The 56,952-nt window shown below is 57.4% G+C and carries 53 protein-coding genes and 6 pseudogenes (2 of these 59 running past the window's edge); 33 read left to right on the top strand and 26 right to left on the bottom strand.

The window, feature by feature from the left end; translation table 11 throughout:
- Both nadD and RHM59_RS20155 read right to left on the bottom strand, forming a co-directional pair.
- A protein-coding gene (gene nadD / locus RHM59_RS20160; protein WP_322171174.1) for a nicotinate-nucleotide adenylyltransferase crosses the window boundary here: on the bottom strand, positions 1-72 show its 5' portion. It extends 588 nt beyond the left edge of the window; the window shows 72 of its 660 coding nt (coding positions 1-72); it begins with the start codon at positions 70-72; its stop codon lies beyond the left edge, outside the window.
- A 46-nt stretch (positions 73-118) separates the two neighbouring features.
- Positions 119-1,393, bottom strand: a complete 1,275-nt coding sequence (locus tag RHM59_RS20155) for a glutamate-5-semialdehyde dehydrogenase (protein WP_322285260.1) — start codon at positions 1,391-1,393, stop codon at positions 119-121.
- Positions 1,394-1,748: 355 nt separating this feature from the next.
- Between RHM59_RS20155 and RHM59_RS20150 the strand changes: the two genes are divergently transcribed.
- Positions 1,749-2,432 (top strand): DNA-3-methyladenine glycosylase, encoded by a 684-nt coding sequence (locus tag RHM59_RS20150; RefSeq protein ID WP_322171176.1) that lies wholly within the window; start codon positions 1,749-1,751, stop codon positions 2,430-2,432.
- 3 nt (positions 2,433-2,435) lie between these two features.
- Positions 2,436-3,752 (top strand): bifunctional DedA family/phosphatase PAP2 family protein, encoded by a 1,317-nt coding sequence (locus RHM59_RS20145; RefSeq protein WP_322166211.1) that lies wholly within the window; start codon positions 2,436-2,438, stop codon positions 3,750-3,752.
- 15 nt (positions 3,753-3,767) lie between these two features.
- On the opposite strand, the gene RHM59_RS20140 is transcribed toward RHM59_RS20145, so the two are convergent.
- Genes RHM59_RS20140 through RHM59_RS20130 form a run of 3 tightly spaced genes read right to left on the bottom strand, consistent with a single transcriptional unit; the run spans position 3,768 to position 5,442 of the window.
- Positions 3,768-4,358: an LON peptidase substrate-binding domain-containing protein gene (locus tag RHM59_RS20140; protein WP_322166212.1), complete on the bottom strand. Its 591-nt coding sequence runs from the start codon at positions 4,356-4,358 to the stop codon at positions 3,768-3,770.
- Between the two features lie 8 nt (positions 4,359-4,366).
- Complete coding sequence (locus tag RHM59_RS20135) at positions 4,367-5,083, bottom strand: LrgB family protein (protein ID WP_416195030.1); 717 nt, start codon at positions 5,081-5,083, stop codon at positions 4,367-4,369.
- Entirely contained in the window at positions 5,080-5,442 is a 363-nt protein-coding gene (locus RHM59_RS20130; protein ID WP_322166214.1) for a CidA/LrgA family protein, read from the bottom strand. The genes RHM59_RS20135 and RHM59_RS20130 overlap by 4 nt, the downstream gene beginning before the upstream one ends.
- Positions 5,443-5,649: 207 nt before the next feature.
- Between RHM59_RS20130 and RHM59_RS20125 the strand changes: the two genes are divergently transcribed.
- The 3 genes from RHM59_RS20125 (at position 5,650) to RHM59_RS20115 (ending at position 8,655) form a co-directional block, all read left to right on the top strand.
- Positions 5,650-6,105 carry a MaoC family dehydratase gene (locus tag RHM59_RS20125; RefSeq protein ID WP_322166215.1) on the top strand — a complete coding sequence of 152 codons (456 nt, stop codon included), beginning with the start codon at positions 5,650-5,652 and terminating at the stop codon, positions 6,103-6,105.
- Between the two features lie 147 nt (positions 6,106-6,252).
- Entirely contained in the window at positions 6,253-7,986 is a 1,734-nt protein-coding gene (locus tag RHM59_RS20120; protein WP_322166216.1) for a C13 family peptidase, read from the top strand.
- A gap of 27 nt (positions 7,987-8,013) precedes the next feature.
- Positions 8,014-8,655: an oxidoreductase gene (locus RHM59_RS20115; RefSeq protein WP_322166217.1), complete on the top strand. Its 642-nt coding sequence runs from the start codon at positions 8,014-8,016 to the stop codon at positions 8,653-8,655.
- 102 nt (positions 8,656-8,757) lie between these two features.
- On the opposite strand, the gene RHM59_RS20110 is transcribed toward RHM59_RS20115, so the two are convergent.
- The 4 genes from RHM59_RS20110 to RHM59_RS20095 form a co-directional block, all read right to left on the bottom strand.
- The gene (locus tag RHM59_RS20110; RefSeq protein ID WP_322166218.1) at positions 8,758-9,045 is read right to left on the bottom strand and encodes a YceK/YidQ family lipoprotein; all 288 of its coding nucleotides are present in this window, start codon (positions 9,043-9,045) and stop codon (positions 8,758-8,760) included.
- Positions 9,038-9,667 carry a flavin prenyltransferase UbiX gene (gene ubiX / locus RHM59_RS20105; protein WP_322166219.1) on the bottom strand — a complete coding sequence of 210 codons (630 nt, stop codon included), beginning with the start codon at positions 9,665-9,667 and terminating at the stop codon, positions 9,038-9,040. Before ubiX ends, RHM59_RS20110 begins: the two co-directional genes overlap by 8 nt.
- Positions 9,664-11,013 (bottom strand): UDP-N-acetylmuramate:L-alanyl-gamma-D-glutamyl-meso-diaminopimelate ligase, encoded by a 1,350-nt coding sequence (mpl, locus tag RHM59_RS20100; RefSeq protein WP_322184801.1) that lies wholly within the window; start codon positions 11,011-11,013, stop codon positions 9,664-9,666. The genes ubiX and mpl overlap by 4 nt, the downstream gene beginning before the upstream one ends.
- A gap of 387 nt (positions 11,014-11,400) precedes the next feature.
- On the bottom strand, positions 11,401-13,305 hold the full coding sequence (locus RHM59_RS20095; RefSeq protein WP_322285259.1) for a sigma-54-dependent Fis family transcriptional regulator: 1,905 nt from the start codon (positions 13,303-13,305) through the stop codon (positions 11,401-11,403).
- Positions 13,306-13,596: 291 nt separating this feature from the next.
- On the opposite strand from RHM59_RS20095, the gene RHM59_RS20090 reads away from it, so the two are divergent.
- The 10 genes and pseudogenes from RHM59_RS20090 to RHM59_RS20045 all read left to right on the top strand — a co-directional run bounded on the left by RHM59_RS20090 (position 13,597) and on the right by RHM59_RS20045 (position 24,722).
- On the top strand, positions 13,597-15,117 hold the full coding sequence (locus RHM59_RS20090) for an aldehyde dehydrogenase family protein (protein ID WP_322285258.1): 1,521 nt from the start codon (positions 13,597-13,599) through the stop codon (positions 15,115-15,117).
- 144 nt (positions 15,118-15,261) lie between these two features.
- Positions 15,262-16,632 (top strand): ethanolamine permease, encoded by a 1,371-nt coding sequence (eat, locus tag RHM59_RS20085; RefSeq protein WP_322166223.1) that lies wholly within the window; start codon positions 15,262-15,264, stop codon positions 16,630-16,632.
- Positions 16,633-16,729: 97 nt separating this feature from the next.
- On the top strand, positions 16,730-18,124 hold the full coding sequence (locus tag RHM59_RS20080) for an ethanolamine ammonia-lyase subunit EutB (RefSeq protein ID WP_322285257.1): 1,395 nt from the start codon (positions 16,730-16,732) through the stop codon (positions 18,122-18,124).
- Between the two features lie 12 nt (positions 18,125-18,136).
- A complete protein-coding gene (gene eutC / locus RHM59_RS20075; protein WP_322166225.1) occupies positions 18,137-18,970 on the top strand; it encodes an ethanolamine ammonia-lyase subunit EutC in 834 nt (277 codons plus the stop codon).
- A gap of 105 nt (positions 18,971-19,075) precedes the next feature.
- Positions 19,076-19,534 carry a GNAT family N-acetyltransferase gene (locus RHM59_RS20070; protein WP_322166226.1) on the top strand — a complete coding sequence of 153 codons (459 nt, stop codon included), beginning with the start codon at positions 19,076-19,078 and terminating at the stop codon, positions 19,532-19,534.
- 389 nt (positions 19,535-19,923) lie between these two features.
- Positions 19,924-20,574: a DedA family protein gene (locus tag RHM59_RS20065; RefSeq protein WP_322166227.1), complete on the top strand. Its 651-nt coding sequence runs from the start codon at positions 19,924-19,926 to the stop codon at positions 20,572-20,574.
- Positions 20,575-20,580: 6 nt separating this feature from the next.
- A complete protein-coding gene (locus RHM59_RS20060; protein ID WP_322285256.1) occupies positions 20,581-21,393 on the top strand; it encodes a M90 family metallopeptidase in 813 nt (270 codons plus the stop codon).
- A 121-nt stretch (positions 21,394-21,514) separates the two neighbouring features.
- The gene (ppa, locus tag RHM59_RS20055) at positions 21,515-22,042 is read left to right on the top strand and encodes an inorganic diphosphatase (RefSeq protein WP_219062705.1); all 528 of its coding nucleotides are present in this window, start codon (positions 21,515-21,517) and stop codon (positions 22,040-22,042) included.
- A gap of 215 nt (positions 22,043-22,257) precedes the next feature.
- Entirely contained in the window at positions 22,258-22,977 is a 720-nt protein-coding gene (locus tag RHM59_RS20050; protein ID WP_322285255.1) for a helix-turn-helix transcriptional regulator, read from the top strand.
- Positions 22,978-23,479: 502 nt separating this feature from the next.
- A pseudogene (locus RHM59_RS20045) lies at positions 23,480-24,722 on the top strand (tyrosine-type recombinase/integrase).
- A gap of 9 nt (positions 24,723-24,731) precedes the next feature.
- Here the strand turns inward: RHM59_RS20045 and RHM59_RS20040 are convergent.
- The 3 genes and pseudogenes from RHM59_RS20040 to RHM59_RS20035 all read right to left on the bottom strand — a co-directional run.
- Entirely contained in the window at positions 24,732-25,007 is a 276-nt protein-coding gene (locus RHM59_RS20040) for a hypothetical protein (RefSeq protein ID WP_322166230.1), read from the bottom strand.
- A pseudogene (locus RHM59_RS25585) lies at positions 25,004-25,210 on the bottom strand (integrase); the annotation flags it as partial. The pseudogene RHM59_RS25585 and the gene RHM59_RS20040, both read right to left, overlap by 4 nt.
- Positions 25,211-25,213: 3 nt before the next feature.
- A pseudogene (locus tag RHM59_RS20035) lies at positions 25,214-25,459 on the bottom strand (nuclease); the annotation flags it as partial.
- A gap of 41 nt (positions 25,460-25,500) precedes the next feature.
- On the opposite strand from RHM59_RS20035, the gene RHM59_RS20030 reads away from it, so the two are divergent.
- From RHM59_RS20030 to RHM59_RS20015, 4 genes are all read left to right on the top strand, one after another.
- Positions 25,501-25,812, top strand: a complete 312-nt coding sequence (locus tag RHM59_RS20030; RefSeq protein WP_322286728.1) for a restriction endonuclease — start codon at positions 25,501-25,503, stop codon at positions 25,810-25,812.
- 63 nt (positions 25,813-25,875) lie between these two features.
- On the top strand, positions 25,876-26,457 hold the full coding sequence (locus RHM59_RS20025) for a DarT ssDNA thymidine ADP-ribosyltransferase family protein (protein ID WP_322285254.1): 582 nt from the start codon (positions 25,876-25,878) through the stop codon (positions 26,455-26,457).
- Positions 26,454-27,098 carry a DUF4433 domain-containing protein gene (locus tag RHM59_RS20020; protein WP_322166232.1) on the top strand — a complete coding sequence of 215 codons (645 nt, stop codon included), beginning with the start codon at positions 26,454-26,456 and terminating at the stop codon, positions 27,096-27,098. Before RHM59_RS20025 ends, RHM59_RS20020 begins: the two co-directional genes overlap by 4 nt.
- On the top strand, positions 27,095-28,183 hold the full coding sequence (locus tag RHM59_RS20015; protein WP_322285253.1) for a macro domain-containing protein: 1,089 nt from the start codon (positions 27,095-27,097) through the stop codon (positions 28,181-28,183). Before RHM59_RS20020 ends, RHM59_RS20015 begins: the two co-directional genes overlap by 4 nt.
- 657 nt (positions 28,184-28,840) lie before the next feature.
- Here the strand turns inward: RHM59_RS20015 and RHM59_RS20010 are convergent.
- Positions 28,841-29,386: pseudogene (locus RHM59_RS20010) on the bottom strand (DUF1016 N-terminal domain-containing protein); the annotation flags it as partial.
- Positions 29,387-29,567: 181 nt separating this feature from the next.
- Here RHM59_RS20010 and istA point away from each other — a divergent pair.
- Positions 29,568-31,082, top strand: a complete 1,515-nt coding sequence (gene istA / locus RHM59_RS20005; RefSeq protein ID WP_322285252.1) for an IS21 family transposase — start codon at positions 29,568-29,570, stop codon at positions 31,080-31,082.
- Between the two features lie 17 nt (positions 31,083-31,099).
- Entirely contained in the window at positions 31,100-31,855 is a 756-nt protein-coding gene (istB, locus tag RHM59_RS20000; RefSeq protein WP_322285251.1) for an IS21-like element helper ATPase IstB, read from the top strand.
- 204 nt (positions 31,856-32,059) lie between these two features.
- Here the strand turns inward: istB and RHM59_RS19995 are convergent, their stop codons facing one another.
- Positions 32,060-32,422 carry a helix-turn-helix domain-containing protein gene (locus RHM59_RS19995; RefSeq protein WP_322166234.1) on the bottom strand — a complete coding sequence of 121 codons (363 nt, stop codon included), beginning with the start codon at positions 32,420-32,422 and terminating at the stop codon, positions 32,060-32,062.
- A 141-nt stretch (positions 32,423-32,563) separates the two neighbouring features.
- Between RHM59_RS19995 and RHM59_RS19990 the strand changes: the two genes are divergently transcribed.
- The 5 genes from RHM59_RS19990 (at position 32,564) to RHM59_RS19970 (ending at position 37,780) form a co-directional block, all read left to right on the top strand.
- Positions 32,564-33,298 (top strand): SDR family oxidoreductase, encoded by a 735-nt coding sequence (locus RHM59_RS19990; RefSeq protein ID WP_322285250.1) that lies wholly within the window; start codon positions 32,564-32,566, stop codon positions 33,296-33,298.
- A gap of 70 nt (positions 33,299-33,368) precedes the next feature.
- Complete coding sequence (locus RHM59_RS19985) at positions 33,369-33,968, top strand: NADPH-dependent F420 reductase (protein ID WP_322166236.1); 600 nt, start codon at positions 33,369-33,371, stop codon at positions 33,966-33,968.
- A gap of 486 nt (positions 33,969-34,454) precedes the next feature.
- Positions 34,455-35,132, top strand: a complete 678-nt coding sequence (locus RHM59_RS19980; RefSeq protein ID WP_322166237.1) for a response regulator transcription factor — start codon at positions 34,455-34,457, stop codon at positions 35,130-35,132.
- Positions 35,110-36,510: a HAMP domain-containing sensor histidine kinase gene (locus tag RHM59_RS19975; protein WP_322285249.1), complete on the top strand. Its 1,401-nt coding sequence runs from the start codon at positions 35,110-35,112 to the stop codon at positions 36,508-36,510. The genes RHM59_RS19980 and RHM59_RS19975 overlap by 23 nt, the downstream gene beginning before the upstream one ends.
- Positions 36,511-36,682: 172 nt before the next feature.
- Entirely contained in the window at positions 36,683-37,780 is a 1,098-nt protein-coding gene (locus RHM59_RS19970; RefSeq protein WP_322184796.1) for a D-alanyl-D-alanine carboxypeptidase family protein, read from the top strand.
- Positions 37,781-37,813: 33 nt separating this feature from the next.
- On the opposite strand, the gene RHM59_RS19965 is transcribed toward RHM59_RS19970, so the two are convergent.
- Positions 37,814-38,740, bottom strand: a complete 927-nt coding sequence (locus tag RHM59_RS19965; RefSeq protein WP_322166241.1) for a LysR substrate-binding domain-containing protein — start codon at positions 38,738-38,740, stop codon at positions 37,814-37,816.
- Between the two features lie 152 nt (positions 38,741-38,892).
- Here RHM59_RS19965 and araD1 point away from each other — a divergent pair, with 152 nt between their 5' ends.
- The 4 genes from araD1 (at position 38,893) to RHM59_RS19945 (ending at position 44,578) form a co-directional block, all read left to right on the top strand.
- The gene (araD1, locus tag RHM59_RS19960) at positions 38,893-39,897 is read left to right on the top strand and encodes an AraD1 family protein (protein ID WP_322166242.1); all 1,005 of its coding nucleotides are present in this window, start codon (positions 38,893-38,895) and stop codon (positions 39,895-39,897) included.
- Positions 39,898-39,963: 66 nt separating this feature from the next.
- Entirely contained in the window at positions 39,964-41,283 is a 1,320-nt protein-coding gene (locus RHM59_RS19955) for an MFS transporter (RefSeq protein ID WP_416194732.1), read from the top strand.
- Positions 41,284-41,328: 45 nt separating this feature from the next.
- Complete coding sequence (locus RHM59_RS19950) at positions 41,329-42,885, top strand: altronate dehydratase family protein (protein WP_322166244.1); 1,557 nt, start codon at positions 41,329-41,331, stop codon at positions 42,883-42,885.
- Between the two features lie 112 nt (positions 42,886-42,997).
- Entirely contained in the window at positions 42,998-44,578 is a 1,581-nt protein-coding gene (locus tag RHM59_RS19945; RefSeq protein ID WP_322166245.1) for an aldehyde dehydrogenase (NADP(+)), read from the top strand.
- A 70-nt stretch (positions 44,579-44,648) separates the two neighbouring features.
- Here RHM59_RS19945 and RHM59_RS19940 read toward each other — a convergent pair whose 3' ends face one another.
- Genes RHM59_RS19940 through RHM59_RS19920 form a run of 5 tightly spaced genes read right to left on the bottom strand, consistent with a single transcriptional unit; the run spans position 44,649 to position 50,041 of the window.
- Positions 44,649-45,560 (bottom strand): SMP-30/gluconolactonase/LRE family protein, encoded by a 912-nt coding sequence (locus RHM59_RS19940; protein ID WP_322166246.1) that lies wholly within the window; start codon positions 45,558-45,560, stop codon positions 44,649-44,651.
- 14 nt (positions 45,561-45,574) lie between these two features.
- A complete protein-coding gene (locus tag RHM59_RS19935; protein ID WP_322166247.1) occupies positions 45,575-46,537 on the bottom strand; it encodes an ABC transporter permease in 963 nt (320 codons plus the stop codon).
- Positions 46,534-47,520, bottom strand: coding sequence for an ABC transporter permease (locus RHM59_RS19930; RefSeq protein ID WP_322166248.1), 987 nt, complete (start codon positions 47,518-47,520; stop codon positions 46,534-46,536). The genes RHM59_RS19935 and RHM59_RS19930 overlap by 4 nt, the downstream gene beginning before the upstream one ends.
- Entirely contained in the window at positions 47,517-48,971 is a 1,455-nt protein-coding gene (locus tag RHM59_RS19925) for a sugar ABC transporter ATP-binding protein (protein WP_322184787.1), read from the bottom strand. The genes RHM59_RS19930 and RHM59_RS19925 overlap by 4 nt, the downstream gene beginning before the upstream one ends.
- Before the next feature lie 47 nt (positions 48,972-49,018).
- Positions 49,019-50,041 carry a substrate-binding domain-containing protein gene (locus RHM59_RS19920; RefSeq protein ID WP_322166250.1) on the bottom strand — a complete coding sequence of 341 codons (1,023 nt, stop codon included), beginning with the start codon at positions 50,039-50,041 and terminating at the stop codon, positions 49,019-49,021.
- 278 nt (positions 50,042-50,319) lie between these two features.
- Here RHM59_RS19920 and RHM59_RS19915 point away from each other — a divergent pair, with 278 nt between their 5' ends.
- Together RHM59_RS19915 and RHM59_RS19910 are read left to right on the top strand one after the other, a co-directional pair.
- Complete coding sequence (locus tag RHM59_RS19915; RefSeq protein WP_322166251.1) at positions 50,320-51,582, top strand: GAF domain-containing sensor histidine kinase; 1,263 nt, start codon at positions 50,320-50,322, stop codon at positions 51,580-51,582.
- Complete coding sequence (locus tag RHM59_RS19910; protein WP_322166252.1) at positions 51,582-52,316, top strand: response regulator transcription factor; 735 nt, start codon at positions 51,582-51,584, stop codon at positions 52,314-52,316. Before RHM59_RS19915 ends, RHM59_RS19910 begins: the two co-directional genes overlap by 1 nt.
- A gap of 76 nt (positions 52,317-52,392) precedes the next feature.
- On the opposite strand, the gene RHM59_RS19905 is transcribed toward RHM59_RS19910, so the two are convergent.
- From RHM59_RS19905 to RHM59_RS19885, 5 genes and pseudogenes are all read right to left on the bottom strand, one after another.
- On the bottom strand, positions 52,393-53,160 hold the full coding sequence (locus tag RHM59_RS19905; RefSeq protein WP_322166253.1) for a DUF72 domain-containing protein: 768 nt from the start codon (positions 53,158-53,160) through the stop codon (positions 52,393-52,395).
- Positions 53,157-53,588 carry a DNA methylase gene (locus RHM59_RS19900; protein WP_322166254.1) on the bottom strand — a complete coding sequence of 144 codons (432 nt, stop codon included), beginning with the start codon at positions 53,586-53,588 and terminating at the stop codon, positions 53,157-53,159. The genes RHM59_RS19905 and RHM59_RS19900 overlap by 4 nt, the downstream gene beginning before the upstream one ends.
- Positions 53,589-53,751: 163 nt before the next feature.
- Complete coding sequence (locus tag RHM59_RS19895; protein WP_322166255.1) at positions 53,752-54,018, bottom strand: helix-turn-helix transcriptional regulator; 267 nt, start codon at positions 54,016-54,018, stop codon at positions 53,752-53,754.
- Positions 54,019-54,157: 139 nt separating this feature from the next.
- Positions 54,158-55,342: a sugar transporter gene (locus RHM59_RS19890; protein WP_322285248.1), complete on the bottom strand. Its 1,185-nt coding sequence runs from the start codon at positions 55,340-55,342 to the stop codon at positions 54,158-54,160.
- Positions 55,343-55,625: 283 nt separating this feature from the next.
- Positions 55,626-55,835, bottom strand: a pseudogene (locus tag RHM59_RS19885) (OprD family outer membrane porin); the annotation flags it as partial.
- A 15-nt stretch (positions 55,836-55,850) separates the two neighbouring features.
- Between RHM59_RS19885 and RHM59_RS19880 the strand changes: the two are divergent.
- A pseudogene (locus RHM59_RS19880) lies at positions 55,851-56,042 on the top strand (LysR family transcriptional regulator); the annotation flags it as partial.
- An 82-nt stretch (positions 56,043-56,124) separates the two neighbouring features.
- Here RHM59_RS19880 and RHM59_RS19875 read toward each other — a convergent pair.
- On the bottom strand, positions 56,125-56,952 hold the 3' portion of the coding sequence (locus tag RHM59_RS19875; protein ID WP_322285247.1) for an Ldh family oxidoreductase. Its footprint extends 174 nt past the window's final position; only the last 828 of its 1,002 coding nucleotides appear in the window; its start codon lies off the right edge, out of view; the stop codon is at positions 56,125-56,127.

Raw genomic sequence — 56,952 nt, 5'->3', positions numbered from 1 at the left:
CAGTGCACCGCGCAAATGGCCAATGTGCACCGGATCGAAAGTGCCACCCAACACGCCGATGCGTCGCGGCATAGGGGGGGGTGGTTTCGCCGCCGCAAGCTTTTCAGGCTCGGCCAAGTCAGGCAGGTCCTTGGCCACGTAACTGGTGACCGTCGCCGATCACGATGTACTTTTCGCAGGTCAGGCCTTCAAGGCCGACCGGGCCACGGGCGTGCAGCTTATCAGTAGAAATGCCAATCTCGGCACCCAATCCGTATTCAAAGCCATCGGCGAAGCTGGTAGGTGCGTTGACCATGACTGAACTGGAGTCCACTTCAGCCAGGAAACGTCGGGCTTGAGCCTGATTTTCGGTGACGATGGCGTCAGTATGGTGCGACCCATAGTGATTGACGTGTTCGATAGCTTGATCCAGGCCATCCACGACCCGAATCGATAAAATCGGCGCCAGGTATTCGGTGTGCCAGTCTTCTTCTGTAGCTGGAATTGCGTCGATCAACGCTTGCGTGCGCTCGCAACCGCGCAATTCAACGCCTTTTTCCCGCAGTTGCGCGGCCATTGGCGGAAGAAAATCAGCCGCCACAGCGGCATCGACCAGCAAGGTTTCCATCGCGCCACAAATGCCATAACGGTAGGTCTTGGCGTTGAAGCAGATATTTTGGGCGTTGGTCAGGTCCGCATAAGCACTCACGTAGACGTGACAAATGCCGTCCAGGTGCTTGATGACCGGCACCCGGGCGTCCCGACTGACGCGCTCGATCAAGCCTTTGCCGCCGCGCGGAACAATAACGTCAACGTACTCCGGCATGGTGATCAACGCGGCAACCGCTTCGCGGTCGGTGACTTCGACGACCTGAACCACCGCAGCCGGCAGATCGGCCGCTGCCAAACCGCGCTGGATGCAGGCAGCAATCGCACGGTTGGAGTGAATGGCTTCGGAGCCGCCACGCAAAATCGTGGCATTGCCAGACTTGAGGCACAGGCTGGCTGCGTCGATGGTCACGTTGGGGCGCGACTCGTAAATAATCCCCACCACACCCAGTGGAACGCGCATCTTGCCCACTTGAATACCGGACGGCCGATAGCTCATGTCGCGGATCGAGCCGATCGGGTCTGGCAGATTGGTCACCTGACGCAAACCGACGATCATGCTGTCGATGCGCGCCGGGGTCAGCGCCAGACGTTCGAGCATGGCTGCCGACAAGCCGTTGGCCCGGCCTGAAGCCAAGTCCAGTTCATTGGCGGCAGAAAGCTCGGCGCGGGCGTCATCAAGCGCAGCAGCAGTAGCTTGCAAGGCGCGATTTTTCTGCGCGGTGCTGGCACGGCCGATCACGCGAGAAGCTTCACGGGCAGCGCGACCCAAGCGGGTCATGTAGTCAAGAACGGACTCAGTCATGGTCTCAGAGGTCTTGGCGTAGAGGAAAGCGGCCGATTATAGCTGTCGAGCAGGAGTAACGACAGCAGTGGCAGGCGGATGGTCGATAACAGCTGTGGAATAAGGGTGAAAAACCCAATTTTAGGTACAGGTGAGCCTCACCGCCCTCTGTGGGACCGAATTTATTCGGGAAGGCGTCATGCCAGGCGCGCGATGTTAGAGGTGAAACCCATTCCCGAATAAATTCGGTCCCACCGGGCGTAGGCCTCCTTGCTTGGGGTAGTGTTAATTGCCGTTCAGCGTCGATTAAGACACTTATTGCTATCATCGCAAACCAATCCGCCGACCATTCGCGTTAATGCCGATGCCCGACTACGTGCCCAATCTGCTTCCTGACTCATTTTTCAACCGTGATGCGCAAGTGCTTGCCCGTGATCTGTTGGGCAAGGTTATCCGCCACCGCGTTGGAACCGCCCCTGATTTTTTGTGGTTGTCGGCAAGGATTATCGAAACAGAAGCGTACTACGCCGCAGAAAAAGGCAGCCACTCGTCATTGGGCTACACCGAGAAGCGCAAAGCGCTTTTTCTCGACGGCGGCCACATCTACATGTACTACGCCCGCGGTGGCGACTCGCTGAACTTCAGTGCGGGCGGTCCGGGCAACGCGGTGCTGATTAAATCGGCGTACCCGTGGGTCGACGCCCTCTCCGATGGCAACAGCCTTGCGCTCATGCTGCTTAACAATCCAAACGCCAAAGGCGCGTTGCGTACGCCGGAACGTTTGTGCGCGGGGCAAACCCTGCTGTGCAAAGCGCTGGGCTTAAAGGTCCCGATGTGGGACGCCAAACGCTTTGATTCCGAACAACTGTTCGTTGACGATGTCGGACCAGCGCCCCGGCAGATTATTCAAACCACTCGTTTGGGTATCCCGAAAGGCCGAGACGAGCACTTGATGTACCGTTTCGTCGACGCTAACCATGCCAAGTTCTGCACCCGTAACCCTTTGCGACGTGGCCAGCTGGAAGGCCGTGACTATTTATTACTGGAACAAGGAAGCTAAAACATGGGCCCATGGCTTGACAGCATTACCGGATGGCTAACAGCTAATCCCTCGTGGCTGGGTGTAGCGATTTTTCTTGTAGCGTGTTTCGAATGCCTGGCGATTGCCGGCCTCATCGTGCCGGGAACCGTGATCATGTTCGCCGTTGCGGTATTGGCAGGCAGCGGCGCGTTGTCGCTGGGCGAAACACTGTTATTAGGATTTGCCGGCGGATTGGCGGGCGACATCCTGTCGTACTTTCTCGGCAGACGCTTTCACCAGAATATTCGCCGATTGCCAGGGTTGCGGCATCACCCGGAATGGATCGGCCGTGCCGAACTGTATTTTCAGCGTTACGGCATCGCTAGCTTGCTGGTTGGGCGCTTCATCGGACCGCTGCGCCCCATGCTGCCGATGGTCGCCGGCATGTTCGACATGCCCTTTTTGCGCTTCGCAGCCGTCAGCCTCATAGCGGCCGCCGGCTGGTCCGTCGTTTACTTGTTGCCGGGCTGGGCGACGGGCGCCGCTATCCGCTTACCGCTGCCGGAAGGATTTTGGCCCCAGGCCGGAATTGTAGGCGCCGGGCTCGCCGTGCTGTTGGGCTTTAGCATTCACGCCAGCGTCGGCGGCAAACGCTACGCCACGACGTGGATCTCAGCGCTGAGCTTGGTGATGCTGATCGGCTTGTTCATCGGCTGGCCGTACCTCGCGCATTTTGATCAGGGCCTGATGACGCTGGTGCAGGAGCACCGCAGTGCCGCCGCCGATCCATTTGCGGTGATGATTACCCGGCTTGGTGATTTCAGAACCCAAGCGGTGATCGCAGCCCTGTTGCTTGGCCTGCTGCTGGTTCTTCGACAATGGCGTCAAGCGACCTTCGCCCTGGGAGTGATTCTAGGCTCGGCATTGGTCAACACCTTCGTGAAATGGGCCGCCGCTAGGGCCCGTCCCGAGGTGCTACTGGACCCGCTTACCAGCTACAGCATGCCCAGCGGTCACAGCTCCGGCGCGTTTGCGATATTTATGGCATTGGCGGTGCTGGCCGGGCGCGGCCAACCGCTGCGCTTTCGCCTGACGTGGCTGTTGGTGGGCAGTATTCCGGCACTATCGATTGCTATGTCGAGGGTCTATCTGGGCGTGCATTGGCCGACCGACGTCCTGGCCGGTGCCATGCTGGCGTTTTGTATGTGCGCAGCCAGCCTGACGCTTGTTCAGCGCAAAGAACCGTTACAGGCGATGCCAACAAAAGTCTGGTGGGTCATTCTGCCGTCGTTGGTCGCGGTGTATGGCTTCTTCGCGCTACACGCCTTGGCCAACGCCATTAGTCGGTATCAGTACTGACTTCGACCCGGCGACCTACACCTGTAGGTCGCCCTGCATTTCGTCGAGTAGGTCTTGAATCGCATTCAGCCGCTGCTGTGCGTCGCTGAGTTCCAGCAGCTCGACCTTATCTTCTTCCGTGAACGGCAATAAATACGCCAACTGATTGGCCAGCGACTGTTGGCCGATGGCGGTCACGCCCATGTTCAGCGCCGCGACCATCGGATGCTCGGCCAACGCAGTCAGCAACGCCATCAAGTCCGCGTCCTGATCCTGCAACGGCTGCTCTTGCAGCTCATCGAGCCATTCAACCTCCGCCAGAATCAACTGATCGCGTTGAACCTCGGTGCTGACGACCCGAAAGCGTCGGCCGCCCTCAACACGAATCCCCAGCAAGCCATTTTCTTGCTGCTGAAAATCACGCACCAACGCCTCGCACCCTACCAGCGCATAGCCATCGGGGGCTTGAGCGACTTCTTCGCCGTCGAGAATGCACACCACACCAAAGCCTTCGCCCTTTTTCATGCAGCGACCAATCATGTCCAGATAACGCACTTCGAACAGCTGCAAGTCCAGTGTGCAGCCGGGGAATAACACGGCGTTGAGGGGAAATAACGGCAACATCATAATTTTCCTTAAACGAATAACGACACAGCCAAGGGTAGAAACACCGCCGTGGCAACGCCCATCAAACTCATTGCCAGCGCTGCAAATGCGCCGCACTCCTCGCTTTCCTGCAACGCCACCGACGTACCCACTGCGTGGGCGGTCAAGCCAAGGGCCATGCCCCGCGCGGCATGATTCTTAACACCCAGAACAGACAGCAGACCAGGGCCGAAAATTGCACCGATAACGCCAGTGATCAACACAAACACCGCCGCCAGCGGGGCCACACCACCAATCTGCTCGGCCACCAGCATGGCGATGGGCGAGGTCACTGACTTAGGCGCCATGGTCATCAAGATCATGTGCTCGGCACCGAATAACCAGCCCAGCGTCACCCCAAGGGACGTCGCCAATACGCCGCCAATTATCAGCGTAGTAAACGTCGGCCAAAATAATTGTTTGATCCGTCGTAAATTCAGATAAAGCGGCACGGCCAAGGCCACAGTCGCGGGACCTAACAGTATGCTGAGAATCTCGGTACTTTTGCGGTATTCAACGTACGTCAGGCCACAGCTGATCAATATGCCAATCACGAGCACCATTGAAATCAGCACGGGCTGCAAAAATATCCAGCGAGTTTTCTCATAAGCCGCCAGCATCAATTGGTATGCGCCCAAGGTGATAGCGATCCCGAACAGCGGATGATGAATCACCGAGCCCAGGGCACCACTCCAGTCGATAGTCATGAAGCCTCCCGACGTTGCGACTGGCGTTGAATCAATACCTGCATCAGCCAACCGGCAAAGGCCAGTGACAGTAACAACGAAATTACCAACGACCCGGCAATGGCCCAAAAATCTGCAGCGATATCGGCGGCGTAGACCATCACCCCCACTGCTGGCGGCACGAGCAACAGCGGCAAATAACGCAACAGACTGCTGGCCGCAAGGCTGATTGACTCATCAACTTCACCCTGCACCATGAGAAACACCATCAGCAACACCAGCCCGATAATCGGCCCCGGCAGAATCGGCAGAAACAGGTGGTTAAGCCCGGTGCCCACCAATTGAAACAACACCAGCCATGTCAGGCCTCTGAGCAACATAAATAACTCCAGCAAATGTTCGGCGCCATTATAGGCATGCCGTGGTTATGGCTGATAAATCGGCATTCGCCAACCGCATACATCCTTGACCATACCCTTGACCCGTGCTGATCTTAGGCCTTGGCGCGTAGACCGCCGATGCTCTCAATACGCAGCAAATAACAGGCCGCAATAACAACTTAAATAAGAAAAACAAGGAGAGTACCTATGCCAGTTGTACCCGTCGAAGAACTCAAAACGTATGCAGGCAAGGCGCTGGGATGTTCCGAATGGCTCACCGTTGATCAAGAACGCATCAACCTGTTCGCTGAAGCGACGGGGGATTTTCAATTCATCCACGTTGACCCTGAAAAAGCGGCGCAAACCCCGTTTGGCAGCACCATCGCCCATGGCTTTTTGTCGTTGTCGCTGATCCCGAAACTGATGGAAGACTTGTTCGTGGTACCCGAAGGCCTGAAAATGGTCGTCAACTACGGCCTGGACAGCGTTCGCTTTATCCAACCCGTGAAAGTTAATTCGCGGGTTCGACTGAACGTTTCCATCGCCGAGGTGACTGAGAAGAAGCCTGGCCAATGGCTGATTAAAGCGATTGCTACTCTGGAAATCGAAGGTCAGGAAAAACCTGCCTACGTCGCCGAACCGCTGTCGCTGTGCTTCGTATGAGTCGCTAAAAACCTGACACAGGGCTCGCTGACGAAGTATTTGCCTCTATAAGCAACCACATAGCTGCGGCATACTCCCCGTGGCTGTGTGAGCGCGACTGCTCGAAGACCGTATTCACACGCCTGGAATCCTATTTCGAGATCAACCATGCGCGCGCTCGCTTCACTTGCCCCACTGGCAATCATTCTATTACTCGCCGCTTGCGGTGACGGCGAACCGTTATCGCCTCCCGATGCACGCCTGCCCGACGGTGGCCGCTATCGCGGTGATGTGGTTAATGGCCTGCTACAAGGCCAAGGCCGAGTGGATTATCCCAACGGCAGCTGGTACGTGGGGCAGTTTCAGAATGGGCAGTGGCACGGCGATGGCGAATGGCACGCCAGCAACGGCGAGGTCTATCGCGGCCAGTTTCAGAACGGACTGTTTCACGGCTTCGGTACATTGACCACCAGCACCGGCAGTTACGTGGGTGGCTTCAAACTCGGGCGACGTGACGGCGAAGGCACACTAAAAGAGCCTGGCGTGACCTACCGTGGCGAATTCAAAGCTGACCAATACGACGGGCTTGGTCATCTGGAGCTGGATGACGGTAGCCAATATCAAGGCTTGTTCGCCCATGGCAAACCCAATGGCGAAGGGCAACGCAGCGATGCCAGCGGCAATCAGTTCGCCGGCAAATTCGTCAACGGCCAACTGGAGGGCAACGGCAGCTTTAACAGTGCCGACGGCGACCAGTACGTCGGCGGGTTCCATGACAACCAGTTACAGGGCAGAGGCCGCTATGAAAATAGCGACGGTGACGTCTGGATCGGGCAATTCAAGGACGGTGCACTCAACGGTCAAGGCCAGTTGATAGGCGCCGATGGCAGCCGTTTTGAAGGTCAATTCGCCAACTGGCGTTTTTCCGGGGAAGGCCGTTTGCGCCTCGCCGATGGCAGTGTGTACCAGGGCGGGTTCCTCGCCGACAACTATGAAGGACGAGGCGTATTGAGCCTCCCGGACGGCGCCCTACAAAGCGGGCTCTGGAGTAACGGTCAGCGGGTGCGTGACGCCCAAGGTAAATTGCTGCCGGACTCACTGGAAATCGGCTTGCTCGCCCAAGGCGCTTTGCTGGAAAAAGCGCTGGCGGCGGTGCCCGCATCAACCCCTGCCGTAGAGCTTTACAGCTTGGTAGTGGCTGGCGATGGCAAGCAGAGCGTGTTCATGCGTGAAGCGGATTACGTCAGCAACTTGCTGGCGACCCGCTTTGGTGCCTACGGGCAGATTAGCCTGGTCAACCATCGCGATCATATGGGCGATCGACCTTTGGCGACCCGCGAAAGCATTAGCCGCGCCGTACAAACCCTGGCGCAGCGCAGTGGTCCCGAGGATCTGATTTTCATCTACCTGACCAGTCACGGTACACATGACCATGAACTGGTCCTCGATCAGCCCCGTCTGGAGCTGACTGATTTGCCCGCCGACGAACTGGCCGCCGTGCTTGCGCCGTTAAAAGGACGCGACAAGATCGTGGTGATCTCAGCGTGTTATTCCGGTGGATTCATTCCTGCCATCAAAGACGATAAAACCCTTGTCATCACCGCCTCGCGCTCAGACCGGGTATCGTTTGGTTGTTCGGAAGAGTCTGACTTTACTTATTTTGGCGAAGCACTCTTCGCCAAGGCGCTGGTCGAAACAGATGACCTGCAGCAAGCGTTCAACCAAGCCAAGGTGTATGTCGCGGCGCGGGAAGCCAGCGATAACTTCGAAGCATCAGAACCGCAGATCTGGGCGCCAAAAGGGGTATTGGCACACTGGCAACAGTTGAGAAAAAACCAGGCACAGCGGGCGCTATCCGCCTCGTTGGCTAGCAAGGCCACAAAAATTATAGGCAGCCACTAAACTGCAGTGTATCGAGGGAGAAACACTATGTATTTGACGCCTCAAAACATCCTTCTAAGCGGTGCAACTGGCTTGACCGGCGAACACTTGCTTGATCGCCTGCTGAACGAACCCACCGTCAGTCGCGTGCTGGCGCCAACCCGTCGCCCGCTTGCCGATCATCCCCATCTGGAAAACCCGGTAGGGGAACTGACTGTTTTATTGCCACTATTGACTGGCCCCGTGGACATCGCTTTTTGTTGCTTAGGCAGTACGATCAAACAGGCCGGCTCGAAAGAAGCCTTTCGCGCCATCGACTTCGATCTGGTGGTGGCGTTCGCCAAGCGCGCCCGTGAGTTGGGAGCGCGGCATCTGGTGGTCATGAGCGCAGTGAACGCCGATCCGGCGTCCAGCATTTTCTACAGCAAGATCAAAGGTGAAATGGAACAAGCGCTTACCGTTCAGGCTTGGCCACAGCTGACCATCGCCAGGCCTTCGCTGCTGATCGGCGAACGCTCGGAACAACGCTTGGCCGAACAACTGGCAGCGCCGTTCGCGAAACTGATTCCCGGAAAATACCGAGGCGTCGACGCATGCACCGTCGCCCGCGCGCTATGGCGTCTGGCACTGGAAGAGCAGAGCGGAGTGCGTATTGTCGAGGCGGAAGAGTTAAGCAAGTTGGGTAAGTAAATCGTGTAAGAGCCAACTTGTTGGCGAACGCTTGACGCGGTGTATCAGGCAAACCGCCTCGCCAACAAGTTGACTCCTACAGAATGGCCACTGGGCAGCGCCTCAAAGCCCACCCGTCGCCGAATACCCCACACCCAGTACGCTTAATAGCGACAGCGGCAAAAGCAGGGTATCGAGCAAAGCACTGGCCGGCAGGTCGACGCGGGGCCAGTCGGGGGCTTCGGCGCCGAAACGATCTTTCGCGCAGCAGCCGCCGTCTATCGCATACAAATCCAGTCGCATGCCTGAATAAACCACCGGCGCACCCGGTTGGGCGGCGTCGAGGGTTCGGGCCGTTGCGCAGCCGGTCAGGTTTAACAGCATCAGGCTCAGCAACAGCGGCTTATTCATCGGCGCTCAAGTGGTGTTCGCCCCAGCGTGGGAGCATGTCTTGGGGAATGTTTAGCAGATTCAAAATACGCGCGACAACGAAATCAATCAGGTCATCGATGGTCTGTGGCTGGTGATAAAAACCCGGCGACGCGGGCAATATCACGGCCCCCATGTTCGACAGCTTGAGCATGTTTTCCAAGTGAATACTGGAATATGGCGCCTCGCGCGGGACCAGAATCAACTGGCGTCTTTCTTTCAAGGTCACGTCCGCAGCGCGTTCAATCAGGTTGTTACAGGCGCCGGTGGCAATCGCCGACAAAGTGCCCGTTGAGCAGGGCACCACTACCATCGCCGCCGGCGAACCCGAACCGGAGGCAACCGACGACATCCAGTCTTCCTTGCCGTACACCCGAATTTGCCCGGCGGCGGCGCCGGTGTATTCGGTCAAAAAGGCCTGCATCATCATCGGTTTTGGCGGCAACGAAACGTCGGTTTCGGTGGCTAGAACCAACTGCGCAGCCTTCGAAATCAGAAAGTGTACTTCCCGCTCCTCCCGCACCAGGCAGTCAAGCAAGCGCAGACCGTATTGCGCGCCAGACGCGCCCGTCATCGCCAGGGTTATACGTTCAGGACCGCTCATTTCAGCGCCTCCGCCAATTTGCCATGCAAGCCGCCGAAACCGCCGTTGCTCATGATGACCACCTGGGTGCCCGGCTGAGCCTGGCTTTTGACCTTGGCAATGATAGCGTCGAGGGAATCACACACCACCGACGGCACAGAACACAGCGCAGCCGTAGCGGCAAGGTCCCATCCAAGATTAGCAGGGGCGTACCAAATAACTTGGTCAGCCTGATGCACGCTGTCTGGCAAACCGTCGCGGTGAGCACCGAGCTTCATTGAGTTCGAACGCGGCTCGATGATTGCGATCAAGTGCGCATCGCCGATGTGTTTGCGCATCCCATCAAGGGTCGTGGCAATGGCCGTCGGGTGGTGGGCGAAGTCGTCATAAATAGTGACGCCGTTGACTTCGGCAACCTTCTCCATGCGCCGCTTGACGCTTTTGAATTCACTCAGGGCTTCAACGCCCTGTTTCGGCACGACGCCCACATGCCGCGCCGCCGCCAACGTTGCCAACGCATTGGCCACGTTATGTTGGCCGGTCATGTCCCACTCGACCACACCCTGCACAACGCCTTCAAGGATCACTTCAAACCGCGACCCATCCTCGCTCAACAGGCGCGCTTGCCACTGGCCGCCTTCACCGGTGGTTTGCACGGGTGTCCAGCAACCCATCTGAATGACGCGCAACAATGCGGGTTCAGTGGTGGGATGAATCACCAACCCTTCACTCGGGATGGTCCGCACCAAGTGGTGAAATTGCCGTTCAATCGCCGGCAGATCGGGAAAGATGTCGGCGTGATCGAATTCAAGGTTGTTCAAGATCGCGGTGCGTGGGCGGTAGTGAACAAACTTGGAGCGTTTATCGAAAAACGCGCTGTCGTATTCGTCGGCCTCAACCACGAAAAACGGTGTATCGCCCAGACGGGCCGACACTGCGAAGTTCTGCGGCACACCACCGATCAAAAAACCGGGGCTCATGCCGGCGTGTTCCAGCACCCAGGCGAGCATGCTGCTGGTGGTGGTTTTACCGTGGGTGCCGGCGACGGCCAACACCCAACGACCTTGCAACACATGATCAGCCAGCCATTGCGGGCCCGACACATACGGCAGGCCTTTATTGAGCACGTACTCCACCGCCGGATTACCCCGGGACAGCGCGTTACCAATCACCACCACATCAGGCGCCGGGTCCAACTGCGCCGCGTCGTAGCCCTGAGTCAGTTCGATGCCTTGCGCCTGCAACTGAGTGCTCATGGGCGGGTAGACGTTAGCGTCCGAGCCGGTAACCCGATGGCCCTGTTCTTTAGCCAGCACCGCCAACGAACCCATGAACGTGCCGCAAATACCAAGAATATGAATATGCATGATCAACCTCGTAAAACATGGGCGCAGGTTAGCGTAGCGAGCGGTGTGTGGCGAGGGCTGCCGTCCCGTCTCCGACGCCCACAGCCTTTCAAGCCCTGTAGGAGCGCGCTTGCCCGCGATCGGCTGCGCAGCAGTCGTAAAACCAGCAATTCAAATTTTTCAGTGGAATTGAGTCGCCAACTGGGAGCGCTTCGCGCTCCATCGCGGGCAAGCGCGCTCCTACCAGTTGTGACAACGACATGTGTGGGACCGAATTTATTCGGGAAGCCTTCGGCGAAGAATCGCCGCGTTGGTTTTCTACACAGCTGTCCAGTGACCGACGCCCCTCATCAACTTTCGGGGCTAAACCGTCTCTGACGCTGAGTAGAGGGTGGTAAGCGCGTTGGACTAACGCTCGATCCCGTGTTTACGGAGTTTGCGATACAAGGTATTGCGGCTGACGCCTAATTGTTCGGCGCTGTGGGTCATGTGCCAGCGCTGCTCTTCCAGCACGGCCAGCAATGCGATGCGTTCAGCGTCATCCAACGGGTGCTCGCTGACCAATGTCAGCGCTGGCGCCACAACCTGTTGTCGGATGGCGATGGGCAGCTCATCCAGGCCAATATGTTGCTCATCGCACAGCGCGACCACGGTCCGCAGCACTGTGCGCAGTTGCCGAACATTCCCCGGCCAAGCGTAATTTAGCAGCGCGCGACGGGCCGACTCGTCGAGAACAACCTCCTGACCGCCCGCCTCTTCTTCCAGTAGAAAATCCAGCAACTGCGATTTATCACTTCGCTCACGCAGCGGCGGCAAGGCGACTTCCAAACCATTCAGGCGGTAATACAAATCTTCGCGAAAACTGCCGTCGGCGACCCGCTCCAGCAGATTACGGTGAGTCGCGCTAATAACCCTGACATCCACCGCATGTGGTTCGCCGCCGAGCGGTACGACCAAACGATCTTCCAGCACCCTTAATAGACGGGTTTGCAGCGCCAACGGCATGTCGCCGATTTCGTCGAGAAACAACGTACCGCCGTCGGCCTGTTGCAGCTTGCCGCGCATGCCTTCTTTGCGCGCACCGGTAAAACTGCCGCCACGGTAGCCGAACAGTTCACTTTCAATCAGGCTTTCAGGGATCGCGGCACAGTTGAGGGCCACGAACGGTTTGTCGCTGCGCAAGCTCGCTTGATGCACGGCCTTGGCAAAGGCTTCTTTACCCGAGCCGGTTTCACCATTGACCAGCAACGGCACGTCACGCTCAAAGACCCGCAACGCCCGACGAAAATCATTTTGTAAGGCGGGATCACCCAAGCAGATACCGCTTAAGCGAGCAGGGGAAGCCGGCGTTGGGGCCGGTAGCGCTTGCGGCACGCTGCGTGGCTGCCCGCGCAACAAGGCAAACAAACGCCGGCCGTCGCGTGTGCGCAGCGGCCAGGTGGCAGTGGGCTGGGTGCTGGCGCGGACGAGCAATTCATCCAGCGAACACTCAAACAAGGCGTTAACCGATTGGCCTAGCAAGTTGCCGCGACCATAGCCCAGCAGGTTCAGGGCGCTCTGATTAACCGCGCTGACACGGCCTTCGCCGTCAAATGCCATTAGCCCTTCGCTAAACAAACCGACCGACTCTGCTTGAAGATGAAAGCGCAGCAGCCATTGATCATCACAATGGTGCAAGAAGAAGCTGCGCTCGATGACCTTGGCTGACAGATTCACCAGCGCCATGGTGTGAAATTGGCTCTGCCGAGACACGTCATGCCGCGCCGACGACACATCTAGCACCGCGAGCAAATCGCCATGCGGATCGAACACCGGGCTCGCCGAGCAGGTCAGCCCGGTATGACGACCACGAAAATGTTCTTCCTGATGAATAGTTAACGACTGACGCTCGACCAGGCAGGTGCCGATGCCATTAGTGCCTTCGCACTCTTCGCTCCAGTCCGCTCCGAGCCAAAGCCCGGCGCGTTCAAAAATAGTGTGCTCAGTGGGCGCGGTCACGCAGTTAAGGATGATCCCACGGGAGTCGGTCAGCAGCACCGCGTGCCCGGCGCCCGACAGCTGCTGGTGCAGGCTGTTCATTTCGCCACCGGCCAGGCTCAGCACCTGCTGCATCCGCTCGCGGCGCTCCAGCAGTCGCCCATGTTCAAGCACCGTCGGCGCGATGGTCAGCGCGGGATCGAGATGGTGTTCCTCAAGGCAACGCAGCCAGGAGCGGGCGATCGATGGATCGCTACCGGGTCCTCGCAGATGGGTTTTGCCTTGGGCGAACGTGAGAACTTGTTGGGCATGGCGTGTCAAATGGTCGCTTTGCACTTTTTATTATTCTCCAGTGGAGTTGCTGCCAGCATCCTCCTCGACAACCTGCTTTGCAACGTAGCCCGCCCATCCGCCGAAAAGCTGTACCGGTAACGGTACAAAATGTCACGCAGTCCGTGCCGCCGATGAAACAAAAAAGCTATTTGACCATGAGCTGTACGAGCAAAACCCTTATAAACCGTGCGCTACAAGGCGCTGGCCCGACCTTTGCTCTACGCTTTATCCAAGCGCCAAAGCGCGGCTATAGTGCAAACCTCCCTAAAAAACAAAAGCCAGGAGACATTCATCATGCGTTACGCCCATCCCGGAACTGAAGGTTCTATCGTTTCCTTCAAAAGCCGTTACGGCAACTTCATCGGTGGCGAATTTGTGCCGCCGGTCAAAGGCCAATATTTCGAAAATATCTCGCCGGTCAACGGCAAACTGATTGCCCAATTCCCACGGTCCACTGCCGAAGACGTAGACAAAGCACTGGACGCCGCGCATGCCGCTGCTGATGCATGGGGCAAAACCTCGGTCCAGGCTCGCTCGCTGGTGCTGCTGAAAATCGCTGACCGTATCGAGCAAAATCTGGAACTGCTGGCCGTTACCGAAACCTGGGACAACGGCAAAGCGGTTCGTGAAACTCTGAACGCTGACATCCCGCTGGCTGTCGATCACTTCCGCTACTTCGCGGGTTGCTTGCGCGCACAAGAAGGCAGCGCCGCAGAAATCGACGGCAACACCGTGGCTTATCACATCCATGAACCCCTGGGCGTGGTTGGCCAAATCATTCCGTGGAACTTCCCATTGTTGATGGCCGCATGGAAGCTCGCACCGGCCTTGGCTGCCGGTAACTGCATCGTGATGAAACCGGCCGAGCAAACTCCGCTGGGCATTAGCGTACTGATGGAGTTGATCGGCGACTTGCTGCCACCGGGCGTGCTGAACATCGTTCAGGGTTACGGCCGCGAAGCCGGCGAAGCACTGGCAAGCAGCAAGCGCATCGCTAAAATCGCCTTCACCGGTTCGACGCCGGTGGGCTCGCACATCATGAAACTGGCAGCGGAAAACATTATTCCGTCCACCGTGGAGCTGGGCGGAAAATCGCCTAACATCTTCTTCGAAGACATCATGCAAGCCGAGCCGGAGTTCATCGACAAAGCCGCTGAAGGCATGGTGCTGGCGTTCTTCAACCAAGGCGAAGTCTGCACCTGCCCATCGCGAGCGCTGGTGCAAGAGTCGATCTACCCTGAGTTCATCAAGGCCGTACTGAAAAAGGTCGAGCAAATCAAACGCGGCGACCCGCTGGACACCGACTGCATGGTCGGCGCTCAGGCTTCAGAACAGCAATTCGACAAGATTCTCTCGTACCTGGAAATCGCCAAAGGCGAAGGCGCCGAGCTGTTGACCGGCGGCAGCGTCGAAAAACTCGAAGGCGACATGGCCGGCGGTTACTACATCCAGCCAACGCTGCTTAAAGGCAACAACAAGATGCGGGTCTTCCAGGAAGAGATCTTCGGGCCAGTGGTCAGCATCACCACATTCAAAGATGAAGCCGAAGCCATCGCCATCGCCAACGACACCCAGTTCGGCCTCGGCGCTGGCCTGTGGACCCGCGACATCAACCGCGCTTATCGCGTTGGCCGGGCACTGAAAGCCGGTCGTGTGTGGACCAACTGCTATCACCTTTACCCAGCACACGCTGCGTTCGGTGGTTACAAGAAGTCTGGTGTAGGCCGGGAAACCCACAAAGTTGCACTTGAGCATTATCAACAGACTAAAAACCTGTTGGTGAGCTACGACACTAATCCGCTGGGCTTTTTCTAAGCCCGCACTTTAAACGCTTGCTCATAACCCCCGGTCAGTTGCGGCTAGTTCGCAACTGGCGCGGGGGTTGCATGCGTTTAATCATCGAGCAGCAGTACTCGTAATTGAAAGTTCACGAAACCATCAATGCCCGCGCGAGGACTTATGACTACTACGACAACGCTCAAACCAACACTGGGTACCCTGCACTTATGGGGCATCGCAGTAGGATTGGTCATTTCCGGCGAGTATTTCGGCTGGAGTTACGGTTGGGGTGCGGCAGGGACGCTGGGTTTTTTAATCACCACGTTGATTGTCGCGACGATGTACACCTGTTTCATTTTTAGCTTTACCGAACTCACCACCGCGATTCCTCATGCTGGCGGCCCGTTTGCTTACAGCCGTCGAGCCTTTGGTGAAAAGGCCGGATTGATCGCCGGCATTGCTACCTTGATTGAATTCGTCTTTGCGCCTCCGGCCATCGCCATGGCCATTGGTGCTTACTTAAATGTGCAGTTTCCAGAACTGGACCCGAGACACGCGGCCGTCGGCGCGTACATCATCTTCATGGGCCTCAATATCTTGGGCGTCAGCATCGCTGCCACCTTTGAATTGGTGGTAACTGTATTGGCCGTTCTTGAACTGCTGGTGTTCATGGGCGTGGTCATGCCCGGTTTCAGCTTCAGTAACTTTGCCCTCAACGGTTGGTCAGGCGCTGACACCTTCAGCATTGCGTCAGTGCCAGGCATCTTCGCTGCCATCCCCTTCGCCATCTGGTTCTTCCTCGCCATCGAAGGCGCCGCCATGGCCGCCGAAGAAGCCAAAGACCCCAAGCGCACGATTCCCAAGGCTTACGTCAGCGGCATCTTGACCTTGGTGTTCCTGGCAATTGGCGTCATGGTCTTGGCCGGCGGTGTGGGGGATTGGCGCCAGCTGTCGAACATCAACGATCCGTTGCCGCAGGCGATGAAAGCCGTGGTCGGCTCCAACTCCAGCTGGATGCACATGCTGGTATGGATCGGTCTGTTCGGCTTGGTGGCAAGTTTCCACGGGATCATCCTCGGTTACTCGCGGCAGTTCTTCGCCTTGGCACGTGCCGGCTACCTGCCAAAAGGCCTGGCTAAACTTTCGCGGTTCCAGACGCCGCACCGGGCCATTCTGGCGGGCGGCGTGATCGGCATCGCCGCGATCTACAGCGACGGCCTGGTTAATTTGCAAGGCATGACCCTGACAGCCGCGATGATCACCATGTCGGTGTTTGGCGCCATCGTGATGTACATCATCAGCATGCTCAGCCTGTTCAAACTGCGCAAAACCGAACCCTTGCTAGAGCGTACCTTCCGGGCGCCGGGCTACCCAATTGTGCCTGGCATCGCGCTGTTCCTGGCGTTAGTGTGCCTGGTGGCGATGGCGTGGTTTAACGCCGTGATCGGTTTAATCTTCCTCGGCTTCATGGTGGTGGGCTTCATCTACTTCCAACTGACGGCAAAACAACGCTCCGATGCGCCAGCGGACGCTATGCTGACAGGAGTCTAAGTTGCACCTGTGCCGGGCCCGCGCCCGGCACAGGCCCCATTCAAGTGCAGGCCCGCCGCCTGGCGCGCGCTGGTAGAACCACAGGAGGACTCCGTCCATGGCTGCGTTTGCCCATACCGTCGGCGCCCAAACCTACCGTTTTGAAGATCTCAAAGAGCTGATGGCCAAGGCCAGCCCGGCACGTTCGGGGGATTTTCTGGCAGGCATCGCGGCGCTCAACGACGGCGAGCGAGTGGCCGCGCAGATGGCGCTGGCCGACACCCCGCTCAAGCATTTTCTTGAAGAAGCGCTGATTCCTTACGAAGACGATGAAGTCACCCGACTGATCATCGACACCAACGACACACTGGCATTTGCGACCGTTAGCCACCTGACCGTCGGCGGCTTTCGCGACTGGTTGCTCAGCGATCACGCCAACGAAGACAGCCTGCGCGCCCTCGCCCCTGGCCTGACCCCGGAAATGGCCGCTGCCGTGTCGAAAATCATGCGCGTGCAAGACTTGGTGCTGGTGGCACAGAAGATCCGAGTAATCACCCGTTTTCGCGGCACCATGGGCTTGCGCGGGCGCTTATCAACCCGGCTGCAACCCAATCACCCCACCGACGAACCTGCCGGAATCGCGGCCAGCATTCTTGATGGTCTGCTCTACGGCAACGGCGACGCCATGATCGGCATCAACCCGGCCACCGACAGCACGCCGTCGATCATTGCGCTGCTGGAAATGCTCGACGCGATCATCCAGCGCTATGAAATTCCGACCCAAGCCTGCGTGTTAACCCACGTCACCACCGCGATTGAAGTGATCAATCGCGGCGTCCCTCTGGACCTGGTGTTTCAATCCATCACCGGCACCGAAGCGGCCAACGCCAGTTTCGGGATCAATCTGAATGTCCTGCAAGAGGGCTACGAAGCCGGGCTGAGCCTGAATCGCGGCACCCTCGGGCAAAACCTGATGTATTTCGAGACCGGCCAAGGCAGCGCGCTGTCGGCCAACGCCCACCACGGGGTTGATCAGCAAACCTGCGAAACCCGCGCCTACGCCGTGGCCCGGCATTTCAACCCGTTTTTGGTCAACACCGTGGTCGGCTTCATCGGCCCGGAATATTTGTACAACGGCAAACAGATCATCCGCGCGGGGCTGGAAGATCACTTCTGCGGCAAGCTGTTGGGCGTGCCCATGGGTTGCGACATTTGTTACACCAACCATGCCGAAGCCGATCAAGACGACATGGACACGTTGCTGACACTGCTGGGCGTGGCCGGGATCAACTTCATCATGGGCATCCCGGGCTCCGACGACATCATGCTCAACTACCAAACCACCTCGTTTCACGATGCGTTGTATGCGCGGCAGACCCTCGGCCTGCGCCCCGCCCCGGAATACGAGGCCTGGCTGGCGAAAATGGGCATCTTCACCCAAGCCGATGGCCGCGTGCGCTTCGGTGACAGCCTGCCGCCCGCCTTTCGCCACGCGCTGGCGCACCTTGGATGAGTGAACTGACCCATGGCTGAGAAACCTGTTTTGCCCAACGACAGCCAGAATCCATGGTTGGAGTTGCGCCGCCTGACCCCGGCCCGAATCGCCCTTGGCCGCACCGGCACCAGCATACCCACCAGCGCGCAGCTGGATTTCCAATACGCCCACGCCCAGGCCCGGGACGCGGTGCATTTGCCGTTTGATCAGTCAGGGCTTAGTGCGCAACTGGCCGAACGTGGCCGCGAAACACTGCTGCTGCACAGCGCCGCGACTGATCGGAATAGTTATTTGCAGCGCCCGGACTTGGGCCGTCGCCTGGACGATGCGTCTGCCCAGCAACTGCGCGATTACGCGACAGCTCATCGCGGTGGGGTCGATGTGGCGATTGTGGTGGCCGATGGTTTGTCATCCTTGGCCGTGCATCGACACACGCTGCCGTTTTTGCAGCGGATGGAAGAACAAACTGCCGCCGAAGGCTGGTCGCTGTCTCCGGTGATATTGGTGGAGCAAGGCCGAGTGGCCGTGGCCGATGAAATCGGTGAACTGCTCAGCGCAAAAATGGTGGTTATCCTGATTGGTGAACGCCCCGGCCTCAGCTCTCCCGACAGCCTGGGCCTGTATTTCACCTACGGCCCTAAAGTCGGCCTGACCGACGCGGCCCGCAATTGCATTTCCAACGTGCGCCTGGAAGGGTTGAGTTACGGCTTGGCAGCCCATCGTTTGCTTTATTTGATGCGTGAAGCCTGTCGACGGCAACTGTCCGGGGTCAGCCTGAAGGACGAGGCGCAGCTTCATACGTTGGAATCAGACCCTTCGGCACCCTCAAAAGGCAACTTCCTGCTGGCGAAACCTAACGACTGAACACCATTGGATTGCGCTTTCTAAAAGCTTTAGGCAGCATCGAAACCGACTGGCCCAGCCCGTTGACATGCCATCCCTCTCATTGCAGTGAAGTTGAGGCCCAATATGCGGATTATTCAAGCCACCCTCGAGCACCTGGACCTGTTGACTCCGCTGTTCGTCAAATACCGTGAGTTCTACGGCGAACTGTCCTACCCCGATTCGTCCCGCGCTTTTTTGGAAAAACGCCTGCGCCGCAAAGAGTCGGTGATTTACCTGGCATTGCACGATGACGACGATAAAAAGGTGCTCGGCTTCTGCCAGCTTTATCCGAGTTTTTCATCGCTGTCGCTCAAGCGCGTGTGGATCCTCAACGACATCTACGTCGCCGAAGACGCCCGCCGTCAGTTAGTCGCCGATCACCTGCTGAAAGTCGCGAAGAAAATGGCCAAAGACACCCAGGCCGTGCGCATGCGGGTACTCACCAGCAGCAACAACGAAGTGGCGCAGAAAACCTATGAGTCCATCGGGTTCAAGGTCGACACCCAGTTTGTTAACTACGTGTTGCCTATCAGCGAGGATTGAACCTTGTAGGAGGGCAACGTCTTCGACGCCGAAAGACTCACGCGCAGTTCATTCTGTGGGAGCAGGCTTGCCTGCGAAGAGGCCCGTCACCGCACCGCTGATGTCGATCTGAAACCTGGGTCGCCTGCAATTACGCTTTCGTTGGCAAGCCACCCCCCACAGGGACCTCGGCAGATCTGGAATAGCAAAGGGGTTAATGCGGAGGTTCGGTTACGGCGCTTCGCGAACACGTTAACTACTAGAAAGACAAGTGCGGGGCGAAACATCCCGACACGCTCGGCGACAAACTGTTCCGGCAAAGCCCCGCTCGCCCCCTATAATGCAGCCCTTGCAGTCTCTTCCCTTTTAAGCGCGCGACCCCGACCGGGTCATGTACACAGGTGCCGCACATGGAATTCAACCCGATTGACGTTATTTTGCATCTCGATGTCTACCTCGACATGCTCGTGACCAACTACGGCACCTGGATCTACGCGATCCTGTTTTTGGTGATTTTTTGCGAAACCGGGCTGGTGGTCATGCCCTTTCTGCCTGGCGATTCGTTGCTGTTCATCGCCGGCGCAGTGGCAGCGGGCGGCGGCATGGACCCGGTTCTGCTGGCGGGCTTATTGATGCTGGCGGCAATACTTGGCGACAGCACCAACTACATCGTCGGCCGAACGGTGGGCGAAAAGTTATTCAGCAATCCGAATTCGAAAATCTTCCGTCGCGATTACCTGAACCAAACCCACGATTTCTACGAACGCCACGGTGGCAAAACCGTCACGCTGGCGCGCTTTCTGCCGATCATCCGCACCTTCGCGCCTTTCGTAGCGGGTGTCGGCAAAATGCCCTACCCCCGGTTTTTCTTCTTCAGCGTACTGGGCACCGTCGCTTGGGTCGGCGGGCTGGTGACGCTGGGCTACTTCTTCGGCAACGTGCCGTTCATCAAAAAGAACCTGTCGTTGTTGGTCGTCGCAATCATCCTTGTGTCCCTGCTGCCCATGATCATTGGCGTGGTGCGTGGCCGTCTGGCCGCGCGCTCAGCCAACGCGCGCTGATTCCCGATGTGGTCTCTCAGCGCGTGGCACCGACGCCGGATCATCGACCAGCACCCGGTCAATCCCGAGGTCTGGAATCGCGTGCTGCAGCGGCTGGCGATTCTCGACGGGCTGACCGACGAACAGCATCAGCAGCTGCTTGAAAGCAGCGTGTTGTTCCTGCAAGACAAACACCTGACGGCTTTGCCCGGCGTTGAACTCAATCAAGAGCAGCGCCTGTTTCTCGCCGCTCAGGCACAACTGCCGCTGCTTAACCTTGGCGATCTGAACTGGTACCGAGGTTTTCATGAGTTGGTGCTGTACCCCGGCGACTTCGTTAGCCCGCAACGCCATCGCGATGCCAGCGGCGTTGAACATGAGTGGGATGGCAAGCACAGCGGCGAAGCCTGGTCTCAAGGCCCGGTGATTCTGGCCTGGCCGGGCGTTTTATCCAGCGGCGGTTGGAACGCCTCCAACCTGGTCATCCACGAGCTGGCGCACAAACTCGACATGCTCAACGGATCGGCCGACGGTTTTCCACCGCTGCACAGCGACATGCGCAACAGCGACTGGGCCAGCGCTATGCAAAGCGCCTACGACCACCTCAATCAGCAACTGGACCATCATCCGCACAGCCCACCGGCGATTGATCCGTATGCGGCGGAAAACCCGGCTGAGTTTTTTGCGGTCACCAGTGAATACTTTTTCAGCGGCCCGGATATGCTGTTCAAAGCATTCCCGGCTGTCTATGAACAGCTAAAAGCCTTCTACCGTCAGGACACCCTTGGCCGCCTGCACCAACTTCGGCGCAATCATCACGCGTACAACAATCACGACTAAAGTCTAGGGTCCAGAGGCCCATTGCCATGCGTGGCAACGGCCGATGAATATGCCTATAATCGCGGCCACTTTTTGATCTTCTGATCAAAGCCTGACTGGTTAACTACGGGGGCAACGCCCAATGAGCTACAGCAAAATTCCGGCTGGCAAAGACCTGCCGAACGACATCTACGTCGCGATCGAAATTCCGGCCAACCACGCGCCGATCAAATACGAAATCGACAAAGAAACCGATTGCCTGTTCGTTGACCGTTTCATGGCCACCCCGATGTTTTACCCGGCCAACTACGGTTTTATTCCGAACACCCTGGCTGACGACGGCGACCCTCTTGACGTGCTGGTCGTGACGCCTTATCCGGTCACCCCGGGTTCGGTCATCCGCGCCCGCCCGGTCGGCATCCTGCACATGACCGACGACGGCGGCGGCGATGCCAAAGTCATCGCAGTCCCGCACGACAAACTGTCTCAACTCTACGTTGACGTCAAAGAGTACACCGACCTGCCTCCTCTGCTGCTTGAGCAAATCAAGCACTTCTTCGAGAACTACAAGGATCTCGAAAAAGGCAAATGGGTGAAGATCGAAGGGTGGGGCGATGCTGAAGCTGCCCGCACTGAAATCATGAAGTCGGTCGCCGCGTTTAAAGGCTGATCAACGACATAAAAAAGCCTCGGTTCTCCTGCCTGGAAGCCGAGGCTTTTTTACACGTGGGATTTAATTGTTTACTCATTAGGAAACACTCCGGGAAACCCCTTACATATCAGTGCGGCAACTGTAGTCCTAGCACTCATAACCTCGTTTGATCCACCTCTCATTTGAACACCTCGTTTATTTAAACAGCCTGTCGACCTCCGTAAACTTGCGTTATGAATACATCAGGTGACCGCTTACGCGCCCTCCTTCGGGAGTGCCATCTCTCTGCGACAGACTTCGCTGCCAACCGCAACGTGACGCCACAGCACGTGAATAATTGGTTCAAGCGCGGCATCCCCATGGCGCGTCTGGGAGAAGTGGCTGAACTATTGACCGTCAACCCGCGATGGCTGCGCTCGGGAGAAGGCCCCAAACATCCCGGCGACACCTTCGACGAGACAAGCATCGCCAACCCTGATGGCGAAGCCCACCACAACGCCGAGGACGTGCAATTGCCGCTCCTTGAGGAAATAGAGGCGGCTCAAGGATTAGGCCAAACCATCGTTGCCGAAGCGCCAGGGCGGAAAATTCGCCTGCCACTACGCACCCTGCAAACCATGAGCATCGAACCCGGCAACGCCGCCTGCGCTCAGATGGTCGGCAACAGCATGGCCGAGAAAATCCAGGCCGGCTCCATCATCGGCATCGACCGCGGCCTGACCCAAATCATCGACGGCGAAATGTACGCCCTCGAACACGACGGCATGCTCCGTGTGAAATACCTTTATCGACTCGCTGGAGGGTCCCTCAGACTGCGCAGCCACAACAGCGGCGAGTACCCCGACGAGGTATTTGCAGCCGAACAAATCCAGCAACAGAATATTCGGGTGCTGGGATGGGTTTTTTGGTGGTCCACATTAAACACTCGCCGACGACCGGTATCGTTTCGGTGAAGATGTTAAACGGTGTGTTGAAAGATGGGTGCGGAAGTCGAGACTCACCGCAAATTGTATGGCTCTGTAAGAGCCAACTTGTTGGCGAAAGGCCGTTATGCAATGGAGCTGATGAATGCCCGTTGAAAGAGGAAAACGCCAATTCAGCCAACCCGATGCACATAAATGCTAGGCATCAACCCTGATCCCCAGTATCATGCGCGCCACGTTTTACTCGAAGCGAACGACCTGTTTGCCTCGCACCTATTCAGTCGCCCCCGCTGCGGAGCGCACATTTGAAGGCGGTTGCGGTTTACCAAAAATGAACCAAACCCGTCCACGAGAAGCCGGCCACAAGCCGGCTTTTTAATGTCTTTTTGAAAGCCACTCTCATCTACTGAAAACCGCGAGAGACTTGCTAGGTCAAGGGTTTCAGCCTATTTTCGTTCCTGTGACTTCCGTTTTGAACCACCCTCTTCCACGGCAAAGTGGGGGAACCGGTGGGGGAACTGAGGGTAGCAAAATGGGCAAGCTGACCGCGAAACAAGTCGAAAATCTGACCGACCCAGGAACCTATGAAGACGGCGATGGATTACGCATGGTCATCAAGGACTCAGGTCGAAAATTTTGGGTGCTGCGCTTCCAGCTACACGGCAAACGGCGAGAGATGGGGTTGGGTGGCTATCCTCAACTCGACCTGAAAAAAGCCCGCGCAGCCGCGTATGAACATAAAGTCCAGATCCTCAACGGCACAGATCCCCTAGCAAAACGACAGGCTGAACAAGCCGCTCAACGGGAAGCTGAACGCCGAGAACTGGCGCAGCTGATTACCTTTGAGAGACTGGCCACCGACTATCGAGATGCCCATGGTTCGAGCTGGTCGGAGAAATGGCGAAAGGGCTGGCTGAGGAAACTCGAGCTCTATGCTTTCCCTACGATAGGGAAGTTGTCAGCCGACCAGGTCGAGAGCAAACACCTGATCAAGGCCCTGCAACCACTTTGGGCAACCAAAACGCGGACGGCTGACGAAGTACGTGGGCAAATCGAACAAATCCTGGATGCCGCCAGAGCCCGAGGTCTCAGGACTGGAGAGAATCCGGCACGCTGGCGCGGCCACCTGGAAAACCTGCTCAGCCGGCATGAGAAGAAGAAAACACGCAAACGCCTGCATCATCCCGCGCTGAATTGGCATGACCTGTCGAAGCTCATGGAAGCCTTGCGTAAGGACACCAGCCACGTTCTGTTGCAGCTCAGTTACTGATCCTAACTGGCGCTCGCTCACACATGGTCCGATTCGCGCGTTGGGATGAATTCGACCTTGAGTCCGGTCGCTGGTCTTTGCCCGACGAACGAATGAAGACCCGCCAGGCTTCGCGATCCCTCTGGCGCCAGAGGTCGTCTCACTACTCAAGAATCTTCCCAAGATCGGCCGCGAAAGCCCTTATGTATTTCCAGGGAGTGGTCGTAGCGGCGTCATGCATGCCAACGGCATTCGTAACCTATTGCACGGGCTCGGTTACGAAAGCATCACTCGCCACGGATTCCGCTCAACGTTCCGCGACTGGGCGGGCGAGCAGACCAGTTTCCCTCGAGAGATTTGTGAACTGTCACTGGCTCATGATCAGCGAGGTGAAACCGAAAGCGCTTACTCACGATCTGACTTCTTCCAAAAGCGTCGAGAGCTGATGATGGTTTGGGCTCAGTACGCTACATCCAAAGGTGGCAGCGATAGTGAGATTATCCGGAACGACGCAGGGACGCGCTAATGATCAAGTTTAGCGGTTGAACTGCCAGGATTTCCCTAAACGAAGAGTGAGCAATTGGATGGTCAGCAGAACGTAATAGCGCGTAGATTCCGCGTGCAGGTTCACGTGGTGCTTTAAAAACCATGCGAGATGCTTTTGCTGCCAAGTCCATGAATTGTCACGTTGCCAGCGCTCAGCTATCGCTGTTTGGATAGCCTTCGCCTGACGGAGGTGACGTTGACGGGTGGTTTGCGACCCGGTCAGGCCGCTCACCAGGAACAGTTCAATACCGAATGGCTTGCTCACGCTCGACCACCAATGTAAGCCGAAACCACGTCAATACGTCCGTGCCCCAGTTCGTGGCTGACTTGTTCTCGAGCCTCTTGATCGAGGCGTTGGTCGAGCTGGTATCACTTGCCTCCGTTAATGGGGGCGGGATGATGGGTAATCTGCTCATAGCGTTCGCACGCATAGGCCGCCCGCAATTCGTGGAAGCCTTTGAGGTTGTTCGCTTCACGGGGAGTGCGATCTCGCTTGAGTTCAATCAGCACCAAATTTCCGTCAGGAGCAATCGCCAATAGATCGATGCGGCCGCCCATGCCTGTGTTTTCTTGTCTGCCTATCAGCATCCACTCATCCGAGAGAATGCTTGGGGAGCTGATGATCATCTCTTCCAGCAGCTGCTCGCTGGCCAATCGACTTTGGCGCAGCTTGTTCGGTGCAAGGCCGACGGTCCAGACGTCCGTTTTGATAGGCAAGTTGTGAGTCCTTGGGAATTTTCATCGGCGAAATTGAAAACATGGTGATTGCTGCCTTGGTGATTGGTCAAGGCGACCCTGGTGACGCCGGTATCGACGGTATTATGTCGATCGACAAGCTGGGGCTTGGGAAGTTCTACGTTCAGTCCAAGCGCTGGCGAATCATGAGGTGGTCACGACACCACAATTGTTGCGATTACTTGCACTGGATCGTGATTACTTTGACGAAGAGTGAAACGTGCATTTTCTGGCGAACAGGCGAATCTCACATCGCATTTGCGGATCCGAATAGTGGCACAATACAGTCACAGGGAATGTTTTACCAACCCCTACTGAATGAAGGTTGCCGTTAGCTAACTCGGAAAAACGTAGGGCTGAAGCCTGCTCAGATAGGTGCATAGGTCAAGGAGACCAACATGCCGGACGTCAGAAACATCAAGGAACAAAAGCTTCTCTACCACCTCACCTCGGTTGAAAACCTCAATGGCATTTTTCAGGAAGGCTTGAAACCTCGCGCCGACCTCACCGTCTTCGCAGACGTAGCAGACAGTGAAATTCTGAAGAAGCGCCAAGCCCTCGAGCTTAACCGCTATGTGCCCTTTCATTGGTTTGCTGCAAATCCTTTTGATGGAAGCGTGCAGATCAACAGACCGAAATCAAAATTTGTACTGATCTCGGTGTACCGATCATTTGCAAAACAAAACGGTTGGAAGGTCATTCCTCGCCACCCACTGGCAAACGATGAAATTCAGCTACTTGACTACGACAAAGGCTTCGAAACCATCAGATGGGAGGTCATGAGTACTCGGGACTATCAGGACTTCGATTGCAAAAGCATCTGCATGGCAGAATGCCTCGCGCCTGGTATCGTCGCGCCGAAAGACTTTTCTATGCTTTTTGTCCCAAATTCTGAGGTCGAGAGGCTCTGCACGGAAAAAATGCGCGAGGCAGGTGTTAAGGTACGTCTCACCGTGAATCCGGGGATGTTTCGTAAATGATCTACAGCAGACTGAATCCAGAGAAGGCTCTGATTTGGCGTATCGTCCATCGCGATAACCTGCCTTGGATTCTGGACAACGGTCTGCACTGCGCAAATTCGGACGTGCAGGCACCGCAGTACGTGAACATTGGCAACACTGACTTGATAGACAAGCGCCGATCCCGACACGTCCCGATAGCACCGGGGAGGGTACTGGCCGACTACGTACCCTTCTATTTCACCCCCTTCTCTGTGATGATGAAAAACATTCATTCTGGGTGGAGTGTTCAGCAGCGCAGCAACGACGAGATCGTAATTCTGGTCTCCAGCCTGTACCGCGTCGAACAGCTTGGCCTACCGTTCGTCTTCACAAACGCACATGCCTACCCGGATTGGACAAACTATTACAGTGATCTGGCGAATCTTGGCGAGATCGATTGGCCGATCCTTCAGCGGCGTGACTTCAAACGTGATCCTGATGACCCTCGAAAGATGGAGCGTTATCAGGCCGAAGCGCTGATTCACCATCACCTACCGATTACAGGACTCCTTGGCATCATGTGCTACACCGATGCGATGAAAGAACGCATAGAGCAGGACGTCGCCGCTAGAGGTCTGAGGTTGTCTGTTCATGCGCGTCCGGGATGGTATTTCCAATGATCAGATTTACCCAAGGTAACCTTCTGGAAGCCAAGACCGAAGCCCTCGTCAACACAGTGAATACCGTTGGCGTGATGGGTAAAGGTATCGCGCTGATGTTCAAAGAGCGCTTCGCGGAGAATTACCGTCTGTACTCAGCTGCCTGCAAGGCTGGTGAAGTGGAGACAGGCAAAGTTCACGTGACTGCAGTCAACGAACTGGAAGGCCCCCGCTGGATCGTAAACTTCCCTACCAAACGTCACTGGCGATCACCTTCGCAGATGGCTTGGGTGACGGAAGGCTTGCATGATCTGCGCCGTTTTTTGATTGAAAATCAGGTCAAGTCTGTGGCCGTCCCACCGCTGGGCGCCGGTAACGGTGGCTTGAAATGGCCTGAAGTCCGCGAGCAGATTATTGCTGTGTTGAGTGATTTGGATTTGGATGTCTTAGTGTTCGAACCTTCCAGCCAGTATCTGAATGTCGCCAAACGTAGCGGAGTGGAAAAGCTCACGCCTGCTCGCGCGCTCATTGCCGAATTGGTTCGACGCTATTGGGTTTTAGGTATGGAATGCAGCCTGCTTGAGATTCAGAAGCTGGCCTGGTTCCTGGAGCGCGCCATAGAAAAGCTGCCGGACACCGAGAACCCTTTGAACCTTAAGTTCAAAGCTCATAAATACGGTCCGTATGCCAATCGATTGGAGCATCTGCTCAATAATCTTGATGGCAGCTATCTGCATTGCGACAAACGCATCAGTGATGCAGGAATCAATGATGTGATCTGGTTTGACGAAGAGCGTAAATCCTTTCTGCAAACCTATCTCAAAACAGAAGCCAAGGAATATTCCCGAGCGTTGGAGCGCACCGTCGAGTTGATCGATGGCTTTGAGTCGCCCTTTGGCATGGAGTTATTGGCAACGGTTGATTGGTTGCTGAGCCAGGGAGGGGTTTCCCCGACTGTCCCGGCTGTGCGCGAAGCGTTGAGGCATTGGGATGGGGGAGCCGCTGCTGCCTCTCGCAAAAGCAAGCTGTTTGACGATCAGGCGCTTGATATTGCGCTGAAACGCCTTACCTCCAGTAGTTTCAGGCCTGAGATGGCTACCTGCTAGGGGATGTCAGCTTTTTGTGCAGACTGGAAACAGTCTGCACAAGGGTCTTGTTTCAGCTGCTGTAGCCTACAAGCATAAATTCGTACGATTCTAAGAAACGGATAGGCACTGAACAACTCAAAGTACCCGATATTTTTCCGATGACAGTTCAATGCAAAACGGAAAGAAAATACGGAACAAACCCTGCTAAAAAAGCCGGTCTTTTGCCGGTAAAAAATCAGGTAAAAATCAGGTAAAAATCGCAAAAAATGGGGGAACTGAAGGCTTTACAAAAACGATAATTTATTTATTTTCAAATACTTATATCGATAAAAAGCTAACTACAAGCCGGCTTTTTAATGTCTGTTGGAAACTGGATGGGCGTAGGACAAACCCTTTACCAGTGACTTGGCTGGCGCCCATCGAGCAACTTGATCAAACCTGATTTCCGGCAACCTAGGCATTACATTTGCCGACGATGCAAACACATTACATATATCGAGTCGCTGCTCAAGATTGCGACCACCCTGCAACTATCTGTTCCGCAATCGATAGGTCTCCCTTTGGATCATTGCGAGTCGTCATCCATGAATGCGTCATCACCTGCCAGCTCGCGCTCGATCTGCTCGATGCTGGGCAGGCTGGTTTGCAGCTCTGCCGGAAGGAACTCCACCAATTATGTTTGACCAGAGCGTTTTCGATTTCACGCTCCTGCGCATCGAGGGTCAGGCCAAGGAAGTCGAAGCGATAAGGGTCTTTCAGGGACTCCCGGGCCAAGTCGGACTGCGGTTTGGGCAGGTGACTGTCGAAGTTACTGATAGCTTTACCGCTGCGCTCCAGAAGACGAGCCTCGATCTGCATCACCAAAATGTTGCGCGACCAGTTGTGCTCGATTGCCTTAGCGGCATACCAGCGACGGGTTTCGGGGCCTGGCAGTTTATCAAGTAGCACCAGATTGTGACCCCAAGGTAATTGTGCAGCAGCCTGTTGCACAAAATCCGTGTCCGGCCACGCCTCGGCAAAGGCGCGCATGTACTTGAGGTTGCGTGGCGAGAACCCTTTCATAGCGGGAAACGCTACTCGCAAATCATGCGCCAAGCGGTCGATGACCTTTGCACCCCAGCCCTGCTGTGTTTGCCGGATCAATATATCGTGACCAATTTGCCAGTAGAGCAGCACTAGCTCGCGATTCACAGCCAGTGCGGCGCGCTGCTGAGCATTATGTGGGGATTCCACGGCTATTCGGCCACCCATTCCATGAGCATCCGGCCACTGATTCCACGGTGATTCGGCCACCCGTTCCACGCACATCCGGCCACCCCTAAGGCAGGCAGCGACGCAGGATTAATTCACTACTATCGACCTCTTTTATCGAAGCAAAGAGGTCGTCGTGGAAAGGTTATCCATGCGTAAGATTCGAGAAGTATTACGTCTCAAATTCCACGTCGGCCTGTCTGCTCGCCAGATCGCTGTCAGCTTGCAAGTGAGTCGAGCCAGCGTCGGTGACTATCTCAATCGCTTTGCTGTCAGCGGGCTGATTTGGCCCTGCGCCCTGACCGATGCCGAGCTGCAACGGAGTCTTTTTCCGCCACCACCCGCTGTGCCCAGCGAACAGCGCCCCATGCCTGACTGGGCAAAAACTCACGCCGAATTGCGCCGTCCCGGTGTCACTCTGGCTCTGCTCTGGCAGGAATACCGCTTCAGCCAACCCCAAGGTTTTCAGTACAGTTGGTTCTGCGAGCACTATCGGTTGTGGGCCGCCAAGATCGACGTGGTGATGCTCCAGGAGCACCGTGCAGGCGAAAAACTGTTCGTCGACTACGCAGGCCAAACCGTATCGGTCATCGACCGGCACACAGGCGAGATCCGCCAGACGCAGATATTCGTCGCCGTATTGGGAGCCTCCAGCTATACATTTGCAGAAGCCACCTGGTCGCAGAAATTGCCGGCCTGGCTGGGCTCGCACGTGCGCTGCTTCGCTTTTCTCGGCGGGACATCCGAGATCCTGGTGCCAGACAATTTGCGCAGCGGCGTCAGCAAGGCGCATCGCTATGAGCCGGACATCAACCCCAGCTACCGTGATCTGGCCGAGCATTACGGGGTCGCCGTGTTGCCCGCTCGCTCGCGTAAACCCAAGGACAAAGCCAAGGTTGAAGTAGGCGTGCAGGTGGTCGAGCGCTGGATTTTGGCGGTCTTGCGCAACCGCCAGTTCTTCTCGCTGGGCGAACTCAACACAGCCATCAGTTTGTTGCTGGATCGACTCAACCAGAAGCCCTTCAAGAAACTACCTGGCTCACGTCGCTCGACCTTCGAGGCCATCGACCAACCGGTGCTGCAACCGCTGCCGGAACATCCCTACGTCTATGCCGAATGGAAAAAGGTACGGGTGCACATCGACTACCACGTCGAAGTCGACGGCCACTACTACTCGGTGCCGTATCAGTTGGTGAAGCACCAGCTTGAAGTGCGCCTGACGGCGCAAACGGTGGAGTGCTTCAACGCCAACCAGCGCGTGGCCAGCCATCTACGCTCGCTGCATAAGGGCCGCCACACCACGCACATCGAGCACATGCCCAAGAGCCACCGCGAGCATGCCGAATGGACGCCGCAACGGTTGATCCGCTGGGCTGAGCAAACCGGGCCAAACACCGCGGGAGTTATCGCCTACATCCTCGAACGAAGAATCCATCCGCAACACGGATTTCGTGCCTGTCTGGGCATCCTGCGCTTGGGCAAACACCATGGCGAAGACCGTCTGGAAGCTGCATGTCAGCGCGCTCTGGCGCTGGGCGCATGCAGTTACAAAAGCCTTGAATCGATCCTGCGCCAAGGTCTTGAAAGGCTGCCACTGGTCCAACAAAACCTCCCGCTGTTACCCGAAGACCACATCAACCTGCGCGGCCCCGGCTACTACCACTGACCTGAAGGAGCACCAAAATGCTACCCAATCCAACCCTCGACAAGCTGCAAACCCTGCGACTGCACGGCATGATCAAGGCGCTAGGCGAACAACACGCAACGCCCGACATCAATGACCTCGGCTTCGATGAACGCTTGGGCCTGATGGTTGATCGCGAGTTGACCGAGCGTGAAAACACGCGCCTGAGCAGCCGCCTGAAACTGGCCCGACTGCGCCATAACGCTTGTCTGGAAGACATCGATTACCGCAGCCCCCGTGGCCTGGACAAGTCACTGATTTTGCAACTGGGCAGCGGCCAATGGCTACGAGACGGACTGAATTTAATCATCGGCGGCCCGACCGGCGTGGGCAAAACCTGGCTCGCTTGCGCGCTGGCCCACAAGGCCTGCCGAGACGGCTACAGCGTGCGGTACCTGCGTTTGCCACGGCTAATGGAAGAACTGGGCATGGCTCACGGCGACGGTCGTTTGGCCAAACTCATGGCCAGCTATGCCAAGACAGATTTGCTGATCCTTGATGACTGGGGCTTGGCTCCGTTTACCGCCGCGCAACGACGCGACATGCTGGAACTGCTGGACGACCGCTACGGTCATCGGTCAACGCTGGTGACCAGCCAAATGCCGGTGGATAAATGGCACGAACTGATCGGCGATCCGACCTTGGCCGACGCGATCCTCGACCGGTTAGTGCACAACGCTTATCACCTTGAACTGAAGGGCGAATCGATGCGCAGACGCTCAACGAAATTGACGACGGCGGGTACTTCAGACTAACAATGCAAACCTGCGTTGCTGCGCTCCGACTGCCCGGCCGGATAAGCGTGGAACAGGTGGCCGGATGCTAGTGGAATGAGTGGCCGAATGGCGTGGAATCCGCACCAAAGCGCCAAAATCACCCATCCTGACAGTCTTATCGGAAGCGTTCGACCTACCGCCCAGCATACGCAGGATCATCCGACTCAGCAGTTCTTCAGCATCCTAGGGCAACGCGTCGCGCTTGGCGAAGATGCTTGCCATTTCCGTCGCGTTTTCGGTTCCCCAACTGCACAGCGGGACAATCGCGTCGGCCAGGCTGCGACCGAGCGGGGTCAGCGCGTAGTCCACCCGGGGCGGCACCTCTTTGTAGTCGGTCCGTGTTAGCACGCGATCGGCCTCCAGATCCTTCAATTGCTGGATCAGCACTTTGTCGCTGACGCCTTGGACCAAGCGTTTGAGCTCGCCGTAGCGTTTCGGGCCGTCGCGCAGAAAAAACAGGACCAGCGGTTTCCACTTGCCCGAGATGATGCGCAGCGTGGCGTTCAGCCCGCAGCCGGTGTCGCAGATTTCAGAAAGTTTCGTCATTTTTTGGTACTTACCTAAAAGTGCATACTTGTCCTTAAGTTATCAGGATTGCATACTTGTCCTTAAGTTATCAGGATTGCATCCTTGGCCTCAAGCAATCAGTTCTCTGCTTGCGTAAAACTCTTAGGAAGGATGCACATCATGACCAGACTGAATGGAAAGACCGCCGTGATCACCGGTGGCGCTACCGGCATCGGCCGCGCCGCAGCAAAGCGTTTCATTGAGGAGGGAGCGTTCGTCTTCATCTTCGGCCGCCGGCAGGAAGCGCTCGATGCCGCTGTCGCCGACCTCGGGCCCAATGCCCGCGCAGTGAAGGGCTCCGTCTCGGATGAGGCCGACCTCGACCGACTCTACGCAGCGGTGAAAGCCGAGCGCGGAACCCTCGACATCGTTTTCGCCAATGCAGGGGTGGGAAGCCAGCTTGCGCTAGGCAAAATCACCGCCGAGCACATTGACGAAACTTTCGATACCAATGTGAAGGGTACGATCTTCACGGTCCAGAAGGCGCTGCCGCTGATGGGCCGGGGCGGTTCGATCATCCTGACCGGATCAAGCGCCGGCACCACGGGCGCCCCGGCATTCACCGCCTACAGCGCGAGCAAGGCAGCCGTGCGTAACCTCGCGCGGAGCTGGGCGGAGGACCTTAAAGGCACCGGCATCCGGGTAAACGTGCTGTCGCCTGGCGCGGTGGCCACCGAACTTGCGAAGGCAGCGCTGGGCGACGAGGGCCTGAAGGCCTACGGCTCGATGACTGCTCTCCAGCACATGGGCGATCCGGCGGAAGTCGGGGCGGCAGCTGCCTTTCTCGCGTCGGATGACAGCAGCTTCATGACCGCCAGCGAAGTCGCCGTCGACGGCGGCCTGGCCCAACTCTGACGCTACGCCCTCCGGCGCTCCATTCGATTATTCGGAGCGCCGTAGGGCTCGGTAAACTGAAGGAAAATATATGAGCTACGCAATTATCGGCTTCGGCAGTATAGGCCAAGCCCTGGCCAAAGCGTTCGCCCGCAACAGCATCGAAGTATCCGTTGCCACCACCCGCGACCCGGAAAGCTTCGCACCCGCCGCGGCCGCGATCGGACCCACGATCATTCCCAAAACACTGGCGGAAGCCGTCAAGGCGGACATCGTCTTTTTGGCCGTCCGTTTTGAGTCGCACCCGGATGTCGCGAAGGTACTGCCCAGTTGGCAGGGCAAGACCATCATCGATGTAACCAATGCCTACGGCGTGCCCCCTGAGGAACTGGGAGGACAACCTTCTTCCAAGTTCGTCGCGCAGGCCTTTACGGGTGCAAGACTGGTTAAGGGCTTCAACCATTTGGGCGCTTCCGTCCTTGACCAAGACCCGGCCGTACAGGGCGGCAGGAGAGTCGTATTCCTGGCGAGCGACGATGACGGCGCCGCAGCGGAAATTAGTGCGCTTGCGGAAAGTCTCGGCTTCTCGCCGATCAAACTTGGCGGGCTTTCGGACGGTGGACTGCTTGTGCAGGCGCGCGGAAATAGCTGGGGTCAACTGATCTTTAAAGACTTGATCAAGTTCGACTGATGAATCGCGATCGCACATTTCAATGCGATCCTGCCTCGGGGACAGAGGGCAGCCACCCGCATCAAGCCAACTAAGCCCCCTGCCCCCTAGCACCCGACACAACAGGAATCACCCGCGACATCTGCCCTTTCACCGGCCCCTGCACCGTCAACTTCACACCTCTGTTTTTTTCGTAGTCAGGGGCGATGGCGTGCATTGTATTCATGAAGCCACTTGAGCTGAGCAGCTTCAGCGGCGCTGGGGCAGTTTTTGGTGCATCGGCGGCGTGACTCACGCAAGGAATCAACAGGGCACAGGACAGTAACAAGGGTTTGAATAGACGGCTCACGGCAGGTATTTCCTCGTTGGAAAAGCCGTCACGCTAGCTCAGCACTCTTCTCCCACAGCGTGAACCCGCGTTAAGAAAAATTTAGTTTACCGGGTCGACTTACCCGCCAGACGTGTTCCTGCCTTAGAATAAATACCGCTTTTCGCCTGGAGATTCGAATGAATCGTGCATTGGTCATCGAGGATGACGAAGTCACGGCACAGGCCATTATTGCTGAGCTGGCGGCTCACGGTTTCAGTACACAGTGGGCCGACAACGGCCGCGAAGGTCTTGCGATGGCTATTGCCGGTGGCTACGAAGTCATCACGCTGGACCGCATGCTGCCCGACTTCGATGGTCTGACCATCGTCAGTACGCTGCGCCAGTTGGCAATCCAAACCCCCGTCTTGATGATCAGCGCCTTATCGGACGTCGATGAACGCGTGCGCGGTCTGCGCTCCGGTGGCGATGACTACCTCACCAAACCGTTTTCAATGGTAGAAATGATCGCGCGTCTTGAAGTTCTGTTGCGTAATCCTACCCCCGGCAATGCCGATCGCTGTCTGAATTTCGGCTGCTTGCGCGTCGATTTGATTGAACAGACGGCGACGCTAAACGGCGATGCAGTCGCCCTCCTCCCCACCGAGTTCAAGCTTCTGAGATACCTGATGCGTAACGCCGGGCAATTGGTCACTCGTACCATGTTGTTTCAGGAAGTTTGGGGCTACCACTTCGATCCCGGCACCAACATCATCGACGTCCACATCGGTCGGTTGCGCAAAAAAATAGAAGGTGCAGCCGCACCGGCCATTCAGACGATACGTGGGTCAGGTTATGTTCTGGTCGAAAAAAGCTGACCGTTGGCGTTCAAGCAACAGCCGTCTGATCGGCCTATATGCGCTGTTTTTTGTAGCGTGGGGCGCGGTATTTACCGGTGTGCTGTATTGGGAAATCTCCCGCTATTTGGGCACGGTGGCCGAGCGCACCCTGATGCAACGGGCGCACTACTATCAGAAGGTGGACGACGCCACGCTGGTAACTGAATTGGCAGGCAGCGAGGTGTATTCCATACCCGGAATCGACGCCTACGGCCTATTCGAAGCCGATGGCAAACACCTCACAGGGGACTTGCTCAAGCTGCGTTTGAACCTCCCGGACGACGGCCAAGTGCATTATCTGGAACGTGGTTTAAGCATTGCTTTACCCAGCGAGGAAACCCGCAGCAGTTATGCGTTCAGATTAAACCGGCCCGATGGCCGAATCCTGATTCTGTCCCGTGATGGGGGCTCGATTTCTGCGGTGGGCGGCATCATCGGACAAGCTTTGTTCTGGGGGCTATCACTGACGCTTATCCCCGGTTTGGTAGGCTGGCGCCTGTTGCGCAGGCGACCCATTCGCCGCGTGGAGCGGCTGCAGCGCAGCACCGAAAGCATCGTCTCGGGCAACCTGCGTGAGCGCCTGCCACTGTCTGCTCGCCGCGATGAACTCGACATGCTCGCGAACGCCGTGAACACCATGCTTGAGCACATCGAGCAACTGATGCTGGAGGTCAAAAGCGTGTGCGACGGTATCGCTCATGACCTGCGAACCCCGCTGACCCGCCTTCGCGCGCGACTCTACCAACTGCAAAAACTACCATTGCAACCGGCCCATGCCGACACGCTTAATCTGGCATTGGAAGAGAGCGAGTCGATCATGTTGCGGTTTCAGGGTCTGCTGCGTATCTCGGAGCTGGAGGACACCCGACGGCGTTCGGCCTTCGGCTCGTTTCAGCCCGAAGCGCTACTGCAACAAGCGCATGAGTTCTATGAGCCACTGGCTCAAGGAAAGGGTCAGCAATTGATCCTGCAAATAAGCGGGCACTATCCGACGCTACGAGGTGATGTGTCGCTCCTGTTCGAGGCGCTGGTGAACCTCATGGATAACGCAATCAAGTTCACTCAGCCGGGAGGCGAAATACACCTGATCTGTCAGCGAAGAGAGCACAGCCTGAGCATCGAAGTGCTGGACAACGGCCCTGGCATCCCGGCCGCCGAACGCAACAGTGTCACGCGACGCCTCTATCGGGGCGACGCAACGCGACAGCAACCGGGCAACGGACTTGGCCTGTCGCTGGTCGCCGCCATCGCGCGGCTGCATGGATTTGGCTTGAGCATCGAAGAAGGCAATCAGGGTCGAGGCACTCGGATTGTCCTTGATTGCCCGCTACGCGACTCTCAAAACGAGCGTTCTTAAACAATTCTTAACCCTGCTTAATTTGAGCGGGTTAGACAGCTCGCCTAGGTTGACGGACCTTCCGTCGACCCAAGGCTATATGTTTGTGAAACGCCCGATACTGCAGCTCGTTCTGACACTTGTTTGCGCTCATTGGATACCGGCGTTTGCCGCACCTGTTCCCTCAGGACCAATGACCCCTTCACCGCCCCAGTTGAACGCCAAGTCCTGGGTGCTCATGGATGCCGCCAGCGGTAACATCATTACCAGCCACGACCCGCAAGAGCGCCTGCCGCCTGCCAGCCTGACCAAGCTGATGACGGTGTACGTGGCCACCAACGAGATCCAGGCAAACCGCCTGAAAGCCGATGATGTGGTGACCATCAGTGAGAACGCCTGGCGCACGGGTGGCTCACGCATGTTCCTTGATCCGCGCAGCCAAGTGCCGGTACATGATCTGCTGCGCGGCATTGTGATTGATTCTGGCAACGACGCCAGCGTTGCCCTGTCGGAACATATCGCTGGAAGTGAAGAAAGCTTTGCCGGGTTAATGAATGCCACGGCCAAACGACTGGGGCTGGAAGATACCCACTTCATGAATCCTACTGGTCTTCCTGTGCCAGATCACTATTCGTCAGCCCAAGACATGGCGAAACTCGCGCGGGCGATCATCACCGATGAGTCGGCCTACTACTCGCTGTACAAAAACAAGTACTTCACCTGGAACGGCATCCGCCAACCCAATCGAAATCTGTTGTTATGGCGCGACAGCTCAGTTGATGGCTTGAAGACCGGCCACACCGATGCCGCTGGTTACTGCATGGTCACCTCCGCAGTGCGAGACGGTCGCCGCTTGATCACCGCCGTTTTTGGCTCCACCTCCATGCGCAACCGTGCCAACGACGCGGAAAAACTGCTGACCTATGGATTTCGATTTTTCGATACCCAGACGTACGCGAAGGCCGCTCAAGTGTTAGAAAGCCCCCTGGTCTGGAAAGGTGAACACCGCACATTGCCGGTGGGACTACTGGACGATATTTCGCTGACGTTGCCGAAGAGCCGAGATCGAAAAATCGAAACCCATATACACATCGACAAACGGCTCGTAGCACCAATCGAAATGGGCGCCGTCGTCGGTAGTGTGGAGCTCTTTGACGGTGATCAAAAGCTAGCAACTCGGCCCTTGATTGCCCTCCAATCCGAAGCCTCCGGGCCTTGGTGGTCAAGCACGTGGGACACGTTGCGGCTATTCATCCTCGACCTGTTGGGTATTGTGGTTCCTACAGAATGAGTGCAACCGCTCCATAGACCGCCGAGGCGGGCCTCACGTAGCCAATCGTACCAATTCATCTATCAACAACTGCCCTGGCACACTCACTGGCACGCCTTGGCGGGTGACGATCTCGTAAGGCTCGCTGTACGACTTCAACGCCAGCGGCAGTTGGCTCAGCATGCCGTATTCCAACGCCATGCGAGCAACGTCGTCCGGCATGACGGCTATCAGTCCCTGGTCCTTCAAGAGCAGGGACAGGGTGGTGAAGGTCGAAGACGTTTCGATCGGATAAACCGGAAAACTCAGTCCGGCCTCTCTGAACTCGCGTTCGAGGGTCAGGCGCATGGGCATGTTTACAGGGAACACGACCCAACGTGAGCTGGCGATGTCACTCAGCTTGAGGTGCTTTTGCCGGGTAAACGGATTGGCCGGATTGGCCACCAGCACCAGCGCTTCATGTTCTTTGGATTGGGTGTCGTAGGCCGACGGTCTGCGGCTTACGCTGGTTCGACAAATGACCACATCAAGACGGCCCTGATCGAGCAAGCTCAGCAAGCGGGCGCTGGTGTCTTCAACAATGGAGACTGACAGTTCAGGCTGCTTGATCCGTAAACGCGCCAAGCCATCAACGAGCATCGGCACCGCGCCCATGATCGCCCCTACCGACAGCCGCCCGCCGTGACCCTGCATGATGCCGAGCATTTCTTCGCGCAGGTGCGCGACGTCCGTGTGGATCAATCGCGCATAACGCACTACGCACCGGCCCAGATCATTGGCATCAAGGCCTTTGCTGGTGCGCTCGAATAATGAAGTACCGAATGTCGACTCGATCTCCTGAAGCGCCTTGGTCGCCCCCGGCTGAGTGATGGCCATGGCATCGGCCGCCCTGTGAATTGAACCCAGCTCATCAATGCTGATCAGCAAGCGCAGCTGTTTCAGACGTAATCGCGAGGCGATGATGTTCAGTGAGGGCAACATAGGGGATCACCAAAAGTTATCACTTGGTTAACAGCTGTCATTAGGCAGCATTGGCCTGGGAATTTAAAGTAATCCGCAACAGGTTCCTCAGGCGCGCATAAGCGCATGGCAATGCCTGGTACCGCTTATAAAAATAATCAGGAGTTGAGACCGTGCGTCTAATCCAATTTGAATCCGCTCAGTCAGTTCGCCATGTCGGTGTCGTTGAAGGCGACGTAATCCAAGTGGTCAACGGCGTGGTCAGTATGCGTGAACTCGCCCTGTCGGCCATCCGTGCCGGTCACGGCATCGCCGCTGAAGTGCTCGCCCGAGGCACGCACTCCAGCGACCAACGTTATGCCGACGCTCTGGAACAGGGCCGGGTTCTGCCGCCACTCGATCACGAAGATTCCGCTCACTGCCTCGTCAGCGGCACCGGTCTGACGCACTTGGGCAGCGCCTCCACTCGCGACAAGATGCACCAGAAGCAAGATGACGAAAAGTCCGTCACCCCTATCACCGATTCCGCACAGATATTCCAGTGGGGCATTGAAGGCGGGCGCCCTGAACCCGGCACCCCTGGCGTTCAGCCTGAATGGTTTTACAAGGGCAACGGCTCGATTGTTGTGCGTCCGGGCCAAGCTTTTCAGTCGCCTGCGTTTGCGCAAGATACCGGCGAAGAGCCTGAGCTGACTGGCCTGTATGTCATCGGCGACGACGGCAAGCCCTACCGTATCGGCTTTGCCCTGGGTAATGAGTTTTCCGATCACGTGATGGAGCGCCGTAATTACCTCTACCTGGCCCACTCCAAACTGCGCAATTGCTCCTACGGCCCGGAACTGCGCGTGGGTCCACTGCCGCGCCATCTGGCGGGCACCAGCCGCATCCATCGCAATGGCGAAGTGCTGTGGGAGAAAGAGTTTTTGAGTGGCGAAGACAATATGTGCCACTCCATCGAAAACCTTGAGTATCACCATTTCAAATATCAGCAGTTTTTGTGCCCGGGTGATGTGCACGTGCATTTTTTCGGCACCGCCACGCTGTCGTTCGCCGACAACGTGAAAGCGCAGCCGGGCGACGTGTTCGAAATCAGCTTGTCGGAGTTCGGCGCCCCCCTGCGCAATGGTATTGAGGTCAGTCACTCGGGCATCAGCGCTGGCGACGTAAAAGAACTGTGACGCAAAAGGTCTCCCGGAGGCCTGTTTAATCTGCACCTCATAACAAACATAAAAAGAGAGATGAGCATGAAAGCTAACCCTGTTGCGAGGGCACCCGCTGCCTCCGTACCCCTGACGGATGCGTCACGCCCGACGACCGTACGCTGGAAAATTTTCCTGATTCTGCTGCTGCTGTCAGCCATCAACTACATTGACCGCGCATCGCTTTCGGTGGCGCTGCCACTTATATCCACCGAGTTCAAGATGACACCGGCCCTTGAAGGCCTGATGCTCAGTGCGTTTTTCTGGTCGTACGCCTTGATGCAGATCCCCAGCGGAATGCTGCTGGACCGCTTTCAGGTGCGCAACATCATTGGTGTTGCCACCATTGGCTGGGGCGCATTTCAGGCCATCGCTGGCGGTGCTAACAACTGGATGATGCTGCTGCTGACCCGCGTCGGCCTGGGCGTCGCAGAGTCGCCGATCATGCCGGCCGGGGCCAAGCTCAACGGCGCTTGGCTCACACCTAACGAACGGGGTCGCGGTGCAACGCTGGTAGACGGCGGTGCCCCACTGGGCACGGCATTTGGCGCCATTATCATCACCGGCCTGATCACCTGGTTCGACTCGTGGCGCATCGCGTTTTTCGTTGCAGGCGTGGGCACCATGCTGGTCGGCATGTGGGCCTGGTGGTACATCCGCAACCACCCCTCCGAACATCCGAAGGTCAACAGCGCAGAGCTGGCCTACATCACCGACGCCAATAATGCTGCGGCCAAGGCCAACGGCAGTGGCAAAGCGGTCATGAAAGAACTGCTTCGAAGCCGCTCCGTGCTGGCCATGTTTGCCGGGTATGCCTGCTACAACAGTGTGTTTTATGGCTTGCTGACCTGGATGCCCAGTTATCTGCATCAGGCGCACAATCTCGACATCAAGGCCATGGGCGGCGCCACGTTCTTGATCTTCATGTGCGGGTTCATTGGCGAAATGGTCGGTGGCTGGCTCGCCGACAAGTGGAAGGCAGCAGGCGGCGAACCTAACAAGGTCATGCGCACCATGTTTGGCGGCTCGGCAGCTGTCGCGGCGGTATGCATCCTTCTGGTGGCCTACACCCCTGATGCCGCGCGCGTGATTGCGCTGCTCTGCGTCGCTCTGTTCTTCATCCGTTGGTGCGGCATGTATTGGTGCCTGCCGGCGATCTTGGGCGGTCAATCGAAAGCCGGTGTACTGGGCGGCAGCATGAACTTCTGCGGCAACATGGTCGGTGTCATCGTCCCGATCCTGATTGGCTTGATTGTGCAGTTCACCGGTTCCTATTTTCTGGCGCTGATTTTCTTCGTCGTCATGGCGTTTGGACTGATGTTGTTCTCCAGCCTGATTGATTATCGCGAACGTGGATTGGCTTAAACCGCTCGACTCCATTGCACTACCTGACAAGCCGAGGTAACCGTCATGCAACTCATAGCGACAACCGGCAGTGAAATAGCGGCCAATGCCGTGATCAGACTCAACCCGCTAGACGATGTATTGATCGCCCGGCAACCACTCGTCAAAGGCCTGGAGCTGAGCGCCGAAGGCATCCAGGTGCTTGAGCCCGTGCCCTCCGGCCACAAGATCGCTGCGCGTCATATTGACGTGGGCCAACCGGTACGCCGTTACGGCCAGATCATCGGTTTCGCCAGTCAGCCGATTGAGGCAGGGCAACATGTGCATGTACACAACGTGGCGATGGGCGATTTCGCGCGGGATTACGCGTTCGGCGTCGATGCCAAAGGCAGCCCCACGCCCACAGCGGAAACGTTCATGGGCATCGTGCGCGCCGACGGCCGGGTGGCCACGCGCAACTACATCGGCATTCTGACCTCGGTCAATTGCTCGGCCACCGTGGCGCGTGCCATTGCAGATTACTTTCGCCGCGACATTCACCCTGAGGCGTTGATCCAATACCCCAACGTCGACGGCGTCGTGGCACTTACCCATGGCTTCGGCTGTGCGGTCGACCCTAACGGCGAAGCGCTGGCCATGCTGCGCAGAACGCTCGGCGGCTATGCGGTTCACCCCAACTTCGCCTCTGTCCTGTTGATCGGATTGGGTTGCGAGACCAATCAGATTCCAGACCTGCTGGCGGCTCAGGGCCTGAAAAGCAGCGACTCACTGCGTGCATTCACCATTCAGGGAACGGGCGGCACGTCTAAAACCATCGCCAGTGGCATCGCTCAAGTGAAGTCACTGCTGGCACAAGCCAACACGGTCAAACGTGAACCGGTCAGCGCCAAACACCTGATCATCGGTCTGCAATGCGGCGGCTCGGACGGTTACTCGGGCATCACCGCCAATCCGGCGCTGGGCAACGCGGTAGACCGTCTGGTCGCGGCCGGTGGCACCGCGATTCTGTCTGAAACGCCGGAAATCTACGGTGCCGAACACCTGTTGACCCGTCGCGCCGTCAGTCAGCACATCGGTGAAAAGCTGATTGCGCGTATTCACTGGTGGGAGGCCTATTGCAAGCGCATGGATGCGGAGCTGAACAACAATCCGTCGGCGGGTAACAAGGCAGGTGGACTGACCACTATTCTTGAAAAATCACTGGGTGCGGTGGCCAAAGCTGGCTCCACCGATCTGGTCGATGTCTACGAATATGCCGAAACAGTCAGGGCCCACGGGCTGGTGTTCATGGACACTCCAGGCTACGACCCGATTTCTGCAACCGGCCAGGTGGCGGGTGGGGCTAACCTTATCGCGTTCACCACGGGTCGCGGCTCGGCTTACGGGTGCGCGCCCTCACCGTCCATCAAACTTGCCACCAATAACCGCCTGTGGGAAACCCAAGAGGAGGACATGGACGTAAACTGCGGTGGCATTGCCGATGGCACCATGACCATCGAGGAACGCGGTGAGTACATTTTTCGCATGATGCTGCGAATTGCCTCGGGCGATAAAAGCAAAAGCGAGCAACATGGCTACGGCCAGAACGAGTTCGTGCCGTGGCAGATCGGCGCGATCACTTAAGACCTTTTTCATCCACTTCGGCGCCCCGGCTCCCTCGTCCAGTACGATGCGGAGCCGTTCATTTCAACAGCGTCGAGTCTCACTAATTCATCACTTCCTCAGGAACCCTGTCATGACTCAGATTCTCGGTCAGAGCTATATCGGCGGTCAGCGCGTCGCCGCTGGCACCGTAAAGCTGCAAAGTTTCGATGCGACAACAGGCGAAGCGCTGTCAGGCGTGTTCATCCAGGCTACTCAGGACGAGGTTGACGCAGCAGCCAAAGCAGCCAGCGCCGCTTACCCGATTTATCGCAATTTGCCGGCCGCCCGGCGCGCTGAATTTCTCGATGCCATCGCCGACGAGCTGGATGCATTGGGTGACGACTTCGTCAGCACCGTATGCCGTGAAACTGCTTTGCCTGCCGGACGTATTCAGGGAGAACGTGGCCGTACCAGCGGCCAGATGCGCCTGTTCGCCAACGTGTTACGCCGTGGAGACTTTTACGGCGCACGCATTGATCGTGCCCTGCCGGATCGCAAACCCCAGCCGCGCCCGGACCTGCGTCAATTCCGCATCGCCGTAGGCCCGGTCGCGGTATTTGGCGCCAGCAATTTCCCGTTGGCGTTTTCCACCGCCGGTGGCGATACCGCCTCTGCTCTTGCGGCCGGCTGCCCGGTGGTGTTCAAGGCCCATAGCGGACACATGGCTACCGCTGAATGGGTCGCCGATGCCATTGTGCGGGCAGCAGAACGCACCGACATGCCAGCAGGCGTGTTCAACATGATTTATGGCTCCGGCGTTGGTGAGTGGCTGGTCAAACATCCGGCGATTCAGGCCGTGGGGTTCACCGGTTCGCTCAAAGGTGGCAACGCACTGTGCAAGATGGCTGCAGAGCGGCCTCAGCCCATTCCGGTGTTCGCTGAGATGTCGAGCATCAATCCGGTGATCATTCTTCCTCAGGCCCTCAAAGTACGTGGCGAAACCATCGCCAACGAACTGACCGGCTCGGTGACCTTGGGTTGCGGACAGTTCTGCACCAATCCCGGGCTGGTCATCGGAATTCGGTCGCCTGAGTTCAGTGCGTTTGTGCAACGTTTCGCAGCTCAAATGAACGATCAACCTGCCCAGACCATGCTCAACGTTGGGGCGCTGAGCAGCTATGGCAAAGGCTTGGAACATCTGCATGGCCATCCAGGCCTGGAACATCTGGCGGGCAGCCCGCAACAAGGCAAACAGGCGCAGCCGCAACTGTTCAAAGCCGATGTCAGCTTGCTGCTGGAAGGCGACGCTTTGCTCCAGGAAGAAGTGTTCGGACCGACCACCATCCTCATTGAAGTGGCCGATCAGGCACAACTGGTCGCAGCGCTCAACGGGCTGCGCGGCCAGTTGACCGCCACCGTACTGGGCGAAGCCGACGAATTGCTGGAATACCGCTGGTTGACCGAGCTGCTGCAAGAGAAAGTCGGCCGGATCCTGTTGAACGGCTATCCGACCGGTGTCGAAGTCACCGACACCATGGTGCATGGTGGTCCTTACCCGGCAACGTCCGATTCGCGCGGCACGTCGGTGGGAACCTTGGCGATAGATCGTTTCCTGCGTCCGGTGTGTTTCCAGAACTACCCGGATGCGCTCCTGCCCGAAGCCCTGCAAGACGCCAATCCGCTGGGCATTCAGCGTTTGGTCGATGGCCAACACACGGACAGCGCGCTTTAAGATTAACTAGCGCAGCCCATAAAAAACCGCCTTCGGGCGGTTTTTTATTATTGAAATGGAGCGATTCGGTTTACGGCATCTGCGCCCCTGCCACCGCCACATGAATCATGTACAGCGAGGTATTGGCGGTGATGAACAAGCGGTTGCGGCGTGGGCCGCCGAAGGTCAGGTTGGCGACTTTCTCCGGCAACACTATCTTGCCCAGCAACGTCCCATCGGCGGCAAAGCATTGAATACCATCACCCGCGCTGGTCCAGACGTTGCCTTGTACATCGACGCGCAAGCCGTCGGGAATCCCTGGTTCGATCTCGGCGAATACCCGCGAGCGTCCTAACCGGCAATTGTCCAGCACATCCAGTGCCCGGATGTGATGCGGGGCGGCCGGGTCGTGGGTGCGCGCCGAGTCCGCCACGTACAGGGTGTTGCCGTCGGCCGAAAACGCCAGCCCGTTGGGTTGAACGAAATCAGCGGCCACGCAGTGAATTTCGCCCGTATTCGGATCGACACGGTAGACGTTGCGCCCCGCCTGTTCCGGCTCGGCCTTGTAGCCTTCGTAATCGCTCATGATTCCGTAAGTCGGGTCGGTGAACCAAATGGCGCCGTCACGGTGAACCACCACGTCGTTCGGTGAGTTCAGACGTTTACCCTCGAACCGGTCCGCGATCACGCTGATGGTTCCATCCGGCTCAGTCCGGGTCACGCGCCGAGTACCGTGTTCGCAGGTGACCAGTCTTCCCTGAAGATCGCGAGTATTGCCGTTGGCAAAGTTGGAGTCTGGACGAAACACCGACACGCCCTGCTCTGGGGTCCAACGCAAAATACGTTGGTTGGGAATGTCGCTCCACAGCAGGTAGCCACCGTCGTTGAACCAGACCGGCCCCTCGGCCCAGCGGCATTGGTTGTACAGCTGCTCAAGCTGAGTGTTAGGCACCGTTAATGCGCGGAAGCGCTCATCGATGAATTCATACTTAGGTTCACACATGAAAGTACCTTGATTCACGCAGCGCGCGCCGATTTGCGGCCACTGACAGCGGTGATGACCGCAATGATGATCAGACCGGTGAGTATCAGCCGCACCCCGGCGCTGGCACCGAAGGTGTTGAGCATGCTCACCAGCAGATAGAGAAACAGGGCTGCGCCCCAGATGCCCGGCACGTTGGAAAAACCGCCCGCCACTGATGTCCCGCCGATGACTACTACGGCAATCGAGGCCAGCAAATACTCATCGCCCATGCTCAACGAAGCCCCACCGGAGAAGCCGGCCAAGAGCAGGCCACACACGCTGGCGAAAACCGCACTGAGGACGTAGGTCGCAAAACGGATACGGTCGACACGTCCTCCCGCGAGTTCCGCAGCACGGGGATTCTGACCAATGGCGATGGTCCAACGACCGTAAACGCTGCGCGTCAGAACGTACCCCATGACCACTGCAAGCAGCACGACACTGATCGCCAAATAAGGCACCCCCAAAATGTGACCGGTGCAGAACTGGTAGAAAATGTCCGGCGGCTGGATACGCACGCTGCGGCCATAGGCAATTGCCATGGACTGCAACAGGAAACTGGCCGACAACGTGGCAATGATCGGTGGGATGCGCAGCAGTCGAATCAGCGTGTAGTTGGCGCAACCAATCAACACCCCTGCCCCGAGGACGCCCAGCACACCCAACCAGATTAAACCGGACTGGCTGTCCATCAACTTCATCCCGATGGCTCCGCTGAGCGCAATGTTGGCCGGGATCGACAAATCAATGTTGCCGGGGCCGGTCGTGATCACAAACATCTGACCAATGCCGACGATGACGAAGAACGCCGAGAAGCTCAGTGCGCCCGACAACAGCGAACCCGCGCCTTGGCCTCCGGTGAAGGCAATGGTGACGATCCATATCAGCAGCGCCGCCAAAAACGACCATAACCAGGGCTTGCTCATGACCGTAGTCAGAAAGGGAGCAGTCTTCATAGTGGGCGAGCCTCAAGGCGGTTGACGGACGTGCGCAGGGCCAAAACCAGAATCAAAATCGCGCCTTGGGCGCCGATCTGCCAGTCCGGGGAAATGCGCATGAAGGACAGCAACGAGCCGGCCAACACCAGCGTCAGTGCGCCTAACACTGCGCCTGTGGGCGACACCCTCCCGCCAACAAACTCACCACCACCGAGGATGACCCCGGCGATGGACAACAAGGTGTAACGCAGCGCGATGCTGGCGTCGGCCGAGGTGGTCAGGCCCACCAGAAAAAGACCGGAGAACACCCCAAACGTACCGGCCAGTGCATACATCGTCAGCTTGATCCGTAGCAGGGACCAACCCGCTTTGGCAATTGCCAACGGATTGCCGCCCGCACCTCGCAACACGACGCCCAAGGTGGAGCGCATCAAAAAGAGATGCACCCCAATCGCTAACGCCACACAGACGAAGATCGCGAACGGCAGCACCGGCGTCTTGATGCGCACTAAACCTTGAAGCCATTGAGGCGCAGTTCCGCCCGGCGCCGGCAACAACAACACGGCGCCACCCATCCATATAAAAGACATGCCCAATGTCACGACGATGGAGGGCAAGTTACGCACATGGATCAGCGCACCCAACAACGCGTACACCGCGATACACCCCAGCAACGCCAGACAGCCAAGCACCGGGTGCTGGTTGAGCAACGTCGCTGCGACGCAGGCCACAAAACTGATGAAGCTGCCCAGCGACAGATCCAGGTCGTTGACGGTGATGATCAGCATCTGCGCGATGGTGGCGAAGGCGATGGGCACTGCCAGATTGAGCATCAGGTTCATGCCCATGTAGCTCATCGCCCTGGGCTGCATGATGAAAATGGTGATCAGCAGCACCGCCAGCGACACCCCCGGCAATGCGCCTCGCAGCAAGCGTGCGCGGTTGAATCCAGATGCTTTTAGGGCAGAGCCCTTCAGCGGAAGAGGGGTGGATGCATTCATGCCGTTTGCTCCTCGAAGGAGCAGCGAAGAATCCGCTCCTCGCTCAACTGACTGCGCGGCAGGTCAAGCACTGCCTGGCCATCACGAAAAACATAGATGTGATCGCAATAATCAAGCTCTTCCAACTCAGTGGTGTACCAAATGAAGGTGCGGCCTTTAGCAGCCTCTTGGGCGATGATCGAATACACCTCGCGCTTGGTGCCAACGTCGACGCCACGCATGGGATCGTCCATCAGGATCAACTCGCTGTGGGACGCCAGTGCTCTGGCGAACAGGGCTTTTTGCTGGTTCCCCCCAGACAACGACATGATCGGATTACGAATATCGGGGGTGCGAATACCCATGCGTTTTTGCCATTCTTCAGCCATGGCCTGCTCTGCATTCGGGTCGATCAAGGCCCCGCGTTTCAGATGGCCTATTGAGCTGATCGTGATGTTCTCGGCGATGGACCACATCGCAAACACGCCGTCACTTTGTCGATCCCCCGCGACTAACGAGGCCCCTTGCCCGCTGGCAATACGTTGGCGCAGCACCTGAATCAGCAGTTGGCTTTGACCGTGCCCCGCAAGCCCGGCCAAGCCGACGATTTCCCCCGGATGTGCATCGACGGTCTGGGCGTTGGCTTGACGGGCTGGACGCTGCGCGACCACCGGGGTGCTGTTGAGGCGTCGCGAGATAAACACCTGCTGATCGGCAGTCTCCTTTGCAGCGCTGCCCATGCATTCCACAAGCGAGGAGTGAGTAAAATCGCTCGCTGCACGAATCTCCACGACACGGCCATCACGCATGACGGCGATGCGGTCACAGGTGTCGAGCATTTCTCCAAGAATGTGGCTGATCAAGACGATACTGCCGCCAACGCCGACGAAGCGCCGGACGAATTGCAGCAGTTGTTCGGCAACGCGCGAGTCCAGCGACGACGTGGGCTCGTCGAGGATCACCAAGTCAAGGCGCTCATCGACCCGGACGAACGCCCGGGCGATTTCGACCATCTGGCGTTTGCCGATCGGCAACTCAGCGACGATGTCGTCGGCCTGAATATCATGGCCCGGAAAAATCTCATCAAGACTGGCCTCAATCAGCGCCCTGGCCTTGCGTCGCCACCCCCATCCACGAATGGCCGGTGACATCAGTCGGGTATTTTCAGCGACGCTAAGGTTCGGACACAGCGACAGCTCCTGAAACACACAGCGAATACCGTGCTTGCGTGCCACGTGTACGCCATAGCTGGAGCGCACGTCCTCGTCGCCGACCAGCAACGCCCCACAGTCCGCCTCAAGAGTCCCGGCCAAGACCTGCATCAAGGTCGATTTACCCGCGCCGTTGTGACCGATCAATCCCAAGCATTCACCGGGCTGAACACTCAGGTCGACGTCACACAGGGCGCGCACGGCGCCAAAGGATTTACCGGCGCCCTTGAAGGTCACCAGCGCGTGTTTAAGGGTAGTCATGACATTCTCCTCGGCATTGCCGCGCACCTAGGCGCGGCATGCGTTGGTCATTGAGCGGATGGGCTTTTCAGTGTGGCGACGTCATCGACGCTGTACGCCTGGCTGAGAATCCCGCCCTTCTCAAGGCCCTTGAGCGAAGCCTCCAGAGTGTCCTGAGTCACGCTGACCGCTGGCGACAACAAGTCATGGGGCATTTTTTTGCCATCGAGCAATTGCTGGGCAACCCAGAACGCAAGGCTGGAAATGCTCGGGGCGCTGGAAATCGAAAAAGACTGATAGCCGTTGGCGTCTTTTTGCTTCTTCCACCACGACAACTCTTCTTCGCGATTGCCGAAGACAATCGTCGGCGTCGGCCTTCCCGCCGCAGCGAAAGCTTGGGCCGCGCCATAACCGTCATCACCTTGAGTCACCAGCGCATCGATCTTGGGCAGGCTTGGCAGGATGCTTGCCACTGCTTTTTGCGCGGCAGTCTGTGACCAGTTGCCGTTGACCGAGCCCACGATTTTCAAGTTCGGGTGTTTTTGCGCACCGGCGATAATCCCGGAATGAATCTGTTCATCCACGGAGACGCCCGCCAGACCACGAACCTCGAGCACATTCGCGCCGCCAGGGAATCGCTTGGCCAGATAGTCCATCTGGTCGACACCGCTTTGCTTGAAGTCCATGGAGATGCGATAGGCACAGGGTTCAGTGACCACGCCGTCGAACGAAACGACGATGATGCCCGCGTCGCAGGCCTGTTTGATGGCGCCATTTAGGGCGGTGGGCGACGCCGCGTCGACGACGATGGCGTTGTAGCCCTGCAGGATCAGATTCTGGATTTGTGCCGCTTGCTCGGTTGCCTGGTTTTCACCGGTGGTGAAGGAGTCTGCCGAGGAAATAATGCCTTTTTTGACGGCGGCGTCGGTGGTCTGCTTCCAACTGCTGAGCATGTTCTGACGCCAAGAGTTACCGGCGTAGTTATTGGACAAGGCGATGGTTTTATCGGCCGTATCGGCCTGCGCCTGCATGAAGGGGAACAGTAACAGCGCACTCGACAGAAGCACGCACCGCAGCGGGTGGGTTTTCATGGATTAACCTTTGTTATTATTTTTTGGGTTTCAGGCGGCCCCGATTGGTCGGTGCTCACCGGCTTACTGCACGTTCGGGCCCAGTCTGCACCGTCCTGCAACCAGCGTCTGTGACCATCACTGCAGACATGGCGCGAAACACCGCACTTAATATGCGGGATCACGCAACTTCCGTGCGAGACCTTGTAACTCTTCACCCAGAGACTGCTGACCACAGCGTAGGGCGTGCCAGCCGTCATCGATAGCGCGTATGGTGGGGCTAACAAGAATAAAGGTGCATGACCGTGCAACGACCACACATTCAGGCCGAGGATGTCCTCCATCACTTTCTCGGCATCTCCAGGGCCTTGGCCGGGCAACTGGATTTTCAATCGATGATTGATGCGATTTCCGAGGAAATACGCATCATCCTGCCCCATGACCATCTGGACGTAAGCTTGCTGCTGCTCGACGGTGAAAATCACCTGCACGCTTATGAAACCGGATTACACACGGCCTGGAGCGATTTCGCCAATCACCCGCTGCCGATCGTGCAAAGCCCTATCCGCGCGCTGTTGCTGGGGGAGGAACCGTTCATCCTCAGCAAGGACGCGATGACTGATCCACGCTTTCAGTTTGCCGACGCCTACAACACCCCTATTTTCGACGCCCAGCTTCGCAGCAGACTCCACGTACCGTTGCGCGCGCGGGGCGAAATCATTGGCGCATTGAGTTGCTCGAAACACACAGCCGATTACTACACCCTTGACGACGTGCACCATACCCAGCATGTGGCCGACTTGCTGGCGTCTTATCTCTATGCATTGCGTCAGACCGATCAGGCGAAAAAGCTGGCGATTGCCGAAACCCAGATCCGTGCCCGGGAAGAAGGTCTTCGCGTGGGCGCTCTGCGCTTGACCGAGGAGTTGGAGAACGAACGACAGCGCATTGGCATGGATTTACACGATCAGACACTGGCCGACATGACACGCCTGCATCGGCGCATCGCTCGTCTGACGTTGGTTGATACGCTGTCGGGGCGCGACTTGCAGCCCCTCAGCGAAGCCTTGCAAGAGAGCATGCAGGAGCTGCGCATGATCATCGACGCAGTTAAGCCCACAGTGCTCCAGCTGTTCGGCTTCGAGGAAGGACTGGAGGACCTGTTGTTACGCAGTGTGCGCAACAGTGGTTTGAGCATCGCCACACACCTGCGCGACAACACCGACGGGCAGGCCAACAAACTGGCGGAACCGCAGAAAATTGCGCTATTCCGTATCGTCCAGGAAGCCGTTAACAACGCGATCAAACACGCTTACCCGGACTCCATCGACATTGACATCAGCCTTGTGGACAACCGGCTGCAGTTGTCCATTGTCGATGATGGCCTGGGGCTGGATCGCGACAATCTGCTGGATACCGGCGGTATCAAGAACATGCAGATACGCGCCCAACTGCTCGACGCCCAGCTGCAGATCAACAGCGGCCCGCAGGGCAAGGGAACCCACGTTCGCCTCAGCCTGCCGCTGTCTGACCCACTCATTGACCCGGAGCAAGCCGCCTGATGGATGTCTTGTTGATAGAAGATGACCCCGTGCACCGCGCGTTCTTCAAGGAAGTGATTGAACAGGCGCTACCTGAATGCACGCGTTTGCTGGAGGCCGAGGACGGACAAATAGGCGAGCGCCTGGCCCATGAGCACGGCGTCTCGGCAGTGGTGATGGATCTGCAGATGCCTAAACGCACCGGAGTAGAGGCGGCCAAGACGATCTGGAAAGATCGCCCCGACACCTCGATCCTGTTCTGGTCCAATTACGCGGATGAAGCGTATGTGCGCGGTATCTCACGCATCGTTCCAGAGGGCGCGGCCTATGGCTATGTGCTCAAGACCGCTTCTGAGGAGCGGCTACGGTTGGCGCTGCGCAGTCTGTTTATCGAACAACAATGTGTCATTGATCGCGAGATACGCGGGGTGCAGCAAAAATCCCAGGATCAGGTATTAGGCTTATCCGACACTGAGTATGAAGTCCTGCAAGACATCGCACTGGGGCTGACAGACCGCGCGATTGCCAGTCGCCGCAGCCTTTCGTTGCGCAGCGTGCAAAACCGGTTGCAGCAGTTGTACGAAAAGCTCGGGGTGTACCAGCCAACTGACACCCCTTGGGGTAATCATGCGTTCAACCTCAGAGCACGCGCCGTCAGCATCGCACTGCTGCGGAAATTACTTAATCGCAACGCGTTGGAACAGGCCGAAGCGGAGTTACAGCAATGGATCAGCGACCCCCGGCACGGCTACTGATTTTATAAACGAACTGTAGGAGCCTGGTTGGCGAGAGCTTGAGACGGACTGTCATGCCGCCTCGCCAACAAGTGGGCTACAGCTGAGTATCAGGGTTGTCGGTTGAGACAAGGGTCAATCGCATCAGCGCTTTTAACGCGAGGGCATTGCCGATCGCAGCGCCTTGAGCGGTGTTATCGAAGATGCACCAGTTCGGCACACTGTCTTGTGCCGAATGCTGCAGTTCCAGCGCCAACGCGCTTAATCGATCGTCGTCGTAGTTGCTGTAATACATGCGCGGCGACCCGTGCATGCGCCAGTAGCGAATGCCTGTCCAGCCACTTAGAAGATTGCCGCCAGCGATCGGTGATGGATCAGCGGCAACACGACCAATCTTAAACCCAACCAACACGTCTTCGGCCTCTCGCCAACTTTCGTGGCGCGGTTCCAGTACGGCGAATCCTGTGTATCGCTCACGCAACGCACCAAAGAATACCCGCGCGATGCCCTCATCAAAGACGAATGAGGCCGGTAACTGAATCAGCAGGCAACCCAGCGTTCCGCCCAACTCGGTGCATTGCGCCAGAAAGTCGTCTAGCAAGCGCTCGCATTCTCGCAAGCGTTTTTCATGGGTGATCAGTTTGGGCAGCTTGACCGAGAATCGAAAGGCGGGCGCCACGGATTGTCCCCAGCGCGCATAGGTTTTCGGAGCATGTGGGCGATAAAACGAACTGTTTATTTCGACGGCATTCAGTTGAGAGGCATAGCGCTGTAAATGTGTGCCTTGCGTACAAAATGCCGGCCAAGACTGACGCGGCAGGCTCCAGCCCGCGCAGCCAATGTAGACCTGCGGTGCAGGGTTCAATAAAGCACCTCGCCTGCATCGCGCATGAAAATCTCAACGGTCTTCGGGCCAACGCCTTCGAACTCCGCCATGCGTTTTTCAAACTCCATCCGGTTGTCGCTGGCACCCTGGATATTCCCGATCTTGCCGGCATATTCATCATTGAGTTTCTTGCACAGCGCGCTTAGACGGTCCGCCGTCGTCTCGTCATAACGCACGTAATGCGCTTGGCCCAACATCGCAACCAGCTCTCGATGGCTACAGTGACCCAGCTTAAGAGGTGTATCTCGATCATGTTGCTCGATGATCACTCGATACGCTTGCGCGGCAATGTCAGCCTGAATGCGTTTACCCATCAGAAAACTGGCGATGAACCACTTGAACAGCGCTCCCTCGCCGCCTTCTTTGAGGTCGATGCCTAAGTCAGCGGCGCTGATTGTTTTGTTCATCTCTTTGTCCTCTGTCGCTCAGACGCCTCATAAGCTGTGAGCGTTTACACAGTGAATGGGGGGCGTTGGGCCTCTACGAGAGATGGACTGCTTCTGGCTGAAATAGTTGAATTCGTCGCTTTGTTGGTTTTTGCGACAGCGAGTGCGGGGGCTGTCATTAGAATCATTGGCCAAAGCCCTCACTGCGTTGCTCAGCGAGGATATCTTCGACCGTGCGCTGATGACCGGACCTGACCATTTTCAAGTCATACCCGGCGGCCTCAAGCAAACGAACCAGTGCAGAGACGCTCATGTCTCCTTTCGCCAGCGTCTCCATGCGCGCTACGGTTGAACGAGCAACGCCGGCACGAGTGGCTAAAACCGCTTGGGTTAGCTTGGCTTCGCTTCTGGCCTCTTTGAGCATTTCTGCGACATCGAATAGCGTACTCATCGGTAGCCTCTGGGCATCAAAATATTACCTTTAGGTAATTAATGTAGCCCACGGAGCACAAGCACGCAATTTTTAACTGTAGCCCTAGAGCATCAAAAACAACCAAAATATCAATTTTTGTAGCCTGAAGGCTACCCATTCAAGCCCGCAACGCCTTCTCCCCAAACCGATACGTCGCAAAGCAACACACCAACAACCCGCTCACCGCGATCAATCCGCCCACCAGGCCAATATTCGCAATCCCCAATTGGCTAATCACCATGCTGCCCAACAGCGCACCACCGCCGATGCCGATGTTGTAGATGGCGGAGTGCAGGGACATAGCCACGTCAGTGGCGTCTGGCGCCATGGCCAATACTTTGGCTTGCATGACCAGGCCGAAGCACATGATTGCCATGCCCCAGACCACGCTCATGGTCGCGAGCCACGAGGCTTTGCCGGAGAGAGGCAATAGCAGCATCAAGCACAGGGCCAAGGCGCCGATGGCGGTGATTAACATGCCTTTCGGGAAGCGGTTGTTGTAGCGGCTGAAGACCACTGAGCCGAGGATGCCGGCGCCGCCGAACAGCAATAACAGGACGGTGGTCATCTCGCCGCTCATGTGGGCGACGACTTCTGCGAAGGGTTCGATGTAGCTGTAGGCGGTGAATTGCGCGGTGATCACCAGCGCAGTCAGGACGTACAGCGATACCAGCGCCGGGCGTTTGAACAGGATTGGCAGGCTTCTTAGCGAGCCGGAGTTCTGGCTCGGCAGCAGCGGCAGCGATTTGATCAGGAACAATACGGTCACGCCGGCGGCGACGGCAATCGCCAGAAACGTAGTGCGCCAGCCCAACGCTTCGCCCAGCACGCGACCCAGCGGTATGCCGAGCACCATGGCCAACGACGTGCCGGTTGCCAATAGACCCAAGGCCTGTACGTGTTTGCCCGGTGGGGCTACGCGCACGGCCAAGGACGCGGTGATCGACCAGAACACCGCGTGGGCGAAGGCGATTCCGATGCGGCTGATCAGCAGCATGCTGAAGCTGGTCGCCATGCTGGAGAAGATGTGGCTGGCGATAAACAGCATGAAGACAAAAACCAGCAATTTGCGCCGTTCGATGTTGCGGGTGAGCAGCATCATCGGCAGTGACGTCAGGGACACCACCCACGCGTAAACCGTCAACATCAGGCCGACCTGGGCCGTGGTCATGTCGAAGCTGTGGCCGATTGCGCTCAACAGCCCGACCGGAACGAACTCGGTAGTATTGAAAATAAAAGCTGCGAGAGCCAGCGCGATCACGCTAAGCCAACTGCCGGTGCGAGCGTCCAGGATGCTGTTCATTGGATGCCGTACAAACCTCAAGTCGAAAATTGATTAAAGCGGCCGCCCTTCAACGCTCAAAAGTCTTGCGCACAAAAATGCCGCCCGAGGCTGGTTGCCGGGGCAGTGCATAGAGTGAGCAAAATATTATGAGTATGAGGGGGTGCTGCGAGATGCCGCGAATTCTACGCGGCTGCAAACGTTGTCACAACACGATATGCCCGGTCTAGAAGGACCGAGTGACGAGCGGTGTACGAGGGATAGAAATAAAAACGGACCAAGGCTCCGGGTCCGCCCACGCTGAAAACACGTTGATGGGATAGCCGACGATGACCCGGTATTCATCGGCATTGTGATCCACCGTCTGGTAGCCGTCGCCACCTCGGTTGGTGGCCCAGCGTAGCCGAACCCCTAGGTTCTTGGCGGTGGCGCCTTGCACGACGTATTTCATATCGACATCACGCTCCCAATGCTTCGCGTCACTGCCGCCAGCGTTGTAGTAACTGCCATAACCGGTGTCCGTTGCTGCTGGTGGTGGATCCTGCAACCGGAAACCAGCCCGGCCCGCATCCGCCTGGATCAGGCGCTGTAACCCTGTGGACTACCGACGCCCGCAGACATCATCGAATGCAGCTCGGTGTACGGCATGCAGCAGTTAATTCAATCGACCGGAGCGATCATGGTCCTGTCGGAAACGGCGCTGCGTGACCCTCTGAAAATGGCTCATCCGCAACGCCATTACGGGCTTCTTCCCAGGCAAGCCTGCTCCCACAGACCGGGTGCCTTGCAAAAAACGACCCCGCTCACAACAACGCCATCAAGTCCTGATACAACGCCTCCGGTATCTGCACGCCATCCGTGCGGCTCAACGCCCGTGCATCAAACCTGCGTTGCGACGGCAGTCTCGCGCCCTGCTCCACAATACCGTCGAACAACGCTTCTGCTCGTAACAAATGCTCTTCAGCGCTAACGCCCAATAAACGTTGCGGATCAATGGCGATCACCAATTCGCCGCCGTAGGGCGATGATTTACTGCCGGCGTCGAAGGCTTGGGATTCTTTGCTGGTCATGTCGCCAATCAAGGGGCCGGCGAGGAGTTCGACCATGGCCGCCAGTGCTGAGCCTTTGTGACCGCCGAAGGTCAGCATGGCGCCGCTGAGTGCAGCAGCGGGGTCGGTGGTGGGTTGCCCTTGGGCGTCGAGGCCCCAGCCCAATGGAATTTCTTTGCCGGCGCGGCGGTGCAGTTCGATTTCGCCTCGGGCAACGGCGCTTGTGGCGAAGTCGAAGACAAACGGATGTTGCCCCGCCCTTGGCCAGCCGAAGGCTATCGGGTTGGTGCCGAACAACGGTTTGCTGCCGCCTGCTGGCGCAACCCACGCGTGACTCGGCGTAAAAGCCAGCGCCACCAAACCTTGCGCCGTGAGCGGTTCAATTTCTGCCCACAGCGCCGAAAAATGCACGCAATGGTTGATCGCCAGAATCGCGATGCCTTGGCTGCGCGCTTTGTTCACCAACAACGGCATGCCCGCTTCGAACGCAAGCCCGGCAAAGCCGCCACGACCATCAACCTTGACCACTGCGGCGGCCCAGTCGGCTACCTCAGGCAGCGCATCGGGGATCACTTTTGCGGC

Source organism: Pseudomonas sp. MH10, from assembly GCF_034353045.1.
Lineage (GTDB): Bacteria > Pseudomonadota > Gammaproteobacteria > Pseudomonadales > Pseudomonadaceae > Aquipseudomonas.
Note: the sequence above shows the minus strand (reverse complement) of the source record. Positions and strands in the feature narration are given on the sequence as shown.

Coding starts and splice junctions, on each gene's coding strand:
- RHM59_RS20155 (WP_322285260.1), bottom strand. CDS start 1,393: ATGACTGAGTCCGTTCTTGACTACATGACCCGCTTGGGTCGCGCTGCC.
- RHM59_RS20145 (WP_322166211.1), top strand. CDS start 2,436: ATGGGCCCATGGCTTGACAGCATTACCGGATGGCTAACAGCTAATCCC.
- RHM59_RS20140 (WP_322166212.1), bottom strand. CDS start 4,358: ATGATGTTGCCGTTATTTCCCCTCAACGCCGTGTTATTCCCCGGCTGC.
- RHM59_RS20135 (WP_416195030.1), bottom strand. CDS start 5,083: ATGACTATCGACTGGAGTGGTGCCCTGGGCTCGGTGATTCATCATCCG.
- RHM59_RS20130 (WP_322166214.1), bottom strand. CDS start 5,442: ATGTTGCTCAGAGGCCTGACATGGCTGGTGTTGTTTCAATTGGTGGGC.
- RHM59_RS20125 (WP_322166215.1), top strand. CDS start 5,650: ATGCCAGTTGTACCCGTCGAAGAACTCAAAACGTATGCAGGCAAGGCG.
- RHM59_RS20120 (WP_322166216.1), top strand. CDS start 6,253: ATGCGCGCGCTCGCTTCACTTGCCCCACTGGCAATCATTCTATTACTC.
- RHM59_RS20115 (WP_322166217.1), top strand. CDS start 8,014: ATGTATTTGACGCCTCAAAACATCCTTCTAAGCGGTGCAACTGGCTTG.
- RHM59_RS20110 (WP_322166218.1), bottom strand. CDS start 9,045: ATGAATAAGCCGCTGTTGCTGAGCCTGATGCTGTTAAACCTGACCGGC.
- ubiX (WP_322166219.1), bottom strand. CDS start 9,667: ATGAGCGGTCCTGAACGTATAACCCTGGCGATGACGGGCGCGTCTGGC.
- mpl (WP_322184801.1), bottom strand. CDS start 11,013: ATGCATATTCATATTCTTGGTATTTGCGGCACGTTCATGGGTTCGTTG.
- RHM59_RS20090 (WP_322285258.1), top strand. CDS start 13,597: ATGCGTTACGCCCATCCCGGAACTGAAGGTTCTATCGTTTCCTTCAAA.
- eat (WP_322166223.1), top strand. CDS start 15,262: ATGACTACTACGACAACGCTCAAACCAACACTGGGTACCCTGCACTTA.
- RHM59_RS20080 (WP_322285257.1), top strand. CDS start 16,730: ATGGCTGCGTTTGCCCATACCGTCGGCGCCCAAACCTACCGTTTTGAA.
- eutC (WP_322166225.1), top strand. CDS start 18,137: ATGGCTGAGAAACCTGTTTTGCCCAACGACAGCCAGAATCCATGGTTG.
- RHM59_RS20070 (WP_322166226.1), top strand. CDS start 19,076: ATGCGGATTATTCAAGCCACCCTCGAGCACCTGGACCTGTTGACTCCG.
- RHM59_RS20065 (WP_322166227.1), top strand. CDS start 19,924: ATGGAATTCAACCCGATTGACGTTATTTTGCATCTCGATGTCTACCTC.
- RHM59_RS20060 (WP_322285256.1), top strand. CDS start 20,581: ATGTGGTCTCTCAGCGCGTGGCACCGACGCCGGATCATCGACCAGCAC.
- ppa (WP_219062705.1), top strand. CDS start 21,515: ATGAGCTACAGCAAAATTCCGGCTGGCAAAGACCTGCCGAACGACATC.
- RHM59_RS20050 (WP_322285255.1), top strand. CDS start 22,258: ATGAATACATCAGGTGACCGCTTACGCGCCCTCCTTCGGGAGTGCCAT.
- RHM59_RS20030 (WP_322286728.1), top strand. CDS start 25,501: ATGGTGATTGCTGCCTTGGTGATTGGTCAAGGCGACCCTGGTGACGCC.
- RHM59_RS20025 (WP_322285254.1), top strand. CDS start 25,876: ATGCCGGACGTCAGAAACATCAAGGAACAAAAGCTTCTCTACCACCTC.
- RHM59_RS20020 (WP_322166232.1), top strand. CDS start 26,454: ATGATCTACAGCAGACTGAATCCAGAGAAGGCTCTGATTTGGCGTATC.
- RHM59_RS20015 (WP_322285253.1), top strand. CDS start 27,095: ATGATCAGATTTACCCAAGGTAACCTTCTGGAAGCCAAGACCGAAGCC.
- istA (WP_322285252.1), top strand. CDS start 29,568: ATGCGTAAGATTCGAGAAGTATTACGTCTCAAATTCCACGTCGGCCTG.
- istB (WP_322285251.1), top strand. CDS start 31,100: ATGCTACCCAATCCAACCCTCGACAAGCTGCAAACCCTGCGACTGCAC.
- RHM59_RS19995 (WP_322166234.1), bottom strand. CDS start 32,422: ATGACGAAACTTTCTGAAATCTGCGACACCGGCTGCGGGCTGAACGCC.
- RHM59_RS19990 (WP_322285250.1), top strand. CDS start 32,564: ATGACCAGACTGAATGGAAAGACCGCCGTGATCACCGGTGGCGCTACC.
- RHM59_RS19985 (WP_322166236.1), top strand. CDS start 33,369: ATGAGCTACGCAATTATCGGCTTCGGCAGTATAGGCCAAGCCCTGGCC.
- RHM59_RS19980 (WP_322166237.1), top strand. CDS start 34,455: ATGAATCGTGCATTGGTCATCGAGGATGACGAAGTCACGGCACAGGCC.
- RHM59_RS19975 (WP_322285249.1), top strand. CDS start 35,110: ATGTTCTGGTCGAAAAAAGCTGACCGTTGGCGTTCAAGCAACAGCCGT.
- RHM59_RS19970 (WP_322184796.1), top strand. CDS start 36,683: ATGACCCCTTCACCGCCCCAGTTGAACGCCAAGTCCTGGGTGCTCATG.
- RHM59_RS19965 (WP_322166241.1), bottom strand. CDS start 38,740: ATGTTGCCCTCACTGAACATCATCGCCTCGCGATTACGTCTGAAACAG.
- RHM59_RS19955 (WP_416194732.1), top strand. CDS start 39,964: ATGAAAGCTAACCCTGTTGCGAGGGCACCCGCTGCCTCCGTACCCCTG.
- RHM59_RS19950 (WP_322166244.1), top strand. CDS start 41,329: ATGCAACTCATAGCGACAACCGGCAGTGAAATAGCGGCCAATGCCGTG.
- RHM59_RS19945 (WP_322166245.1), top strand. CDS start 42,998: ATGACTCAGATTCTCGGTCAGAGCTATATCGGCGGTCAGCGCGTCGCC.
- RHM59_RS19940 (WP_322166246.1), bottom strand. CDS start 45,560: ATGTGTGAACCTAAGTATGAATTCATCGATGAGCGCTTCCGCGCATTA.
- RHM59_RS19935 (WP_322166247.1), bottom strand. CDS start 46,537: ATGAAGACTGCTCCCTTTCTGACTACGGTCATGAGCAAGCCCTGGTTA.
- RHM59_RS19930 (WP_322166248.1), bottom strand. CDS start 47,520: ATGAATGCATCCACCCCTCTTCCGCTGAAGGGCTCTGCCCTAAAAGCA.
- RHM59_RS19925 (WP_322184787.1), bottom strand. CDS start 48,971: ATGACTACCCTTAAACACGCGCTGGTGACCTTCAAGGGCGCCGGTAAA.
- RHM59_RS19920 (WP_322166250.1), bottom strand. CDS start 50,041: ATGAAAACCCACCCGCTGCGGTGCGTGCTTCTGTCGAGTGCGCTGTTA.
- RHM59_RS19915 (WP_322166251.1), top strand. CDS start 50,320: ATGACCGTGCAACGACCACACATTCAGGCCGAGGATGTCCTCCATCAC.
- RHM59_RS19910 (WP_322166252.1), top strand. CDS start 51,582: ATGGATGTCTTGTTGATAGAAGATGACCCCGTGCACCGCGCGTTCTTC.
- RHM59_RS19900 (WP_322166254.1), bottom strand. CDS start 53,588: ATGAACAAAACAATCAGCGCCGCTGACTTAGGCATCGACCTCAAAGAA.
- RHM59_RS19895 (WP_322166255.1), bottom strand. CDS start 54,018: ATGAGTACGCTATTCGATGTCGCAGAAATGCTCAAAGAGGCCAGAAGC.
- RHM59_RS19890 (WP_322285248.1), bottom strand. CDS start 55,342: ATGAACAGCATCCTGGACGCTCGCACCGGCAGTTGGCTTAGCGTGATC.